A 57,671-nucleotide genomic window follows, 5' to 3' on the forward strand; every position below is an offset into this window, starting at 1 on the left:
TGTGAATGAAAACGATACGGTTGCAACACACGAAATTGAATTTGGAGATAATGACCACTTGTCTGCGTTTGTACTAGCAATGATTGATGCAGAACTTTTAATCATCTTATCTGATATTGATGGTTTTTATACTGATGATCCTAGCAGTAATCCCGATGCTGAATTAATTGAATATGTTGAAGAAATTAATGATGAACATTTCATCATGGGTAAAGATACAAGTTCATCATCTGTGGGAACAGGCGGAATGAATGCGAAAATTGACGCAGGTAGAATCGCTACACAATATGGTGCAGAAATGGTATTGGTGAATGGCCGTGATGTGAATGTTCTCTATGATGTTGTAGATGGAAAGAATGTTGGTACTTACTTTAAAGCCAATAAACGTGAAAATTTTTCATTGGCTGAATATTTATAGGAGGCACTATGTTAGAACAAATTGGTAAGAATGCGAAAAAAGCATCCTTAGACTTACTGGTACTGGAAACAGAACAAAAGAATGCCATTCTTTGTGACTTAGCAAATAATTTAGAGTCATCAATTGAAGAAATAATAACTGAAAATCAAAAAGACCTAGACGCAGTGAAAGTATTAGACTATCCAAAGGCATTTATTGATAGACTTACACTGGATCATAACAGAATTATTGCAATGGCTGCGGGGCTTAAAGAAGTAGCAAACATTGAAGATCCAATTGGGAAAGTCCTAGAAACCATAACACGACCAAATGGACTCGTAATTGATAAAGTGAGTGTTCCTTTAGGCGTGATTGGTATCATATATGAAGCACGTCCTAATGTCACAATTGACGCGTTCTCCCTTTGCTTTAAGAGTGGTAACGCTGTGATTCTTAAAGGTGGTAAAGAAGCCATTAATACAAATATTGTTTTAGAAAAAATTGTTCAAGAAACACTAGAGAGTCATAATCTTAACCCTTACAGTATCCAAGTAATAAAGAGTACTGATCGAGAAACAACACATGAAATGATGAAAATGAATAAGTTTATCGACGTACTTATTCCAAGAGGTAGCGCACAATTGATTCGCGCTATAGTAGAAAATAGTACAATTCCTGTTATTGAAACTGGTTCGGGTAACTGCCATATTTATGTTGATGAAGATGGCGATTTAGATATGAGTATCGCAATAATAGAAAATGCAAAACTTCAAAGATTGGGTGTATGCAATACTATGGAATCATTAGTTGTCCATGAAAAAATAGCAGATCAATTTATTCCAACGCTTGTAGAAAAATTTCCTGATGTAGAGTTTTACGGCGATAAACAAGCACAAGATATATCTCCAATTGTTTTACCCGCAACCGATGAAGATTTCTACACTGAATACCTCGATAAAAAAATGTCTGTGAAGATTGTTGGTTCAGTTGAAGAAGCAGTAGAACATATTAATGAACATAATACGAAGCATTCTGAATCGATTATTACAAACAATGATTCTCATGCTAAATACTTTACGCAACGCATTGATTCTTCAACAGTATATGTTAATGCGTCTACCCGATTCACTGATGGAAGTGTCTTTGGATTTGGTGCTGAAATTGGTATTAGTACACAAAAACTTCATGCTCGTGGACCAATGGGCGTACAGCACTTAACTTCATATAAGTACATTGTCCATGGTAATGGACAGATAAGATAAATTCTATAAAAGTTCCTTTGGAACTTTTTTTCTTTTTATGACGTCAAAAATATTTAATTCTATTCCTAAACAAGCTTACTATAAACAACAATAGGTTGTTATTGACAAGGTTTAGTATGTCAGATATACTAGAATAAGTTAAATTTGTACCATCAAATATTATTGGTGTGAACAGAGGGGAAGCTATGAAGAAAAATAGAAAGATTTTTTTAAGTATGTTTGCGTCGCTGGCTATTTTGCTATCGACAGTTGTAAATTATGAGAATATAAATATTTTTGCTGATTATAATGTGAATAATTATCCAACATGTGAAAGTGCTGGTGATAAGTGTAAACCCTATAAAGATTCTGAAATGTATAGGCTAATTCAAAAAGGTGGAAATGGCGTCGTACCAACAAATAAAGCAGATACGATGACATGGAATGACGGTAAATACATCTATTTTGAAACGACATATGACTATGATGTTAACGTAACGCTATATTTCCCTATTGATATAACGGTATCTAAGAATGATTTTGAAGGTTTAGCAGAAAAAGCACTTGCAAGTAAAATGGAAATCAATGGATTTGTAATCTATAAACACAAAAAAGGTGATGATAGATTCAAGAAACTTGATAATTTCATGGCAATTAAAAATGCTGCAGGAAGTGTTAATAAAGAAGGATACTATCCAATCAAATTAGAAGAAACCTCTAGTCCAGTTGGCTTTAATATTATTTACTATATCTACATTGATAATGGAGAGGGACCATATCCTGAGTTATCAACTTTTGATGAGAATATAGAAGTAGGAACATTAAAAACCTATAATCCTATTGATAAAGATAAAGTTACAGGAAAGGCTTCTTTCGAACCTGGAAAATCAAAGCAAGTTGTTTCTAATGATAAATTGAAATATACAATAAAAGATGAAAATGGTAGAACTGTCGATGCAGTAAATCCAAATAAAGTAGGAAAATATACAATCACCTATGAACTAACGGATTTTTTAGGCCGTACTGTTACTAAAACCAAAAACGTAACTGTGGAAGATAAACGTCCAACACTTACTGAAGTTAATCCGGAAACACCTAAAGAAGTCATAATCGGAGATACAACCAATCCAAAAGATTTCGTTGAAGCTACTGATCACTATGGCAATCCAATTGATAAAGATAAGGTTGAGATTAAAAATCCTGAAGTATTGGATCAACCAGGAGATCAAACAGTCATCTATGTGGTTACTGACAAAGATGGTCGTGAATCTGAACCACTAGAAGTGATCGTAAAAGTTAAGGAACTTGAAGTCACAATTGATGCGACTGATAAAGTTATTGAACTTAACGATAAATTTGACCCATTGAAGGAAGTCTCAGCTAAAGGTACCGATGGCAAAGACTATACAGAGAATTTAGTTCCGACAAGCAGTGTAGACACAACAAAACCTGGAATTTATGATGTCGTTTATGAAGTAATTGTCGATGGTGAGGTTATCGGAACCAAAACAATTACTGTAACTGTGGAAGATAAACGACCAACACTTACTGAAGTAAATCCAGATACACCTAAAGAAGTCATAATCGGAGATACAACCAATCCAAAAGATTTCGTTGAAGCTACTGATCACGATGGCAATCCAATTGATAAAGATAAGATTGAGATTAAGAATCCTGAAGTATTGGATCAACCAGGAGATCAAACAGTTATTTATGTGGTGACTGATAAAGATGGACGTGAATCTGAACCACTAGAAGTGATCGTAAAAGTTAAGGAACTTGAAGTCACAATTGATGCGACTGATAAAGTTATTGAACTTAACGACAAATTCGAACCACTAAAAGATGTGAGTGCCAAAGGTACTGATGGCAAAGACTATACAGCAGATTTAGTTCCGAAAAGCAGTGTAGATACTACAAAACCTGGTATCTATGATGTCGTTTACGAAGTAATCGTTGATGGTAAGGTTATCGGAACCAAAACAATCACTGTCACTGTGGAAGATAAACGACCAACACTTACCGAAGTTAATCCAGATAAACCTAAAGAAGTCATAATCGGAGATACAACCAATCCAAAAGATTTCGTTGAAGCTACTGATCACGATGGCAATCCAATTGATAAAGATAAGGTTGAGATTAAGAATCCCGAAGTATTGGATCAACCAGGAGATCAAACAGTCATCTATGTGGTTACTGACAAAGATGGTCGTGAATCTGAACCACTAGAAGTGATCGTAAAAGTTAAGGAACTTGAAGTCGCAATTGATGCGACTGATAAAGTTATTGAACTCAATGATACTTTCGAACCGCTAAAAGATGTGAGTGCCAAAGGTACTGATGGCAAAGACTATACAGCAGATTTAGTTCCAACAAGCAGTGTAGATACTTCAAAACCTGGTATCTATAATGTCGTTTACGAAGTGGTTGTCGATGGTAAGGTTATCGGAATCAAAACAATCACCGTAACTGTGGAAGATAAACGTCCAACACTTACTGAAGTTAATCCGGAAACACCTAAAGAAGTCATAATCGGAGATACAACCAATCCAAAAGATTTCGTTGAAGCAACTGATCACGATGGCAATCCAATTGATAAAGATAAGATTGAGATTAAAAATCCTGAAGTATTGGATCAACCGGGAGATCAAACAGTCATCTATGTGGTCACTGATAAAGATGGCCGTGAATCCGAACCTTTAGAAGTAATCGTAAAAGTTAAGGAACTTGAAGTCACAATCGATGCGACTGACAAAGTTATTGAACTTAATGATAAATTCGAACCACTAAAAGATGTGAGTGCCAAAGGTACTGATGGCAAAGACTATACAGCAGATTTAGTTCCAACAAGCAGTGTAGACACAACAAAACCTGGAATTTATGATGTCGTTTATGAAGTAATTGTCGATGGTGAGGTTATCGGAACCAAAACAATTACTGTAACTGTGGAAGATAAACGACCAACACTTACTGAAGTAAATCCAGATACACCTAAAGAAGTCATAATCGGAGATACAACCAATCCAAAAGATTTCGTTGAAGCTACTGATCACGATGGCAATCCAATTGATAAAGATAAGATTGAGATTAAGAATCCTGAAGTATTGGATCAACCAGGAGATCAAACAGTTATTTATGTGGTGACTGATAAAGATGGACGTGAATCTGAACCACTAGAAGTGATCGTAAAAGTTAAGGAACTTGAAGTCACAATTGATGCGACTGATAAAGTTATTGAACTTAACGACAAATTCGAACCACTAAAAGATGTGAGTGCCAAAGGTACTGATGGCAAAGACTATACAGCAGATTTAGTTCCGAAAAGCAGTGTAGATACTACAAAACCTGGTATCTATGATGTCGTTTACGAAGTAATCGTTGATGGTAAGGTTATCGGAACCAAAACAATCACTGTCACTGTGGAAGATAAACGACCAACACTTACCGAAGTTAATCCAGATAAACCTAAAGAAGTCATAATCGGAGATACAACCAATCCAAAAGATTTCGTTGAAGCTACTGATCACGATGGCAATCCAATTGATAAAGATAAGGTTGAGATTAAGAATCCCGAAGTATTGGATCAACCAGGAGATCAAACAGTCATCTATGTGGTTACTGACAAAGATGGTCGTGAATCTGAACCACTAGAAGTGATCGTAAAAGTTAAGGAACTTGAAGTCGCAATTGATGCGACTGATAAAGTTATTGAACTCAATGATACTTTCGAACCGCTAAAAGATGTGAGTGCCAAAGGTACTGATGGCAAAGACTATACAGCAGATTTAGTTCCAACAAGCAGTGTAGATACTTCAAAACCTGGTATCTATAATGTCGTTTACGAAGTGGTTGTCGATGGTAAGGTTATCGGAATCAAAACAATCACCGTAACTGTGGAAGATAAACGTCCAACACTTACTGAAGTTAATCCGGAAACACCTAAAGAAGTCATAATCGGAGATACAACCAATCCAAAAGATTTCGTTGAAGCAACTGATCACGATGGCAATCCAATTGATAAAGATAAGATTGAGATTAAAAATCCTGAAGTATTGGATCAACCGGGAGATCAAACAGTCATCTATGTGGTCACTGATAAAGATGGCCGTGAATCCGAACCTTTAGAAGTAATCGTAAAAGTTAAGGAACTTGAAGTCACAATCGATGCGACTGACAAAGTTATTGAACTTAATGATAAATTCGAACCACTAAAAGATGTGAGTGCCAAAGGTACTGATGGCAAAGACTATACAGCAGATTTAGTTCCAACAAGCAGTGTAGATACTTCAAAACCTGGTATCTATAATGTCGTTTACGAAGTGGTTGTCGATGGTAAGGTTATCGGAACCAAAACAATCACCGTAACTGTGGAAGATAAACGTCCAACACTTACTGAAGTAAATCCAGATACACCTAAAGAAGTCATAATCGGAGATACAACCAATCCAAAAGATTTCGTTGAAGCAACTGATCACGATGGCAATCCAATTGATAAAGATAAGATTGAGATTAAAAATCCTGAAGTATTGGATCAACCGGGAGATCAAACAGTCATCTATGTGGTCACTGATAAAGATGGCCGTGAATCCGAACCTTTAGAAGTAATCGTAAAAGTTAAGGAACTTGAAGTCACAATCGATGCGACTGACAAAGTTATTGAACTTAATGATAAATTCGAACCACTAAAAGATGTGAGTGCCAAAGGTACTGATGGCAAAGACTATACAGCAGATTTAGTTCCGAAAAGCAGTGTAGATACTACAAAACCTGGTATCTATGATGTCGTTTACGAAGTAATCGTTGATGGTAAGGTTATCGGAACCAAAACAATCACCGTAACTGTGGAAGATAAACGTCCAACACTTACTGAAGTAAATCCAGATACACCTAAAGAAATCGTAATCGGTGACACAACGAATCCAAAAGATTTCGTTGAAGCAACTGATCACGATGGCAATCCAATTGATAAAGATAAGATTGAGATTAAAAATCCTGAAGTATTGGATCAACCGGGAGATCAAACAGTTATTTATGTGGTCACTGATAAAGATGGCCGTGAATCCGAACCTTTAGAAGTAATCGTAAAAGTTAAGGAACTTGAAGTCACAATCGATGCGACTGACAAAGTTATTGAACTTAATGATAAATTCGAACCACTAAAAGATGTGAGTGCCAAAGGTACTGATGGCAAAGACTATACAGCAGATTTAGTTCCAACAAGCAGTGTAGATACTTCAAAACCTGGTATCTATAATGTCGTTTACGAAGTAATCGTTGATGGTAAGGTTATCGGAACCAAAACAATCACCGTAACTGTGGAAGATAAACGTCCAACACTTACTGAAGTAAATCCAGATACACCTAAAGAAGTCATAATCGGAGATACAACCAATCCAAAAGATTTCGTTGAAGCAACTGATCACGATGGCAATCCAATTGATAAAGATAAGATTGAGATTAAAAATCCTGAAGTATTGGATCAACCGGGAGATCAAACAGTCATCTATGTGGTCACTGATAAAGATGGCCGTGAATCCGAACCTTTAGAAGTAATCGTAAAAGTTAAGGAACTTGAAGTCACAATCGATGCGACTGACAAAGTTATTGAACTTAATGATAAATTCGAACCACTAAAAGATGTGAGTGCCAAAGGTACTGATGGCAAAGACTATACAGCAGATTTAGTTCCAACAAGCAGTGTAGATACTTCAAAACCTGGTATCTATAATGTCGTTTACGAAGTAATCGTTGATGGTAAGGTTATCGGAACCAAAACAATCACCGTAACTGTGGAAGATAAACGTCCAACACTTACTGAAGTAAATCCAGATACACCTAAAGAAGTCATAATCGGAGATACAACCAATCCAAAAGATTTCGTTGAAGCAACTGATCACGATGGCAATCCAATTGATAAAGATAAGATTGAGATTAAAAATCCTGAAGTATTGGATCAACCGGGAGATCAAACAGTCATCTATGTGGTCACTGATAAAGATGGCCGTGAATCCGAACCTTTAGAAGTAATCGTAAAAGTTAAGGAACTTGAAGTCACAATCGATGCGACTGACAAAGTTATTGAACTTAATGATAAATTCGAACCACTAAAAGATGTGAGTGCCAAAGGTACTGATGGCAAAGACTATACAGCAGATTTAGTTCCAACAAGCAGTGTAGATACTTCAAAACCTGGTATCTATAATGTCGTTTACGAAGTAATCGTTGATGGTAAGGTTATCGGAACCAAAACAATCACCGTAACTGTGGAAGATAAACGTCCAACACTTACTGAAGTAAATCCAGATACACCTAAAGAAATCGTAATCGGTGACACAACGAATCCAAAAGATTTCGTCGAAGCAACCGATCATGATGGCAATCCAATTGATAAAGATAAGATTGAGATTAAGAATCCTGAAGTATTGGATCAACCGGGAGATCAAACAGTCATCTATGTGGTTACTGATAAAGATGGCCGTGAATCCGAACCTTTAGAAGTAATCGTAAAAGTTAAGGAACTTGAAGTCACAATCGATGCGACTGACAAAGTTATTGAACTTAATGATAAATTCGAACCACTAAAAGATGTGAGTGCCAAAGGTACTGATGGCAAAGACTATACAGCAGATTTAGTTCCAACAAGCAGTGTAGATACTTCAAAACCTGGTATCTATAATGTCGTTTACGAAGTAATCGTTGATGGTAAGGTTATCGGAACCAAAACAATCACCGTAACTGTGGAAGATAAACGTCCAACACTTACTGAAGTAAATCCAGATACACCTAAAGAAATCGTAATCGGTGACACAACGAATCCAAAAGATTTCGTCGAAGCTACTGATCACGATGGCAATCCAATTGATAAAGATAAGATTGAGATTAAGAATCCTGAAGTATTGGATCAACCGGGTGATCAAACAGTCATCTATGTGGTTACTGATAAAGATGGCCGTGAATCCGAACCATTAGAAGTAATCGTAAAAGTTAAGGAACTTGAAGTCACAATCGATGCGACTGATAAAGTTATTGAGCTTAACGACAAATTCGAACCACTAAAAGATGTGAGTGCCAAAGGTACTGATGGCAAAGACTATACAGCAGATTTAGTTCCGAAAAGCAGTGTAGATACTACAAAACCTGGTATCTATGATGTCGTTTACGAAGTAATCGTTGATGGTAAGGTTATCGGAACCAAAACAATCACTGTCACTGTGGAAGATAAACGACCAACACTTACCGAAGTTAATCCAGATAAACCTAAAGAAGTCATAATCGGAGATACAACCAATCCAAAAGATTTCGTTGAAGCTACTGATCACGATGGCAATCCAATTGATAAAGATAAGATTGAGATTAAGAATCCTGAAGTATTGGATCAACCAGGAGATCAAACAGTTATTTATGTGGTGACTGATAAAGATGGACGTGAATCTGAACCACTAGAAGTGATCGTAAAAGTTAAGGAACTTGAAGTCACAATTGATGCGACTGATAAAGTTATTGAACTTAACGATAAATTTGATCCATTGAAGGAAGCCTCAGCTAAAGGAACTGATGGCAAAGACTATACAGCAGATTTAGTTCCGACAAGCAGTGTAGATACTACAAAACCAGGTGTCTATGATGTCGTTTATGAAGTAATTGTCGATGGTAAAGTTTACGGCACAAAAACAATCACCGTAACTGTGGAAGATAAACGACCAACACTTACTGAGAACAATACGTCGAGAAAGTTAAAAAACAAGGATTCTGAAACTTTTAATCCACTAGATTATGTCGAAGCATACGACTATTTAGGAAATAAAATAGATAAAAAATTTATTGTATTCGAAAATACTCTAGACTTTGAAAATCCTGGATATCAAACAATAACATATTACGTAATTGATGGTTCGGGAAGAGTATCTGACAGGCTAACTTTAGAATTTATTGTAGAGCAAGTTGAAGTACTGGGTGTTAAAAAACCTGAAAAATCTAAAGAGTTGAAGAGTAAAGAAAAGGAAGTAGAGGGAAGTATCCTTCCTACAACTGGAGTGGATAATGATAATATTCCAGTTGGAATTATTCTCTTAGGTGCAGTGCTCGTTATTATTTCAATGAAGAATAAATCTAATAATAAAAATGAAGATTACTAGAAATGATATTATTAAAAGCATAACAAACATTATCTAGAAAAATAAAGCCCAAACTTAACGTTTGGGCTTTTGTTATATATGTACTACATATCAGATTTTGCAAATTCAGCTTCTTTTTCAAGTTGTTGTCTTTCAAATACTTTGAAGAACGGATAGTAAATAATAAGTGAAATAATAAAGTTAATAATAACTAGAACACCGGCCATTATTGTCCAATCTGTACTCATCCAGGCGGCTATTGGGGAGAGAACAGTAAATGGTAGTTTAGCAACCATCATTGGAATTAATCCAAGTTTTAAGAATATATATGCAACAGTAGTCATAACTAGAGGTGCAAGAATAAATGGAATAGCAAGGATTGGGTTCATAACAATAGGAGCCCCAAAGATAACTGGTTCATTAATATTAAAGAGTCCGGGAAGGATGGAGAGTTTACCTAACTTTTTAATGAACTCTGATTTGGAGAAAAGGAATAAACAAACAAGTGCTAATGTTGCTCCTGATCCCCCAATCCAAACATACCATTGTATAAATTGTTCCGTAAAGATATTTGGCATTTGTGAAGCTGGGGTACCTGTTGCGAAAGCTTCCATGTTTTCAGCAATTGACATATCCCAGAATGGTCGGATAATTGGTCCTAAAATAGCAGGCCCATGAATACCCATAACCCAGAATAAACAAATTAAGAATACTGTGAGGAGTCCGCCGAATAAACTATTACCAGCAAGAACACCTTTCAGTGGCATTAAGATAGCTGTAAGGAATCCATTAATATCAAAATGGAATACATAACGAATAATTAAGAATACGAATATAACTGTAGCAGTAGGTAATAAAGCAACGAATGAGTTGGATACCTCAGGTGGAACACCTTCAGGCATTTTAATTGTCCAGTTCTTTTCCTTCATAAATCGGAATATTTCTACAGCGGCAATAGAAGTAACAATTGCTGCGAATAGTGAAGCTGAACCTAAGTTAGCAATATTGATATAACGGCCTGCATTAATAACACCATCTACAGATTCTGTTACTTGAATTGGAACAACTGTAGAAATTAAAAATGCTAGAACAGCAAGTAAACCAGATGATCTTTGATCTAAGTCATAGGTACTTGCAAGATGCTGTCCAATTGTGAAAGCACAATATAAGGACATAATCCCAACAGTAAATCTGAATGGGACATCCAGCATAGCTTTATGTGGTGCAATAAATGCAGCAATCGAGTCAACTGGAATGTTGAGCAAAATTGTAAAGAATGAACCAACGATGGTCAAAGGTAGAATTGCAATTAAACCGTGTCGAATTGATGACATGTGTCGTTGGCCACTAATTTTTGTTGCGACAGGCATTACCTTCGCTTCAAGATAAGTCATAAGTGAATTCATATGTTATCTCCTCCTGCATCTAACATAACATTATAATGTTATAAAATCAAGAAAAAGTTGAAACCGGTTACTAAAATGATAGTATTTTGCCCAAAAACAACCATAGGATGTAACTGAATTCGGAAATGACACGTGATTCTGTATAAAATATACATAATGAAAATATTAATTCTCTGAGAGAGTGCATCAAGTGAAATATAATTTCATAATTTAATATAATAATAGGTGCGTCTAAAATAAAAGGAGATAATAAATGAAGAAGAAATTCTTTTTGTCATGCCTAGTCGTGGTTTCAATTTTTATTGGCCAGATTGGGATATTTGCTGACACTCCAGAATTAATTTCAGGAGAAAAGAGTTCTGAGATTGTTACTTCAGTTAACAATCAAGAACAAGCTAATAGTAAAAAAAATAAAATAACTCAAAATGTCGGAGCTGACAATCTTACAGAACATTTGAAAGTTATTGAATACGGACTTAAGAAAGGTTCTGGCGATGATGCAGTAGTTGTTGATTCGAGTAAGGGACCTATTGAGATTAAAGACGGGGACGTCTTTACCTTAAAAGTACATTGGGAAGCTGCTAAAGAATTAAAAAATAACAGTCTGACAGCAGGACAGTACTTTGAATTCAAACTTCCTGAAGGATTCCCTATGGTTGATAGTTTCCGTATTGAAAATAGTGTTCCATTTGGTCACTATAAATATGACAAACAAACTCAAACTGTAAAATTCATTCTTAACGAAATGGTTCAAAATGATGACTTCAAAGAAGATTACAAGGGTGATCTTGAATTAATTCTTAAAGTTGATCGTAAAGAAACTCTCGTAGATGAAATTGTAACTATCATCAATCCAATTACTAATAAAACAGACTTTGAGTTTATTATGAAACCAAGTTTATTACACCAAGATATTTCTAAGTCGGGAATACTTGATAAGGACAAAAATGAAATTACTTGGAAGATTAATATTAATGAAAATTATAAAAAATTAAATAATGTTGTTATATCTGACGTCCTAGATCCTAATCTAGAACTTGTCTCCGTCACAGTTCAAGACTACCAAATGAATGCTGTGAGTGGAAAAAAATCATATTCAGATGAAGCAACTCAATTAGAAAAAGACAAAAATTATTCAGTAGGTGAAGGAAATAATCTACAAATTGTCCTTGGATCAATCACATCGCCTAAAGAAATCACAATCGTGACTAAAGTTACCAAAGAACATTTTCCTCTAATTGGAAAAGAAGTTCTAATTAACAATAAGGCCCATATTAAAAGTGATGAATTAGATAAAGAATCAAATAATGTTCCTATAGCCTATCCCTTGGAAAAAGTTATTAGTAAAGATAATGGTGTTTATGAAAGTGAAGATAATACTTTCACTTGGAACATTGATATCAATAGTACAAACGTAAACTTCAAAAAAGGAACAATTGTTACTGATAAAATTTATCCCGAAAATGCATTTAAATATTTAGAGGACTCTTTTGTGATTACTCATGAAGGAAAAACATATTCAGTTGCATCATTTAATGACGAATTTAAAGATAAAGTGAAATTAACACTTAATCAAAAAGAAGTTGAAGTTGATGGAAGAAAGGTTCTTAAGGATGATTCATTCACACTTGAATATCTCAGTGATTCAACCGATCATTTCGGAATCAAATATACGACTCAAGCAAATTGGGAAGATATGTCTAAAATTGAAGCAAATGGTACAAGTAATACCTTAGCTATCAAGTATGGCGATGAAGGTGATGAAGTTACAGGTCACGGTAAAGGTTATGGAAAAGGCATCATTGGTAAATATGCTTCAATTGACTATGTAAAACGAGATATCGCATGGCATGTATCGGCTAATGAAGGCGGTAAAAGCGGAACAAGCGGAAAACATAGTCTTGATAAAGTAGTTATTAAAGATAAATTAGAGGATGGCAAGAATTTCTTAACTTACAAAGATAAATCCTTTGTCATCAAGAAAAATGGGATAGTACTCCTTGATTTAGGAAATAAAGAAAATAGCACATTTGAAATCAAAGAAGAAAAAGTTAGCGACACAGTACTAAAGGTAACGGGTACGGGAAATCTGGCGAAACATTTGTACTCACAATTGATCATGGTGAAAAAAACTATGAGTTTAACTATGATGAAGCAGGAAAAATGTTCCGTGCACAATTTGATATTGATTATAAAACAAGCTTTGATGAATTTTACCATAGTGAAATTGACCATGTTGGTCGATTCAAAAATATCGCAGAAGGTGAATTTACATCGAATGGCGTAATCACTCGTGGTAAAGCTACATCAACACAAGAAATTAATCCAGAAGCTAAGAATAACGGATTAAAGACAGGTGTCTATAATTTCGAAACGAAAGAAATAACATGGGATATCTACCTAAACTACAACGGTAGAGAAACAATTGATTATACAATTAATGACCAATTAGACTTGCCACAAAAATTCGTAAATGGAAGTATTGAATTACTTGAATACACGATTGACGAAAATGGTAAAACTTATATTAATGAAAATAAGAAGATGAAACTTGACGGCTCAGTAACAGATAATGATGCTGGTGCTAACTTGCAAATTAATATTGATGGAAAGAAACTAAATCTTGAAAAAGAAGGCTATTCAAACCGTATTGTTGTTCGTTTTAAAACATCTGTGAGAGATAATATCAATCAAAAAGATGTCATTAATAATCATGCATTTGTTAAAAACAATCATAATGGTAAAGAGTATCCCCTTAAAGGATATGTAAATATTCCAAATGGTGGACAATTCATGAGTAAAAGCGTCCGTGAAAATGAAGACAAAAACGGTAAACTTGTCTTAGATTGGACTCTGCAAGTGAATAAAAGTGCTACAATCTTTGATTCAATGGAAATTGTAGATGCTTTAAATAGTACACATACATACAACGAGGATTCATTTAAAGTAATTGCTGCAAAAGCAGATAAAAATGGAAATTTAGAAAGAATACGTGAGCTAGATAAAGATGAGTTTGAACTTAGATTTACTGAATCCAAAGATTCTAATGAGCATACATATCAAATTGCAACGATAACTATTAATCCAAGTTTATTAAAAGAGTTACCTACATATATTATTGAATACTCCACAACGCCACTCTTAGAGGTTGGCCAAGTAACCTATTCAAATAAAGCCGATATGAATGCAACTCATAAAGAAGAAGAATTTAAAACAGTTTCGGTTCCTGTAGACAAATCATACGTATACGGTGTTGGATCTGCTACAGCTACCAGTCAAAAACTGGCAGTTATCAAAAAAGATAGCGAAGGAAATCCAATTCAAGGTGTTAGATTTGGATTATACTATGCTCGTACTGGCAAGCTTGTGAAGGAACAAGTAACCAACGAAAATGGTGAATTGAAATTTGAAAACTTATTTACCACTGAATATATACTTAAGGAATTAGAAACACTGCCAGGATACGGTATTGAAATTCAATATTTGGAAGGTATCAAACTCCAAGTTAATGATCAAACAACACTTGCTGCAAATTCAAATAATGGCTTAGTGATTACAAATCATAAGAATGCCATACGTATAGAAAAGAAATCAGATAGTACCACTACAGATATCAATTTATCAGCAACCTTTGAAGTTCATAAAATGGATGATAATTCATTGTTAGGACTCATGACAACAGATGAAAACGGAATTGGATATTTTGATAATAATGGAAAAGGATTACTTCCAGGAAAATATAAAATTGTGGAAAGTATTCCAAATGTAGGACATATTAAGAATAATCAAACTTTAGAGATTGAAGTTGCCGAACAACTACTCTATGAAGACGTTGTGGAATTTACAAATTATCAAGGATCTGTTGTTCTCACAAAGGTTGATAAAAACAATCAAGTAATTACTGATTCTATTCAATTTAACTTGGTTAAAAATGATGAAGTTATTGGTGAATATCTAACTCAAAATGGAATCATTGAAATTAATAACTTAGAACCAGGAAACTATAAGTTTGTGGAACAAACACCTGAATCAAAGTACTTACGTGGAAACGATTTAGAATTCGTAGTTTCAGAAAATGAAACAGGAAAACCAGAAACAATTGAACTTACTGCGGTTAACTACAGTGTTAATGCTTCATTTAGTAAAGTAGATAATCACGGTTCAGCACTTGAAGGTGCAAAATTCGGACTCTATAAAATAGATGAAGATACTGATGTTACTTATGAAACCTTAGTCAATCCAATTTCTGAAGTGAAATCTGACGAAAACGGAAGTGTAAGATTTGAAAAAGTATCAGTAGGATATTATGCAGTAAAAGAAATCGAAGCATCCAAGGGTTATGTATTAAACCAAGAAGTTATTCGCTTCGAAATCAAAGACGAAATTATCTCAGAAGATAAAGAAATTAATATCTATGAGAGTAACTTCGTGAACTACAAAGGACAAGCAACACTGACTAAAAAAGATGGTGTTACAGATGAAGTTCTTGCTGGAGCAACATTCTCAGTCTATAAGGGAAATGATTACTTAAATATAGAGAATAATGAACTTGTTGAAAGCAATTTAGTAACCAATGAACAAGGTCAAATCGTACTTGAAGATCTTGAAGCAGGAAATTACTTCTTTGTTGAAACGAGAGCTAATGAGGGATACTATTTAAATAGTAAATTTGTAGCATTCACCATCGAAGAAACTTCGATAAATGACGCTCAATCATCCATAGAACTAGAACATAGAAACTATCGTGCAAATGTTTCATTTGTGAAAAACGATGGTGAAAATGGACTGGAAGGCGCAATCTTTGCGTTAGTTAAAGATGGTGTCATTGTTGGTGATAATTATCAATCCAATGAAGAAGGTGTGGTAACATTCGAAAATATTGGACCTGGTAACTATGAATACTATGAAATAAAAGCACCAAAAGGATATATCATTGAAGACAGAATTTATAATTTCACAGTCGAAGATGGTATTGACACACAAGAAACGCTACATTTTGAAGCAACAAATGTAGAAAACCATAAGGGGTCCGTGGTATTTAATAAAGTAGACCAATTTGGAAATGCAATTGAGGGAGCTCAGTTTGAACTGAGAACAGATTTAGGGGATGTAATCGCATTATCAGAATCGGATCAAAATGGAATTGTTCGAATCGACAATCTTGGATCAGGAAACTATACGATTCATGAAATTAAAGCAGCTACAGGATATATCCTGAATACTGCTAGCATCGACGTTGTAATACCAGAAAAAGCAACTGGTGACTTCGTTTTTGCAACAGAACTCGAAAATAATGAGTTCGTAAACTACCAAGGAACACTTGAAATTCATAAAGTAGATAACGAGGGAAATCATCTCGATGGTGCAACCTTTAACTTGATGAATGATAAGTATGAAATTATTGATACACTCACAACAGTTAATGGAATTGCTAAACTTGATGAACTCGCACCAGGAACATACTTTTTAGAAGAAGCGATTGCTCCTAAGGGATACGAGTTATCAAACGAGCGATTTGTAATTGATATACCTGAGAAGTATGAAGGGGAAATAAACAAACTCCAACTTGAAGTTGTAAATATTAAGATAGAGGAAGAAATAGTAGAACCTAAACCAGATCAAGAGGATGAGGTAGAAGTTCTCGGTGTTACTAAAAAACCTAAGCAGGATGCATTAGAAAGCACGACTAAATTACCAAGTACTGGACTTGATAACAATGTTGTAATCTATCAATACTTGATGATTATGGCTGGAATTACATTTGTATTCTTTGGATTTAAGAAGAAAAACAATAATTAAAGTGATATAAAGATACCTCCATGTGGAATGAATCCATAGGAGGTATCTTTTATTATAAAAAACCTCTCGAACTTTACGAGAGGTGAGACTGTATTATCCAAGTTTATCTTTTTTAATTGTCGCAGCGACAGCTTCATTTACAATTTCATTAAAATTATTATTGTCGAGGGATTGTACACCTTCAATGGTTGTTCCTCCAGGAGAGCATACTTTTACAACCAATTCTTGGGCAGTGTTTGAACTTTGTTGAAGAAAATCAGCACTTCCTTTCACTGCAGAAACTGTGATTGCGAGTGCCTCGTTAAAATCCATTCCTTCTTCGACTGCTTGGTTCATGAGAGCATCAATGAATTTAAAGATGAAAGCAGGAGAACTTCCCGCAATTCCAATAAAAGCGCTGAATAGTTTTTCTTCGACTTCAAATACCTCACCGACATTCGAAAAGATACTTTTTACGAGTTCATAGTTTTCCTCAGTAACGCGTTCATTTCTTGTAATTGCAGATGTGCTTTGTTTGATCGTTGCGTTAAGGTTTGGCATAACACGTATAATGGGCACTAAACCGAGATAGTTTTCTAAATCTTTGATTGTCTTTTTTGCGGCAATTGAAACACAAACCTTATTACCTACAAGATCTTTAATTTCACTTGAAACTGATTCAAGCATTTCAGGTTTTACACAAAGAATAATGATATCAACTTGTTCAACAAGATCACGATTACTTTTAGTAGCATTTACCCCTAATGTTTTTGCCTTTTCTAAAGTGCTCTCGGGAGTGCTTGAGCTAATGTATACGGACTTCTTATCACTGATTCCTTCAATTATAGCGGAAGCCATATTTCCAATTCCAATAAATCCAATTTTCATAGTTAACCTCTTTCTTTTAAAGTAAATTTGAACGAGCTGTCGATTTTAAATTTAAAATAAGATCTCGTAGTTCTTCTATTTCAGAAGACAGATTGGGTGATGTCGTTCGTGGTTTTGTGCCGTAGAGTCCTGACTCATAACGGTTTCTGATATTGTGATTGGGTTGAGATGGTGAGAGCGTTTCAATACAATCAACACTATGTTTTAACTTAATGACTTGTGATAAATAGATTGAATGTGGGTCAACCAAATTAAGAATATCGTTAGAATTGCATGATAGAATAACCTGACCATCAATTTTAGAGATAATATGGTCTATCATGAATTGAAGAGGGTACAAATGAAGAACGCCTTCAAAATCATCAATAATTAAAGTTGAACCGGATAATGCATTCGAAAATTCAATAATGTTATCAGTAAGATGTCTCAGTCCGGATGGTAAAGCATGCTCGGGAATAATGTAAACTCCTTCAGGATTTTGCTGCAGATGTTCAACATAAAACGAATACGAATTACCACCGATATACTCAAATTTATAGCGTGATTGGACAATACTAGGGAATATACTGGAAATGATTTCTGTAAGTATCGGTGTTGTTTTTTCAAAGATATGTTTGAAATCCTGGCTTACAGTTCCACGTGTTAAATGCAAATCGGTATCGAGCATAAAGTTGAAGAAATCATTGTAGTTATAGTAGTTCGTAATAGAGATATGCAAATCTTGTATAAAATTTAGTAAAGATGTCAGGCGTGGATGGAACAGATGTCCATTCGAGAAACGATGACTGTATAAGAGTAATGAGAGACAGGTATATTGATTCTTGTACTTGGTCACTAACATTTTTAAGGTATCTAGATTACGCGAAGGTGAGATAGCACTTTTAAGGTAAACTTCGTCATCTGAAACACAAAAAACGAGAACAGAACGACGACTACTCGTTCTCACGAGTGATTCGGAAATAAGGTTATAAGTGTTATCGAAAACAAGTTCATAGATGTAAGTATAACCATCAACGATAATTTCATAAACAAGTACCATCGGTGCTTGTGCATTGATTCTAAAGTTAGCTTTTACCTCGTCTGTTAGATTGAAACGTGGTACTTTGTGTTCATATTTTGATCTTTTACGATTATTGTGGATTTGATTGATGGTATAGCCATCTGAGAGTTTACGAAAAAAAGCAAGAGAAATAAGAAGTGACGTCTTGCCGCTTCCATTGTCCCCAAAAAGATAAATACGATCTTTGACAGAACCTCTGCCATTTTTAAACACGACTCTCTCAGAGTCAAAGCATCGAAAGTTTCTGAGAAAAACTGAACCAAACATAAAATCACTCCTTTAGATCAAGTAAAAAAGAATTACCACTTAATACTATCGACGACAGCTTTTGCTTCGGCGAGACCTAAGTTTGAGTTGTCCATAATGAACTTAATTGCTCTAATTTTCTCATTGTTGTTTAAGTAGTTTTTCACAATGTCTTCTTGGTCACGGTCTAACTTAAAACTTTGAGTTGGTTGATGCGTTACCTTTGTTTGTGTATAGGTATGAGCGTGAGATTGCTCAAATTTATGTTGATAGGCTGTATCTCTTTGTTTTTTCTTCTTTTGTTGCTGTTGATTGTGTTTGATATCAAAATCAATATTTCTTTCCTTAAGACGATTCATTAATAACATTATAAAAACGATTAAAAATAAAATGATACATAAGATTACTAGATTCATAGTAGACATACAATCACCGCTTTCTTAACTATATTATATCAAAACTGTCTAAAAAAAATAGAGTTCAGTTTGAACTCTATTTAAAGTGATTTATTTAAGATGTGAATTCATCCAGTTTGTAATTTCCTCGAGACGTTTTACACGTGATTGAGGTCTTCCTGAACGAGAAAGATCATGATTCTCGCCACGGATCCAAACGAATCGGGTTTCCACACCATTAACTTTAATAGCAGTAAAGAGTTGCATGCCTTGTTCGATGGGGCAACGGTAATCTTCTTCAGAGTGAATGAAAAGAAGTGGCGTCTTGATATTTTGAGCATGTTTTAAAGGTGACTGTTCCCACATTTGTTCAATGTTATCGAAAGGTGATGATGCTGTTTGATCAACACCGAAGTAGACACCAATATCTGAAGTTCCATAGAAAGAAACCCAGTTTGAAATACAACGTTGTGTGGCTGCGGCAGCGAAACGGTCGGTGTGACTTACAATCCAGTTAGTCATAAATCCGCCATAGGATCCGCCAGTAACACCAACTTTTTTAGGGTCAATAGCATACTTATCGAGGACAATATCTGTAAATGTCATAATATCTTCGTAATCAATGGTTCCATATTTCCCGCGAATATCTGAGAAGTCATTACCATAAGCATCCCCACCGTGTGGATTGGTAAAGAATACAACATAACCCATATTTGCCCACGCTTGCATTTCGTGATAGAAAATATCACCGTAAATTGTTTTTGGACCACCATGAATATCTAATATCGCTGGATATTTTTTGGAAGCATCGTAGTCTTTAGGAAGTAATACCCAACCATCCAACATATCGCCGTTACTTTCGTACTCAATATGTTCTGGCTTCGCAATATAGCATTCTTTCCAATATTTACTATTGAAATCTGAAAGTAGTGCAATCGTCTTCTTATCGAAATCAAGTTCGTAAAGTTCTTGAAGTCTGTTTTCATAAAGACCAATTCCATAATGGGTACCATCAAGGTATACCCAACCATCCAAGCTACCACGAACATCAAAGACTGTTTCAATATTTTCACCGTCAAATGAATATAAAACGGAACGATCATGGTACGTACCCGCAAAGTAGAATACATCGTCTATAACACGATCACTGATAGACCCACCAAGACGCGCATCACTACCCACGGAGTTCCAACCGCTTAAACCAAAGTCTTTAACTTTTGTAAGTGATCCGGATTCGAGCAAGTAAATATCACTGTTTTGATTTAAACCTGTTGTCTTACGATCGTTTGCGAATACAAAAGTTTTCCCGTTTAAGACAGCAAGTTTCGAAATTGAAACTTCTTGCTTAGAGTATATTTCATCAAGTTTTTCATTTTTAGTATCATAAGCAATAAGATCAGGTGTGAATTGAGGTTGCCCGATAGGTGTCTCTTTTACGAAATATGCAATTTGCGTTTCGTCATCAAAACGAATCATCGAAATATCTAAATCTTTAGAAACGATTGACTCATAGCTTTCTTTTTTAGGATCGTAAATAAATGCTTGGCCACGTTTTGCTTTGGTGAATCCACCACCATTAAAATAGAAAGGAACTTCTTCGAAAACTTCATAGTTTGCTTGTTTTGTTAGCGAAGCAATATAGTCTCCACGTTTTTCATCATCAAAAAGTTGATGATCATCTTCATTCAATGACCCTGTAAGAAGGATTTTACCATTATCTAATACCTTTAAGGATGAGATAGGAAACTTAAAGGTGTATGCATGTTCAATCTCACCATTTTTAATATTATAGCGATAAATAACAGTATTCTTATTTTTTACGAGATCTTTTTCTTTATCAAGTTTAGCATTGTGAAATAAAATTGATGTATCGGATTCCCAATAATAACGAGAATCTTGTCCGAGGTTTAAAATATTCTTATAGCTATCACCATCAAAAAGATAAAGATTGTGATCGTAGTCATTTTCATCAAGTCTGGCTTTGGAACGAATAAATGCGGCGCATTTTTTACTTGGGTTAGTATTAAGTTGGGCTAAGTAGTTATAGTCCAGAAAATCATTAAGTTGTAATTCTTTCATAAATTATGTATCTCCTTTCAAGAATTATAACATATATTTTCAGTGGTTTTCATTGAAAGTGAGAATTGTACTATTTGTGTTTAACATTAAATGCTTCAAGTAGTGGCACAAGGACTGCCGCAACAATTCCGACAGAGAAACCAGTGTTATACAAGTTGAGTCCAGCATGAAGTTGACCAGAGTTTAAAGCGACAGAAGAATTGATAAAACTAGCGACGATTCCCCAGAAAAATCCATAGTATCCGGAAATCGGGGCAAGAGCTGTACCAAATAATGCTGCGAAGAGAAGTGCTGGTTGATCAATGGTCCAAGATTTAGTCATACCGCCAAGGACAACACCAATATAAATTGGAATGATATTACGGAAATGTTTTCCTTTTCCAGAGAAACCAACAACCGTAAGAATCCCTCCAATTGAAGGTCCGGTTAAGTCTCCACGAGCGACAATAAGAACATAGAATAAAGAAACAAAGCCATTGATGGCCATATTTATCAATACAGTGTAGATTCCATATTTAAGATAGAAGTCATTATCTTCATATCCCGTTTCATGAATGAGTTTTCGATATTTTTTCCAGGCATCCTTATCTCTTGTTGTCGCGACAATTAACATGACGAGAAAGAGTGCTGACAGAAATATCGTGAAGAAAAGATTATTTCCAGAGCTAACAAGAACACGACTTTTTGGGATGTGTCCGTATGATTTCATGATAGATACAAAAAGGGTTCCTAAGATTCCAATTGCAAATCCAACATTGTAGAGGTTAAATCCTTTATGAGTATCGTAAAGATGATTCGCTACGGGGACAATAAAGAAGCCAACTAGTATCCCTGTGAAATTTGCGAGTGGAATTGCGATGATTGGGGGAAGTGTCGTAAAAAAGGAAATCTCAGTTACGATAGGGGCAAATGAGGTGGCGAGAAGAACAATATGGACTACTTTACCAAATGAAATATGTTTGACTCTACTGAATAAGTAGCCTCCAATAAGAATTGAAATGATGTTATAGACATCTTTACCGAAGAGTCCAAAACTAAACATTAGAAAAACAGCACCCAAACCCGTTCCTGACATTTCAGCATCAGATTTTTGAATAAGAATACTTGCTATTAGAGAGAGGATACTGGCATTTAGAATGGCAGCACCAATACCACCTACTTCAATGTAGTCGGTAATCAGAATCGAAGATTCAAAAATAATCGCCTTCATGCCATGGTAGAGGCTTTGTGATGAATCAAGAAGGAAACTGATACCAATCATCGAACAACTAAAGATAATGAGGAGTCGGTTGGTTTTGTTTGTCATAGAAAACACGTCCTTTATACTGTTAATAATAGTATAAAATAAAGCCTAAGTGCAACAAATATATGGATTGTGAACATAGAAAAAACAAGCAGGATTGCTTGTTTGCTTTCAGATTATTATGTAGACTCCATCTTAAAATAGATTTATGATATTTAAAAAGGAGTAACTTTATGACAAATGGTAAAGACCTTGAAAGATTAACTGCATTTTCCGATGCAATCGTGGCTGTCGCAATTACATTACTTGTTCTACCGCTAACAGATCTATTTAAAGGTAATGAGGAATTCGCAATCACTGAAGTCTTGAAATCGTACGAATTTATATCAACGTTTTCCAGTTTAATTATTTCGTTTTTTGTGATTTACGGATTTTGGGCAAAACATCGTCGTATATTCAAGGATGTCTTGGTCATAAAGAAGTCTGTAGAGAAAATCAACAAACTATGGTTATTTAGTATCATTCTTGTTCCAGCTGCAACTAATATAAATTTTAGCACAAACAGCATTGTGGGTATTTGGATCTACGGTGGGGTATTGTTGATGAGCTCGGTAACACTGCAAGCTATGAATTCCATGATTCATCCAGAAGTTAAGTTCTATCAAAGTAGCACCGTCGTAATTCTATCATTATGTTTAATCACTGTAACCATCATACCTTCGTTGGGTCATTCCGTATTCTATCTGTTATTTTTAGGAAGACCCATAAGAAAGTATATTTTACACTGGACGGTTAGTGAGTAAGGCTAACTATTCGTGATGGCTTTGTGATTCATCGATAATCATACGAATATCCAGCATTTTTTGATCTGTCTTCGCGATTGTTTCAGCACAATCGAGTAATGACTCAGAGACATCTTCAATGTTTTTAATATTTTTCTTATAACGAATTTCATGCTCGAGACTTGCCCAAAAATCCATCGCTATTGTACGGATTTGAATTTCTACTTTGGTATAGTGTTTACCATCAGAAAGAAATACTGGGATTTCAATAATCATGTGTAAACTACGATAACCATTTTCTTTAGGATTTTCGATATAATCTTTTACTTCGATCACGATAATATCGTCTTGTTCCGCTATCATACCTGCAATGGTATATATATCATCAATATAGGAGCAGATAACACGAACACCAGCTATATCATGCATATTCTCATTGAGCGAATCAACTGTAATGGGATGATTTTCGCGAACAAGTTTATCAACGATACTTTGTGGTTGTTTAACACGTGATTTAATCATAGCGATGGGATTACGAGGGTTTAAATGTGCGAGTTCACGGTCTAGGATTTCTAGTTTTGTAGTTATTTCTTTGACCGCACACTCATACAAAAGCATGGTAGTTTTAAATTTCTTAGCTTGATTTAAGAAATAGGAGGGAATTTTGTAGACCTGGTCTTTATTAATTGTAATTTCATTTTGTGACATAATAAATCTCCTTTATTCTATTGTAACAAACCACTCAAAAAAAAGAAGAACTATTGTTCTTCTTTCATGATTACTTCATAAGTAGGTTCATTGCGTTCAGTATCGAGTGATACAGTTAAATCCTTGTCGATGAAGAACCAGTCATCTGATTTTTCAATATAGAAGTTAATCCCTTCAACTGTTTCAAGTATAAAGGGTCTAGAAGGATCCATCTTAGAGATTGCGAAAGAGAATCCACCATGGGGACCATATACCTTTCCAAAGAATTTGATACTGTCTCCTGGCTTTAAGTCCATTTCTTTGATATACCATTTTGCGGCATCAGATGTTACGTTTAATTTCATGATTTCACCTCGTTTATACATTAATAGTACCATAATTAGCGACTCTATTGTGACCTAATGCTTTATGCTTTTCGGTAACCATCCATGATTGATTTGAAGAGTTCAGCAGTTGTTGGGGGTGTAAATGTAATAGCATTTGCCCCAGCTTCAATTGTTTCTCTTACGGTTTCGTTTGTAGGGCCACCTGTTGCCATAATAGGGACATCAGGGAACTGCTCACGAATTTGGCGAACAACCTGTGGTGTCTTACTTGCAGCAGAAACGTTAAGAATTGCAGCGCCATTGTCCAATCGTGCTTGAATATCTTCATGTTCATCCACGATTGTGATAATAATAGGTATTTCAAGACACATTTTCATACCTTTTACTACTTTGTTTTTGGTAGGAGCATTCACAACAACGCCCATTGCACCGAGTTGTTCAGCGTCAACCGCAAGTCCAATAACACGAGGACCTCGAGTCGTTCCACCACCAACACCTGAAAATACAGGTTTATCTGTTGCAGTAATGATTGAGTGCGTAATAATCGGTTGTGGTGTGAAAGGATAGACCGCAATCACAGCATCTGCATTGCAATTTCGAATGATCGCAACATCTGTTGTGAAAACAAACGATTTTAATAAGCGACCAAAAACACGAATTCCTGAAGCTTCCTCGATTGCTTCGGGAACCTTAATAATATGTTTACGTAAATTACCATTGTACTCTGGAATCATATTTCCCTCCTATATGAGACGTTTTTCAAAACCACCATCTACTTTTAAATTCTTCGTTACGATAATGAATGCATTGGGATCGTGTTTTCGTATCATACGTTTGATATCGACAAGTTCAGATTGCGCTACAATAGTCACAAAGACATCAAGTGATGTTCCTGTGTAAGCACCAAATCCTTCCCAATGAGTGACACCGCGATTAATTTCGTGGATAACCTTATGCTTAATTTCTTTATTACGTGTAAAGACCATAACACTTGCTTCCAAGTTGTGCTCGTGAAAACGATCCAGACCGTATGAAAATATAAACGAATAGACTAAGGAATATAATGCAGTTTGAACATTATAGACCGCAAGACAAATTAGATAAATAATTGAGTTAATAACTAAGTAGATATTACCAATACTTCCTTTGTTTTGTTGTGAACGATAGAATCCAATGATATCTAAACCACCACTGCTCCCTTTCGCTCTAAAAGATAGGGATGCACCAAATGAACCCAAGACTGCTGCAATAAGTATCGCAACAAAGACATCCTCAACAATAGGTGTTTTTGGAATTGGAATATAAGTAAGACTTATCGTCTGAGACAAGACACTCAGAAGACTCAGTTTCACAAATTTCTTAGAAAGTCGTGACCAAGCGAAAATAAAAATAGGAATATTTAAACCAAGATTAATCAAACCAGCAATATCAAAATTAGGCTCAATTTTAAAGACACTTTGGATCGCGTCCCTAAGTAATTGAGCAATTCCTGTAAAACCTCCGTTATAGATAGAAGCTGGAATGAGAAAAAGATTAACTGATAAAGCAAATAGAAACCCACCTAAAATGATGTAACCGTATCTTTTAATATTATTCATGCCCATATTATAACATTTAATCATCAGATTATTGTGGTTTCTGTCACATATAATATCGATATAGATAACTCTAGAAATATTAAAAATAGTCCTCCAGATTGAGAAAATAAATTATTCAATGTGAAACATAGTGAGATACTAACACAGGGTGTTACAAATGTGATAGAATTGTGTAAAGTAAAGACTTGATAATCCAAGCCTTTATCAAGATTATGCAATATACTTTGGAACATTAGCCCCATGAATTATTTTGTGAAGAAAAATACTGTTTGAGAAAAGAGTGTTTTTCATCGTTGAATTTAGTATAATGAATGCATTATTTTTATAATTATCAAACGTACGCACTCTTATTGAGAAACAATTTGAAGTTATTTCACAACATAAAAAAGGAACTATACACTATGAGTCATTTTAATATCAAAACAGTCAATCAAAAACAAAGGTTTGGAATCGCAACACTATTGGGACTTCTTACAGGAGCACTCTTAGGATTTGCAGTTGGATTTATTCGTTCCATACCAAACTTTAATATTTCAATTTTTATTATCATTATTGGTTATGGTGTCGCAACAGTCGTTCGCTACTTCGGACGAGGCATTCAGCTTAAGTTTTCGTTGGTCGCATGTTTAGCGACAATCTTAGGAATTTTGATTTCAGATGTTATCGCGACATTTGGGGTAGCAGGCTTAATGGTTGCGGAAAACTACCAAATTACATTAAAATTTATGTATCAACAAGATATGTATACCTTAGTTTGGGTAATTTATCGAGCCCTCGCAATATACATTGCATATAACTATTCGCGAATATTATAAGATTAGAGGATTTAACATGAGCATTAGAGAAACCTGGATAGAAATATCCAAAAGCAATTGTATCCATAACTACGAACGCCTTAAAGAAGCAACACAAAAAGAAATCATGCCAGTGGTCAAAGGCAATGCATACGGTCATGGTGATACAATGATTTCACAAATATTAGAAGAACACGGAGCACCGATGCTGTGTGTCTTTTCTTATGATGAAGCAATCAAACTAGAGAAAGATGGAATCAAAACAGATATCCTTATTTTTAGTAATGTTGAGTTGAGTGACATCGAAGCATATCATCAGCCAAATTTTATTTATACTATTTCGTCAGAAGACTGGTATCAAAAAATAAAAGGAACGAATTTAGATGTTCGTTTTCATATTGAAATTAATACCGGAATGAATCGATCTGGATTTAGAAATAGAGATGTCATTGAAGCGGTATTAAGTGATTTAAACGTTGAGGGAATTTACACTCATTTCCAAAGTCCTACGAACATGGAAAAAGGAAAGCTTCAACTGGAAAAGTTTAAAGAAATGATAAAGTCCCTTAATCACGACTTCGCATGGATTCATGTTGGCAATGCACCGTTAGAATTAGTTAAACGCGAAACATGGATTAATAGTTTCAGAGTTGGTCTGGGTGTCTACGGCTATCGTGTGGATGTGGATAATCTTAAGCCAGTTCTAAGTATGTATTCCAATATTGTACATAAAGATACAGCATATGCAGGAGAGACAATTGGTTATGATCATACTTATGATGTGATGGAAACAATGAGTTTCGCGACAATGTCGATTGGTTACGCTGACAACTTTGATGTGAGAAATCATGATGTTCCAGTATGGATCCGCGATACTTTTTATTCAATTGTCGGAAAAGTATGTATGAACCAAACGATGATGGCTGTAGATGAACGCATTCAAGTCGGTGATACAGTCGAACTCATTGGCTCTCATCGAACTTGTGACATGATATCAAAAGGCACAGGTATTTCAACCTATGCTATCTTGTCAACACTCTCAGAACGTATCGAAAGAAAACTAACAAAATAAAAAAAAATCCGTCATTGCGGATTTTTTTGTATATATGCATCTTGTATAAATCTTGAATCGTCATCATAACTATGTTATCTTATTCGAAACGAGGTGAAACTATGTCTACATACCAAATGTACATCGACATGATACCTCCACTACCCGAGTGTTAATCTAGAGATATCACCCGAAGTGGCAGATATCTCATAAAAAACTTGGCTCAACTGAGTCTTTTTGTATTATGAGAAAGTGAAGATTAACATGAAAAAAATAATAAATATCGCTGTCATCGCACACGTCGATGCAGGTAAAAGTACGCTTGTTGAGAACTTAATTCAGAAAACAAGCAATTTTAAGAGTGATGCGGTCCAAGAATTAAACTTTATGGATGCGAATCAGTTGGAGAAAGAACGTGGTATTACAATCTATTCAAAAAATTGTGCCATAAATTATGAAGATTACCGTATCAACATTGTGGATACTCCTGGACATGCTGATTTCTCAAGTGAAGTCGAAAGAATCATTCGAACAGTGGATACCGCTATCCTGTTGGTGGATTGTGTTGAAGGGCCGATGCCACAAACTCGGTTTGTATTGAAAATGGCGTTGAAATATAATCTCAAGCCAATCGTAGTTATCAACAAAATTGATAAACCGGAAGCACGGACAGAAGAAGTTCTTGAAGAAATCTACGAATTATTTATGGAACTTAATTCAACGGATGAACAATTGGAGTTTCCGGTACTTTATGGTGTGACCAAATTAGGAAGCATCAGTAGTGAAATGAAAATCACTGAGAATATGACAGATCTTTTGGACGCCATCACAAAAACCTATGAAGAAAATAATAAGCAGAAAGATCCTTTCTTATTCCAAGTATCAACGCTTGCCTACGATAATTATCGAGGTAAATTGGCGATTGGAAAAATATATCAAGGAAACATCCGAGTGGGGCAGTGGGTTGACATGCATGATACTGAAGGGAATGTGACAAGTAAACAAATCAAATCAATACAACATTATGAATCAACTCAAGCTAGAGACATCGATTATGCAAATACTGGTGACATTGTCATGATTTCTGGGATTTCTGAGATTACAATCGGCGATAGTTTATGTGAGAGTGGATCAAATATATCACTACCAGCGTTGACGATTGAAGAACCAACATTAAGTGTCATCATTGGAGTCAATGGATCAGCGTTAGCAGGGAAAGAAGGAGCGTTTCTTACATCTCGACAAATTTATGAACGCTTGATGCGTGAAATTGAAGTCAACGTAGGTTTAAAAGTTGAACAAACTGAATCGGCTGATCGTTTTAAAGTTTTTGGACGTGGAGAACTTCATCTATCCATACTTTTGGAAACAATGCGTCGAGAGGGTTATGAGTTTGAGGTGGAAAATCCAAAGATTAATTACCATGAAGATGATGGGATTATCTATGAGCCCTATCAAAAAGCATATATTGATATTCCTGAGATGTATCAAGGAACTATTATGCAAGCGATGCATGAAAAACAAGGTGTTCTTGAAAATATTGAACATCAAGGAGAACGTGTGATTCAGGAGTGGTGTGTTCCACTGAAAATGTTATTAGGATTTAGAACAGAATTTATCACACTAACAAAAGGGAGAGGCATCATGGTAAGTCTTTTTGATGGATATAAAAAGAAGACGAGCCGAGAGTCACAACGTGTCAACGGTTCATTAATCTCGATGACTTCTGGAACATCAATGAGTTATCCTATGTTTCATCTACAATCACGAGGGCACTATTTTATTGGTGCTCAAGTTGATGTCTATCCCGGAATGGTTGTAGGGATTGCCTCGAAGAGTAAGGATCTCGAAATTAATATCACCCGTAATAAAAGGTTAAATAGTTTTAGAGGTAATGGAAATGGTGGAAAAGAAGAAGCATTAAAACTAAAGGACCCAATAGATTTAACGCTTGAATACGCACTTGCCTATATTGATAGTACAGAAGTGGTGGAAATTACACCGAAAAATATCCGAATTCGTAAATTATAAAACAAGTCGCCTTGGCGACTTGTTTAGTTTTCTGAATCATCTATGGAGATGGATTGATGAGTATCAAGGTCAACATTTGAAATAGCATCAAATCGCTTGGTAATCTTATCGCTAGTGATGTTGATTTTTTTGAAGTCCTCATGAATACCATCCATACGTCTCTCTAGTGCAGACCAACGTTCTTTGTATCGTGTAAACTCGACACCAAGTTGTTTGAGCTCTTGTTGGATGATGGCAGCATATTTATCACGTTCCATATTAATAAGAATAGTTTGAATGGTAGTGAGGGTACTCATCAGTGTTGTGGGTGAAACAATCCAAACCCGTTTTTGTTGAGAGTAGGTAATAATTTCAGGATGGTAAGCGTGAATTGTAGCGAACACAGCTTCTGCAGGAACAAACATGATAGCTTGATCGGAGGTTACTCCAGGAATAATATACTTTTGGGAGATAGCATCAATATGTTTCTTGCAATCTTGAACAAACATTCTCTTGGCTTGAAGGTTTTCAGCTGAATTGGGTGGCGTATCGACCATTCGTTGATAGTTTTCAAGTGGGAACTTCGAGTCGATTGCAATGGTTCCTAGAGGTTCGGGTGCAAAGAGTACAGCATCACTACGAACACCCGTATCAAATGAGTATTGGAGTTGGTAAACTTTGTCATTTCTATCACCGAAGATAGAAGCAAATATTTGATGAAGTTGAATCTCTCCAAATGCGCCACGTGTTTTTTTATCGGTAAGAATGTCTTGAAGTGAAATAATGTCGGTGGATAATGCATCAATTTTTTTCTGGGCTTCATCAATCTTACTGAGACGTGAGACGATGTTTGTGAATGTTTCGTTAGTTTTCTTAAAACCATCTTCAAGATTTTGATTAACTTTTTGATCCATTAAGAGGAGTCGTCTCTCAACGGTTTCTTGAAGGGATGTGAATTGTTGATTCATTGTTTGGTTGAGCTTATCTTGAAATTGCACCAGATTTGTAGCGGTTGCTTTTTCGAATTGAGAGTTTCTTTGGTCTAAGCCTGTAATTCTTTGATCCATGCGATCTGTAAATTGATTGAATTTTTGGTTCAGGGATTCTTGAGATTGATACTCAAATTCTTGCATAGAATGTAACAGGGATTGCATTTGAAGTTGGAGGTCTTTATCATCACTTTTAGGTTTTTTGAGAAGTACTAGAATGAAGACCAATAAAATGAGTATAAGGCTGCATAAGACAATGAGTATGATATCCATAAATTCTCCTTTTAAAATACGTTGTGAACTAGTGTGATTGTAACATAGAAGCCTAAATTATAGTATACTGAGATTGAGGTGAAGTCATGAAAAAAATAGGATTAGCATTGTCTGGTGGCGGGATTAAATCAATATCACAGGTTCCCGTAATTAAAGCCATTCTTAAAGAAGAAGTAAGTATTGATATGGTCTCTGGAACATCGATGGGATCGGTAATTGCAGCGCTTGTTGCATGTGGATTGGATGCGGACAAACTTGAAGAAGTGGTTCTTGCACTTGAAAGTGAAATTAAAGAGAAACGTTTGTTCTCAAGACCCAGTGCCAAAGTTATTCCATTCATGTCGAAAGAAAAACTAATTGGTGGTTTTGTGGATGGGGAAGAGCTTGAAATAGTAATGGAACGTACCCTTCGTGAACTCGGTATCTATTGGATTAAGGATGTAAAGATTCCGCTTGCAATTCCATCAGTAGATGTTGTGACAGGAAAAATTGTACTCTTTGTTTCACATCCTGAACAATTTAAGAATATTCATCCTGATTGGGAGATTGTGACTGATATATCGCTAGCCAAAGCGGTGCGTGCGTCGTGTTCTTTCCCATTTGTAATCGCAGCATGTGAACATGAGGGATATGTTTTAGTGGATGGTGGTATTCGTATGAATTTACCGCTTGATCCTCTCTATAGCTATGGTGCTGATAAAACAATTGCCGTTACAATGCATACCAACGAAGAATTTAGAAACTTAGAATCTTTAATGGGAATGGCAGTACGCATTATGGACTTAATGCGCATTGAGGAAGATCAACATATCATTGAACGTGCGGATGTACACATTAATATCCCTCTCGATGATGTCTGGGTTTTTGAAGTAGGTAAAGGTATGGAAACAATTGTTCAAGGAGAACAAGCGGTCAGTGATCACTTGGCTGAAATTAAGAATCTAACCAAAGAGGAGTCCTTACTCGAAATCTTGAAAGAGTGGCTCAATGTTAAGTAAACAGCTAAACAATGGTGTCGAAATACCTGTGCTCGGTTTCGGTACTTACCGTCTTTTGGGCCAGGATGCTTATGACATCGTGACTGAAGCAATTAAAGTAGGGTATCGCCATTTCGATACTGCGACAGTTTATAATAATGAAGCAGAAGTGGGTCAAGCAATTTTAGATAGTGGTATTGAAAGAGAGTCCTTCTTTGTTACTACGAAACTCTATAATGATGATCAACTTGGCCACGATCATATCATTCAAACTTTTGAGAAATCTTTAGATTTGCTTCAAATGGATTATGTTGATTTATATTTGATTCACTGGCCACTACCTGTCTCGAAAGAGTCTTGGAAAGCGCTGGAAGAGATTTATAAATCTGGAAAGGCGCGTGCTATTGGTTTGTCTAACTTTGAGATAGAGCACTTGAAATTAATTGAAGAGATTGCGACTGTTAAGCCAATGGTTAACCAATTTGAGAGACATCCTTATTTACAACAAAATGAACTTCATGACTATTGTGTTGAACAAGGAATAGTCTGTGAAGCATGGATGCCGATTGCTCGCGGAGAAGCGAATAATGAACCGCAACTTATAGATATTAGTAATAAGCACAATAAGACAGTGCCGCAGATTCTACTGAGATGGCAAATTCAATCGGGATACGTTGTATTCCCTAAAACAAAAACGTTGACTCGAGTTCAAGAGAATTTTGATATCTTTGATTTTGAATTGAATGCTGCTGAAATGGAAATTATTAATAGTTTGGATTCTCAAACACGTTATGGTACTGATCCACGTAAATATAATTTTGTAGAGTGATTTCTTCGGAAATCATTCTTTTTTGTTCAATTAGATTGAGTTCTAATGCGTTAGTTGGTATACTGTAATAGTGATAATCGTTATCAATATCAACTTAGGAGTGGAAAAATGAAAAAGACATTGTGGAGTTTAAAAGAAACACTGATTTGTGGTGTGTTACTCGTTACTGGATTAGTGATTAATAATCAATGGAGTGATGCAATTTATATCCTTGCAATCATTATTGGCGGATATAATCAAACAAAAGAAGGGATAATGGATACCCTAGAAAATAAACATCTTAATGTTGAACTCTTAATGATCCTGTCAGCAATCGGGGCGTGTTTGATTGGAAATGCATTAGAAGGTGCAATCTTAATTTTTATTTTCTCTTTATCAGGTGCTTTAGAAGAATTAACACTGGATCGAAGTCAACGTGAAATTCAGTCATTAATGGCACTTCAACCAACAGAAGCAACGCGTCTCAAAGAAAATGGGAGCACCGAAGTCGTTGCAGTTGAGGACTTGAAAATTGGTGATAAATTAATTGTTGCTGTGGGAGATACCATTCCTACTGATGCCATAATTTATAAAGGCAAGAGTAGTCTTGAAGAAGCGGCAATTACAGGTGAAGCACTACCTGTTGAGAAAACAGTTGGTGACGCTGTATTTGGGGGAACCATGAACGTAACCCATCCGTTAACATTAGAAGTAAACAGTGAGCCTGGTGATACATTAATTCAAAAAATTGTTCGTATGGTAGAAGAAGCTCAAAATTTCCCTTCAAAAACGGCGCGATTCATTGATACTTTAGAAGATTACTATGCACGAGTTGTGCTTGTGGTCGTATTTTTGGTGATTCTGATTCCTATTTTATTCATGGGTGAATCATTTGATGCTGCCTTTTATCGAGGAATGGTATTATTGGTTGTTGCCTCACCATGTGCGTTGATTGCATCGGTAACACCTGCAACACTATCAGCTATTTCCAATGGTGCGAAACGTGGTATTTTAGTTAAAGGTGGTATTCATTTTGAGAATATGATGGATACTAAAGCTGTAGCTTTTGATAAAACAGGAACACTTACACAAGGTGTTCCAGAGCTAACAGATTTACTCATTTTAAGTGATGAAAAAGAAGTGGCAATGGCAGTTGTTGCGATTGAACAGTATTCTTCACATCCACTTGCAAACGCAATCGTTAGTGGATTGTTTAAAAAGTATGAATTAGAAGAATATCCAGTTGCTGATAATATTGAAGAACAAGCCGGATTTGGTATCTCGGGTATTTACCAAGGATCGCATTATAGAATTGGAAAACTGGAATATATGGAGGATGATGAACAATCAATTGTAGACCAAGCATTGTTGTGGTCACAAAAAGGATCCTCAATTGTATATATCGAAAAGGACCATCAACTCATTGGTGTCCTTGGTTTAATCGATGTTGTTAGACCCGAAGCAAGAGCGTTAGTAAGCTGGTTAAATAATCAAGGAATTGCGACCATTATGATTACTGGTGATGTGGAAGAAACTGCACAATTTATCGCTAAAGATATCGGTCTAACACGCGTTGTTGCGAAAGCTCTTCCTCATGAAAAAGCAAATATTATCAACGATTTGGAAAAAGAGTATGGAACTGTCGTGATGGTTGGTGATGGTATTAATGATGCACCAGCTCTTGCTAATGCATCAATTGGAATTGCTATGGGTGGTGGTACAGATATCGCCATGGAAGCAGCAGATATTATTCTTGTGAAAGATGATATTACCAGCATTCAATATGCAATCCAACTTTCTCAAAGATTAAGAAAGATTGTCATTCAAAATATTGTCTTCTCAATGAGTGTTATTGCCATTCTTGTTGTATCCAACTTTATGAATAAAGTATCCCTTCCATTAGGGGTTGTCGGTCATGAAGGAAGCACAATCTTGGTAATTCTGAATAGTCTTAGACTTTTGAAACCCATTAAAAATAAATAAGAAGAGATGAAAAAAGAGTATTCACAATTGTGAATACTCTTTTTATGTGGAAAACTAAGTGTTTGATTTACGAGTTTCCGTGATGATTTTACGAATCTTTTGAGCGTTGGAAGAAATTTCTTTAGAAGTTCCTGTTGTGAGAAGTCCTCCGAAACCACAGACATCGGTTCCATTGAGGATCCATGTTTCTAGGTTATCAAGTGTGATACCTCCACTTGCAAGAATTGGCATATCTGGGAGTGGTGTTTTAAACACCTTAGTAAGTTTTGGTCCATAAAAGTCTGAAACAGGGAATGCTTTGATAAACGTAGCACCTAATGATAGAGCATCCACAGCTTCTGTTAGGCTTGTACATCCTGGTGCATAGGGTATTTGATATCGATTGCAAATCTTCGCAACTTCTTCACTGTAGGTAGGTGCGATGATGAACTCTGCCCCATGAAGAATTGCGTGGCGCGCTGTTTCTGAATCCAATACTGTTCCGGCACCTACGCAAAGTTGTGAACCGAATTCGTCTTTGAGTCCTTTGATAATATCGCCAGCACTGTTTAGTGTATAACTCATTTCCATAACAGGGACACCACCATCAATACAACCGTTTGCGATTTCGATAGCGCGTGATAGTGACTCGGTTCTTACGATGGCAAGAGCACCAACATCATACATAAATTTAGTTGTGGTTAATTTTTTCATACAGTAGTTCTCCTTTATATTTTCATTATATCGAGACCCAAGCGGAGCGCAACACTTGGAGTCATGAACCCAAAATATCAAAATGTCATTAGAGCCACTAATACAAAGGAATAACAAACATTAATTCAGAGTTTGTTTAATCTTTGTCAAAGTTGTGTACAAAAGTTGGACTCTAATTGTTTTGAACCGCTTTCAGATGTGTCTTACAATGTGGTTGTAATGAAAGAGATAGGAGTGATACAGTTGTTGGAACTAATAACCAAAGATCTAATTCAGCTTAATATTGAAGCGACAGATCGTGAAGATGCGATTCGCAAGGCAGCGCAGCCTTTGGTAGAAGCAAACAAAATTACAGATTCCTACGTTGATGGAATTATCAAATCAATGAAAGAATCAGGACCATATTTTGTCATTATACCTCATGTTGCCATGCCCCATGCTAGACCTGAAGAAGGTGCATTGGAAAATGCAATCGGCATTACAACATTAAAAACTCCTATTGAGTTTATGAATGCAAGTAACGATCCCGTCAAATATGTTCTAACGTTAAGTGCAACAGGTAATGACGAACACTTAGAAACGTTAGCAAGCTTGGCAGAGCTCGTTGAAGAAGAATCATTCTTCGAACTTCTTGATAAAGCGACATCAGCACAAGAAGTTATTGATTATTTAAAAGAAAGATAAGGAGGAAATACTATGTATAAAGCATTAGTAGCTTGTAGAGCAGGAATGGGATCAAGTATCCTATTGAAGATTAAAGTTGATCAAGTCATTAAAGAAAATGACTTTCCAATTGTGACAGAACATGGAAATCTTGATTCACTGATTGGATTTAATGGAGACTTAATCGTTACAATGGAAGACTTAACTGAAGAACTTAAAGATAAAGTTAAGTACGCAGTAGGGATTCGTAACATTGTCGATAAAGATGAAATTAAAGAAAAACTAGAAGCATATTTAGAAACTCAAAAATAATATAAAAGGGAAAGAAGGAGGAGTAAAAAATGATTGATGCATTACTTGGTCAGGTTCGAAATACGGCTTTAATCGTCGGACTTGTGGCTTGTATTGGTTTATTACTACAAAAGAAATCCGCACAAGATGTAATTTCAGGAACAGTAAAAACAATTCTTGGATTTATGATCTTCAATATTGGTTCAGCAGCCTTATCTGGTGTTGTTAATAACTTCTCGGCATTGTTTAATGCTGGGTTTGGAATTGATGGGGTAACAACTCAGGTTGAAATTGCGACGAGTTTGGCACTGAATACCTATGGTACTGAAGTGGCTCTCGTATTCGTATTAGGATTTGTATTTAACTTAATTATTGCGAAATATACTCGATTTAAAGCTATTTTCTTAACAGGACAACATTTCCTATACTTTGCATGTGTTCTTGCACTTGTATTTATCGGAGTTGGCGCACCAACTTGGGTAACAATTATCGCTGGTGGATTTATTCTTGGATTCTGTGGAGCAGCATTACCTACACTCTCACAACCATACATGAACAAAATCACTGGTACAGATACATTGGCAATGGGTCACTTCAATAATATTGGATACGCATTCTCAGGATGGATTGGAAAATTCTTTGCAAAATCAAAAGAAGCTTCTGAAAAGAATCCACCTAAATTACCTAAATTCTTTGAATTATTCCGTGACTTCGTATTCTCAGTTGCACTCTTCATGGTTGTATTATTCTATATTGCTGTGATTGCTTGTGCTGTAAACGGAAAACTTGACATGGTTAAAGAAATGGCTGGAAACGATATCTGGTTTATCTATCCATTCTTACAAGGTCTCCAATTTGCAGCTGGTATGAGCGTACTTATCTACGGTGTTCGTCAATTTATCGCTGAAATTACAGCAGCATTCGTTGCTATCTCTGAAAAATATATTCCTAACTCAAAACCAGCGGTCGATTGCCCTGCAATCTTCCCATTTGCACCTAACGCTGTAATCATTGGTTTCATTGGATCATTACTTGGAGGATTCTTCGGAATGTTCTTAATGGTTATGTTCAAGAGCCCAGTTATTATGATTCCTGCAGCCGGTATTTGTTTCTTCTCTGGTGGTACAGCTGGTGTCTTCGGGGATGCATACGGTGGATGGAAAGGTGCTCTTGTAGGATCATTCATCATCGGTATTGGATTGGTTCTCTTACCACTTATCCTATATCCTGCATTCGCTGACTTAGGTATTATGGGAGCATCATTCCCTAATATTGATTACAACATTATTGGTGGATTACTTTACAAGATTATTTCATTCTTTAAAGGTCTATTCTAAAACAATAAAACCTAAGAACAAGGATCCCTTGTTCTTAAGGTTTATTTGGGGGACATAAAAAAGAGAGTTGAGGATTAAAAATGGATCAAATAGATAGTTATTTAGATATAGTGTTCGATGAATTGAACATTTTAAAAGAATCGATTGATAAAGATGCCCTTAATAATGCGACATCACTTATTTTAGATTCTGAATCAAAAGGTGGTAGAGTTCATGTTACCGGTATTGGGAAACCTAGTTATGTGGCAGGATATGTAGCATCACTACTCTCATCAACGGGAACACGTTCTTATGTTCTTCATGGTACAGAAGCTGTCCATGGAAGTTCGGGACAAGTTGCTCCTGGCGATGTTGTTATTGCAATTTCAAATAGTGGAGAAACAGTAGAATTAAAAGGTACAGTTGAAACTCTATTAAATAATGGTGCAAAAATCATTGCCGTTACAAGATCAGAGTCATCTTGGCTAGCACAACATGCAAATGTAACGTTGAAAGCTGGTGTTAATCAAGAAGGTGATAACTTGAACAAGCCGCCTCGTGCATCAATTTTGGCAGAGATGATTGTATTACAAGTATTATCCGTTCTTTTGCAAAATGAACGTCAACTTAATTCTCAAGAATACTTGAAGTGGCATCCAGGAGGAGCTTTGGGTGCATCAATTAGAAATGAGGAAAAATAATGGAAATTAAAGGAATTATACCAGCAATGGTAACACCCATGGATGAGAATCAAAAAGTAGATGTGGAAGCAACACATAGACATATAGACTTTCTTATTAGCAAAGGTGTCCATGGATTATTTATTTTAGGAACTAACGGTGAGTTCCACGTTCTTAATAAACAAGAAAAAATTGATTTTGCTAAGATTGTGGTAGACTATACTCAAGGACGTGTCCCTGTTTATGCAGGTGCTGGAGCATGTGGAACTCAAGACGCAATTGAACTCGCACAAGGCCTTGAATCAGTAGGTGTTGATGCTTTATCAGTTATTACACCTTACCTTATCAAAGTAAGCCAAAATGAGCTTGTTGACCATTATAAGATGGTTGCGAATGCCGTTAAGATTCCAATTATTTTGTATAATATTCCTGCAAATACAGGTATTAACATTGATCCTGAAACAGTAGCACAACTTATTGATGTTCCAAATATTCTAGGAATTAAAGATAGTAGTGGAAACATGGAAAATACCCAAGGTTATATTGACTTAGGGAAAGATCACGACTTCAGTGTCCTCGTCGGATCTGATTCTAAAATATTAGAAGGCTTAAAACGTGGCGCAGTGGGTTCAGTTGCAAGTACAGCTAATGCGATTCCAGAACATATTGTTGGAATATACGATGCCTTCCATGCAAATGAAATAGAAAAAGCAGAACAAATGCAAAAAGATGTCGACTACATTCGTGCAGTGGGTAAATTAGCAACTGTTCCATCGATGATTAAACGTTGTGTCACTGTTCGTGGCAACAATGTTGGAGAAGCACGCTTCCCAGTAAGTGCTGTGGGATCCAAATTTGATCAAGAAATTAAAGAAATGTTTGCTGAATACGGAATACAATAATTGAAAGGGGTTGTTGGATTTGGATAAAGATATTATTCAACTAATACGAAAGCTCGTTAATCGTTCATTTATGACATTAACAGAGATTCAAAACGAAACAGACGCTACGAAGCGCCAAATTATGTATCGCTTAGAAAAGTTAAATATTTTGATAGAAGACAACAACCTTATTCCAATTACAATTGGAAATCAAAAAGAATTCATCATTACGAATGATACACGTGATTTTCTCGTGGAATTTTTGTATGAAATCAATGACGACATTGATTACTATTTTGACCGCGAAGAACGTAAGATTTACATTTATTTACGTTTGTTTGTAGATCGAGAATATGTATCCTTACAGCATTTCATATCAACACTTCAAATCAGTAAGTCGACAATTATTCAAGATATTAATGAATTGAGTCACGAGTTGAAAGAACAAAATATTGTGTTGAAAAATGATCGTACTGAAGGATACTACCTTGAAGGTTCAGAAATGAACATTCGACGTTTCATGATGAAACTACTTATTTATTCAATTTCTGAACATCAAAATACATTGGTTTTTGATAAGTTTGTTAATGATCTTCATCTATCAACGTTTGATTATTCAAAATTAATTATTCAAGAACTCGCGGAAACTTACGATATATCGTTCGTCGAAGATCGATTAACAGAATTTATTTATATTTATATTTTCTTATCGACACGTATTATTGAGGGAAGGCACGTAAATCCTAATGCTTACAACATGCCTAACCTTGAAATGATTCAAACATTTAAAGAATACAAATTTACAAATGCACTCATTGATTACTTCCCAAATAAAGAATGTATTAGTGATCTTGATCGCAAATACATTAGTTCATGGATTTTAGGAATATCAGTAGGTAATGTTGAGGATATGACCGAGGATTGTTTAATCATTGGTCAACTTGTTGGAAAAATCATGACGCGATTTGAACTGTTAAGTGGGGTTCACTATCGTGATTCTGAGACGATTTTCCGTCATATTTTTTCTCACTTCAGACCAGCCTATTATCGTCTGCTTTTTAAGCTTCCAATTTACAATCCTTTAAAAAATAGAGTTATAGACGAGTATAATGGTCTTTATCTTCTGGTTAAAGAAACCATGAAACCATTCGCAAGTATTTTTGGTGAAGAGATTAATGATGACGAATTAGCATACCTAACGATGCATTTTGCATCGGTATATACTGCGAAACGTGAAGAAGAAGTTATTCGACGTAAAAAAGCGTTGATTGTATGTTTGAATGGTATTGGATCATCAGTTATCCTATATTATGAGCTTAGTAGTCTCTTCCCTGAGCTTGAATTCCAATATCCGATCGAAGTTTCGCAATTTAATATTGATGAGTATCCAGCTGATATTGTGTTTACAACTCAATATTTCAGAGGACTTAGAAATCTACCAATTCCTGTCATTAAGGTAAGTCCCATCATGGATGCTTCTGAACGATATAGTGTATTTAGAGAAGTCAGTACACAGCTCAATTTCGATGGATCCAAACATCCATCATATGATGAGATATCCACAATTTTAAGAAAGCACGTGGGTCATGTAGAGCAAGAACAACAACTCATTCATGAGTTAATGAGTGTCTTCTTACAAATACCGACGTCAATTCAACCTGTTGCTGAAGAAGCAATCACATTGAGAAGTATTATTTCAGAGGATTTGGTGTCACTTAAAGTTGATTCTCAAACTCCGGAAGAAGTATTACAATTATCCGGTGATTGTTTACTCAATGCGGGGATGGTAACTCAACAATATGTGGATTCAGTATTATCAATCCAAAAAATGAATCCAACGTATTATGTAATTGCCCCTCACATTGCACTTCCGCATACAACGCCAACCAAAGGGGCGTTGAAGCTAGCAATGGGAATCACAACGCTTAAAACTCCCATTTACTTTGGGAATAATGAAAAAGATCCAGTTAAATATGTTTTCTATCTCTCCGCAATTGATAATGAAAGTCATATTGGTGCTATGACTGAACTTCTGGAACTTATGAATGATGAAAAATTCCTATCACTCTTAGACGAAACTGAAGATGTTCAAGAAGTTCTTGACTACATTGCTCTTTAAACCAACGTCAATAAGATCAAACTCCCATCAAGAGTGGTGGTATTTATTCCCAGGAAAAAGACAGCTTATGCTGTCTTTTATTCGTTTGGACATAGAAATGAACATAACATATAAAATTTCCTAAGTCATAAACGCTAACCTTGGTGCGTTGATATAAAATTTAATGTTACAATAAATATAAATAGTGAAAGAGAGAGGTAGTATGGAAAATTTAAAAGAAAAATCCCTAGCCTTACATAAAGAGTTAGAAGGAAAAATTAGTGTTGAAAATAAGATGGATGTCACATCTTTAGAACAATTAAGTCTCTTATATTCACCTGGAGTTGCAGAGCCTTGTTTGGAAATTAAAGAAGATGTGGAAAAAGCATATGAATATACTTGGAAAGGCAACACAGTGGCTGTTGTTAGTAACGGGAGTGCCGTTTTAGGACTTGGTAACATCGGACCTGAAGCAGGACTACCAGTTATGGAAGGAAAAGCAATGTTATTCAAAGCTTTCTCAGGTCTCAATGCGATTCCGCTTGTGATTGATGCGAAGAAACCTGAAGAAATTATTTCGTTTTGTAGAATGCTTGCACCAACAGTGGGTGGTATCAATCTTGAAGATATTAAAGCGCCAGAATGTGTTTATATTGAACAAACATTAAAGAAAGAACTAAATATTCCAGTATTTCATGATGATCAACACGGAACTGCAATCGTTGTTGTTGCAGGACTTATCAACGCATATCGACTCATGAACAAAGATTTGAAAGATGCGAAAGTAGTTGTATCTGGAACAGGAGCTGCAGGAAGTTCAATCATTCGTATGCTTCATACATACGGTGTTAAGAAAATTTATGCAACAAACAGTCTTGGAGTCATCAACAAGAAATTCGCAGATGAGTATAACTTTGTAGTTCATGAGCTTTGTGACTATCTTTCAGATTTAGATGGAGAAAAAACACTCGCAGATTGTATGAAGGGTGCTGATATCTTTATTGGAGTTTCACTTGCTAATTTAGTATCAAAAGATGATGTACGTAGTATGAATAAAGATGCTGTCGTCTTCGGACTTGCAAATCCAAATCCAGAAATTCCTTATCCAGATGCAAAAGAAGCAGGTGCACGTATCGTTGGAACGGGTCGTTCAGATTATCCTAACCAAGTTAACAATGTTCTTGCGTTCCCAGGTATTTTCAAAGGAGCATTGTCAGTACGTGCAAGCCAAATCAACGAAGAAATGAAGATCGCTGCAGCCGAAGGAATTGCGTCCTTAATTTCTGATGAAGAATTAAGTGAAGAATTCATTATTCCAAATGCATTTGATCCACGAGTTGCTGATGTTGTAGCAAAAGCAGTTGCTGATAAGGCAATTGAAACAGGAGTCGCTAAGGAGGACTAGATGTCAACAATCAAAGATATTTATGGAAGTATTGAAATACCTGAAGGTGTTTATTGGGGAGCTAACACGCAAAGAAGTCTTCTTAATTTTCCAATCGGTGTGGAGAAAATGCCAGAAGATTTGATTGATGCGCTTGTCATTTTAAAGAAAGCAGCGGCTGAGGCAAACCTCAAACATAACAAATTAGATGAACCACGTGCACATGCAATCATGAATGCATGCGATAGAATCTTGACAGGTGAGTACTACGATCAATTTCCACTTGCCATTTGGCAAACAGGAAGTGGTACCCAAACTAATATGAATGCGAATGAAGTTATTGCTAATATGGCGAATGAAGCATTGGGCGAGAAACTTGTTCATCCTAATGATCACGTTAATTGTGGCCAAAGTTCCAACGACGTCTTTCCAACTGCCATGCATATTTGTACCGTTGAGATATTGAAAAATAGACTTATTCCAAGTATGCATTCAATGGATAGTACATTCTCTATTCTGAGTGAAAAGTACGGTTCAATCCTCAAAACAGGACGAACACACCTTCAAGATGCAACACCGATTTCTTTTGGACAAGAAATCAGCGGATGGCAATATATGTATGTTGAAGGTATTAAGCAAATTGAAGATGCACTCGTTTATTTACGAAATCTTTCAATAGGTTCTACAGCAGTAGGAACGGGATTAAACACTTATGAAGGATTTGACCAAGAGGTATGTAACATTCTTAATAAATATTTAGAAGAAAGTTTTAAACCAACGCCTAATAAATTTCATGCAATGAGTACCAAGGATGCGTTCGTATTCAACCATGGCGCTCTGAATGCTATTGCAAGTAACTCGATGAAAATGGCTAACGATATCCGTTGGTTAGCGAGTGGTCCACGATGTGGATTGGGAGAAATAAATCTGCCTGCAAATGAAGCTGGAAGCTCTATTATGCCAGGGAAAGTAAACCCAACACAGTGTGAGGCACTGACGATGACTTGCGTACAAGTTATGGCGAATAACCAAGCTGTTGTGATTGGATCCTCACAAGGGAACTTTGAACTGAATGTGTATATGCCATTAATTATCTATAATACATGGCAATCGATTGTTCTATTATCAGATGCTCTAAATTCATTTAACGAACGCTGCTTGAGCGGTATCACGGTTAATGAAGATAAAATGGAAACCAACCTTACAACCTCCCTCATGACTGCTACATTTCTAAACCAAAGATTTGGATATGATGAAACAGCTAAAATAGTGAAAGAAGCTCACCAAGAAGGCTTAAGTATAAAAGATGTAGTTGTTGGGCATGACCTTATGACTTCGGAAGAATTTGATGTATTCTTTGATTATCAAAAGATGATTAAGCCCGAATAAAGAGAGGTGATACGATGAATTCGAGACAACGAAAAATATTAGAATATCTCTCGGATCAGAAAACTTGGATTAAAGGAAAAGAGCTTTCACGAATAGTGGGGGTAACGGACCGGACAATCCGTTCCGACATTGATTCATTAAATCAAGAACATCCTGGAATTGTCGAATCGAGCACACGAGAAGGGTATCAGATAGATATTAGTAAGTACCAATCTCTAAGCTATGCAGATGTTGATGTAATTCCGCAAACACCGGATGAACGGAGTATTCATATTATTAAAATTCTTCTGTTTTCTAAGAAACGTCAAAAAATCATGGATTTACAAGAAGAACTATATGTAAGTGAACACACCATCGAAGGTGATATAAAACGGATTCGTGAATTAATCAAACCCTATGTTGGTCTAAAATTGATACGTGAAGATAACAGTATTTATTTCCAAGGAAATGAACACGTTAAACGTAAAATTTATCGTGACTTACTAACAAACGAAATTAAAGATAACTTCTTGAATATCAATCGAACTGCACTATTATACAGTCGTTTCGATTTGGTACAAGTTACGAAAGTATTCGAAGATACCTTAGAAGAATTTAATTATTCTGTAAGAGAAACAGCAATACCAATGATTGTGGTTCATATTGGAATTACCATTGAACGAATGTTGAGTGGCCACTATCTAAGCTTGGAATCGGTAAATAAACAAGCAGGTGATGGCATTGAGTTTGAAATTACGAAGTGTTTCTTTGAAAAAATAACGAAGATGGTACCTGTTGAATACTCTGAAGCGGAAGCGCGGGGACTTGCGAATATTCTTATGGGATATCAAAATGCTTATCATTTAAGTGAAACCATAGAGTATAAAGGTAAGACTGTTGATGTTGCGAAGTTGTTGGATGATGTGACAGATGTTCTACTGGATACATTTGACTTGGATTTCTCTCAAGACAACGATTTCAAGAGCGGACTTCATCTTCACATTCAATCACTCGTTCTAAGAATGAAAAATGAATCGGTGATTCCTAACGCTCACCTTCAAGAAGTGAAGAAATCATATCCCTTAATTTTTGAGATGGGGTTGGTTATTGGACGCTTAATTGGTAATGCCTTTGGATTTGAATTATCAGAATCTGAAGTAGGTTTTATTTCACTACATATTGGTGCAGCTTATGATCGTCTCTCTGTGAAGAAAAAACATCAAGTACTCTTGATTGCACCAAATAATCGGAGTCTTTCGAAACTTACCAAAGGTAAAATTACGAATATGTTCAAAGATCGATTGGAGATTGCGGAAATATCTGAATACTATGTCGAAAAAGAAGTTATCAACATGAATATTGATTTAATTATAACTACTTTACCGATTGATCATAGTCTTGAAATCGAGACGGTACAGATATCGATGTTTGTAAACCATGAAGACGAAAGTAAGATATTTAGAGTGTTAAACGAGTTGGACAAGGAACAGTTTAACCTCGAATTTGGTAACCAATTTGGTACCTTAATTGATGAACGATTCTTCTTCAAAGATCTTGATAAAGAAACACCTGAAGAAGTAATTGATTATATGAGTCAAGAATTATATGAAAATGGTATCGTGTCAAAACACTTTAAAGAGTCTATCTTTGATAGAGAGGCGATGTCATCAACGTCATTTATTTATTCGATTGCAATTCCTCATCCATTGGACCTTGAAAGTCAGCAATCAAAAGTTGCGGTAGCACTTCTCAAAAAACCAATACAATGGGGAAGTTACAATGTGAAACTGGTGATGATGCTTGCAATTACTGAGGAAGACAGTGCAACAATGTGGTTATTCTTTGACTGGTTGTCAGAGACTATTACGAATGCATCGAAGATGTCAAAGTTATTACAATCTAAAAATAGAAATGAATTCGTTCATTGGATGATGAACGACTAGGAGGAAACTATGGAAGAATTAGAATTAGTAAGTTTTAAAATAATTAGTGCCGTAGGCGCTGCGAAGTCACTCTTTATGGAAGCTATGATGTATGCTCAAAAGAACGATTTTGTGAAAGCACATGAATTAATTGAAGAAGGTGAAAGCCATCGTGTTCAAGGACATGAAGCTCACTTTGAATTAATCCAAAAAGAAGCAAGTGGTGAAAAAACTGAAATAAATCTGATCTTGATGCATGCAGAAGATCAATTGATGTCTGCAGAAACAATTAAAATTTTAGCGGAACAACTTATTAAAAGTTACGAAACTATCAACGAACTTGCACAAAAAATTAAATAAACGAAAAAGATATCTTCCTGAAATCAAGAAGGTATCTTTTTTAGTGGTATTTTTCCAGAAAAAGTGTAAAAAGGCATGAAACTATATTTATTAGTCTCGTCTATATCGACTTGGTGATTGAAATCTTCGAAATTCATATCTGTTGAATATCATCTGGATTTTTCATAAAACCGTGTTTTATCTGTCATAAAAAATATAAACTTTTGGCACATTGGGATGGACATTTTTGATATGAGACATTGCAGATGTTTTTTCGTTCTATTATTGTAACGAAATCGCTCTTGAAAAATAGGGTATTTTTTGAATGACATGAATCTTTCATGATTATTTCACGATGGTATTTAATGCTTACGTAAGAACGTTCCGTTGTCTTAGGAAATTAAATTATAAGCAAGCGATTACATAGGAAGTTATACTATAGTTACAATAAGGAGGGAGAATATCCTATGAAACGTGTATATTTATTCTGTAACGCTGGGATGTCAACAAGCTTGTTAGCAAGTAAAATGCAAACAGTTGCGGACGCTCATAAGTTACCGATTGAAGTGAAAGCATTCTCTGATTCAAAGATGGATGCCATTGTTCAGGAATTTCATCCAGATGTTATTTTGCTAGGGCCACAAATTAAATATAAATTTGAAGAAACTAAAGCAAAATATGGAGATACAGGTGTTCCTATCGAAGTAATCGATTTAGAAGATTATGGGAAAGTCGATGGAGAACGTGTATTAAAGAAAGCAATTATGCTTATTAAAGGAAAAGGAGAATAACATATGTTTGATTGGCTAGAAAATACGATGGCGCCAATCGCGGAAAAACTAAGTACAAATAAAGTGCTTGTTGCAATCCGTGATGGTTTCTTAATCAGTACGCCATTAATTATTGTTGCATCAATATTCTTATTGATCGCGAACTTCCCTATTACTGGATATCCAGAATTTATGGAAGGAATCTTTGGGGCAGGGTGGGACAGCCACCTATTAGTAGTATCAAATGCTACAATTAATATGATTGCATTGCTTAACGTATTAGGTATTGCTTACTCATATGCAAAACAATTAAAAGTTGAACCAATTGCTGGTGGTGTGGTTGCTCTTGTATCATATCTTATCATTACACCACAAACACACGAATTATTCTTAAATGCTGATGGTAAACCATTTAGAGGGTTTGCTTTCTCAAACTTAAACTCACAAGGTTTATTCCTTGCTATGATTACTGCTATTATTGCAGTTCAAATCTTCGCGTTTGTAACTAAAAAAGGATGGGTTATTAAACTTCCTGAAGGTGTTCCACCTGCAGTTATGGGATCTTTCGCTGCTTTAGTTCCAAGTATGTTCGTAATGATTACTTTCTTCTTGGTACGTTTAGTATTCGTTAATACTTCATTTGGAAGTGCACAAAACTTTATCTTTACAGTATTACAAACACCATTGATGGGTCTTGGAACCAATAACTTCTTTGAAGTAATTTACCAATTCTTATCAAACCTATTCTGGTTCTTTGGTATTAATGGACCAGCTATTACAAATACTGTATTCTCACCAATTCACAACACAATGACATATGCTAACCAAGCAGCTTATATTGCTGGTGAAACATTACCATACATTTTCACAGGACCATTCTCAGACTTCTTTGGAAACTACGGTGGTGGGGGAAGTACCCTATCATTAGTACTCTTAATGGTTACAATGGGTAAATCCCAACGTATGAAACAACTTGGTCGCTTGTCAATTGTTCCTGGTATCTTCGGAATCAACGAAATGATTATCTTTGGTCTTCCAATCGTGTTGAACCCAATCATTCTTATTCCATTCTTACTCGTACCAGTTATGAATATTGCTTTATCAACAGCAGCAACAATTATGGGAATCATTCCTTATACAACAGGAATTGCATTACCATGGACAACACCAATCTTCTTCTCGGGATGGTTATCAACAGGTAGTCTCTTTGCTGGAGTATTCCAATTAGGTCTTCTAGCACTAGGATGCTTAGTTTACTACCCATTCTTCAGAATCTTGGACAAACAATATCTTGAAGATGAAATGAAACCACAAGATACAGTGGTAGACGAATTAGATGATATCTCACTTGATGATATTTCATTTGATGATCTATAAGAATTAATGTAATTAAACACGAAGCGACTTGTGAAAGACCGATAAGGACTTCATGAGTTTGCTTCGTTTCATTTAGGAGGAACATTATGAGAGTATTACTATTTTTTGATCAAACACAAGCAGGAGCTGGTGGAAAAGAAAGACCTAATGTTGAATTAGCCGTTGAAAAAGGTGGCATTGGTTCTTACCATATGTTTGAAAAGTTTATTAAACAAGAAGGTGGCGTTGTTCTGGCAACAATGTACTGCGGTAATGGCTATTTCTTCGATCACGAGGATGAAGTTAAGCGTAAGGTTGCAGGTCTTGCTACAAAACTAAAAGCAGATATCGTTCTTTGTGGCCCTTGCTTTGATTATCCAGATTATTCAAGAATGTCAGCAATTCTCGCACAATACATTGAAGAAAATACAGAGACAAAAGCAGTAGCGATGTTCTCAAAAGAGAATACTGAAGTGATTGAACAATACAAAGACACCGTGAAAATAATTAAGATGCCACGTAAAGGTGGAACTGGATTGAATGACTCATTGGAAAATATGTCAAAAGTACTGAAAGCAGTTGTTGATAACGAACCGAAATCAACTTATGAATCGTTCTTATATTAAGGAGTAGCTATGAATCGTTTGCAGGAATTATGTGCATTACCAGCAGTTTCTGGTGATGAAAAAGAAATTCGTGATTATCTTTATGATTTTTATAAAAGTAAAGATTTGGGAATTATTGAGGATCGTCTAGGATCTGTTTTTGGCGTTAAGAAGGGAAACTCTAATTACAATGTTATGATTAGTTCAAATATGGATGAAAGTGGCATGATGATTTCTAAAATTAACGATAACGGAAGCTTGGAGTTTATTATTGTTGGGCTCTATAAGAAAGCGTGGTTAAACGATCAATTCGTAACACTACTAGATAGACATCACAATAAAAGATCGGGAATCGTTTTAAGAAAAGGTGATGACTTTGTCATTGATGCTGGATTTAAAACAAAAGGTGAGGCGGAAGAAGCAGGTGTTCTCGTTGGAAACTTTGTGGTAGTTACACCACGATTTGAATCCTTAAATGAGAGTGTTGCGGCTAATAATTTGTCCAATAGAGCGGGTATTGAAGTTGGGTTAAAGTTACTTGAATCTCTAGAAGCTAATGCGCTTGATTTCAACCTGAATGTTGGTGGTATTTCTCACTCAGTAGTTGGACAACGTGGAGCGATTACTGCGACAACAGCTGTAAACCCTGATATCGCAATCGTGATTGATGTTGCATATGTTGAAACTTGGGATGACAAGGATATTTTTATTAGAAGCTTTGATAAATCTCTTTTACCAAGTCAAATTCTCAAGCATGATCTCTACGAGGCTGCAAGAAGCTGTGGCTTCAACCCACAAGCTCATATTACAGATTTTCCTACCGATGGGTCATTTATTCATAAATCTTTATCAGGAACCCCTACAGTGGTTGTGGTGATTCCGGTTAAATATAAAGATACGATTCATAATGTTATCGATACAAAGTATCTCGATAACATCACTAAAGTATTAAATCACTATTTGATATCTCTCAATGCAAACCATATTGTAGAAACTCAAAACTGTAGAGGCACTCGATATGAGTAGCCATGATATCAATTGGGATGATTTATTAGAGCTGTCTGATATTTTTGGTGTTTCGGGAATGGAACATCGCGTTGTGAGATATCTACAAGAAAAAATTAATCTCCCCCTTGAACAAGATGGAATAGGCTCAGCACTATTTACTCAAGAGGGCAATGGATTAAGAATTATGATGGCAACACATATGGATGAAGTTGGATTTTACGTTAAAAAAATAGACTCCAATGGCTATCTTTTCCTACAACCGGTCGGTGGTATTTGGCCACATGTCATTATGAATCAGGATGTGGTTGTTATTAACGATAAAGATGAGGAATTCTACGGCATTATAGGTAGTAAAGCAATGCATGGCATGATGATGGAAGAACGCAGTAAAACGATTCCAATGGATCGTGTTTACGTTGATATGGGAGTAAATACTAAAGAAGCAATTCTCAACATGGGTATTAAAGAAGGTGATATGGTCGCATTCGTATCGAAGAGCCGTATCATGAATGATGAAAATTATATTTGTGGTAAGGCCTTTGATGATCGTGCTAGTGTGGCGGTTGGAATGTGGTTAATGCAATCGCTTCTTGAAAATCCAACGAAGAATGAAGTGACCCTTGCAGCAACTGTCCAAGAAGAAGTTGGACTTCGAGGTGCCCGAACAACGGCAGATTTAATCTATCCAGATCTTGCTATTGCGATTGATACAACGGTAGCCGGTGATACACCCGAAGACCAGAATATTGTTAAATTAGGTGGTGGAGTAACAATCAGCGTAATTGACTCGATGACTATCTTGAACAGGGGACTTCTCAACTATCTCGAAGGAATTTGTAAAGAAAACAAGATTCAATATCAATTGGGTTGCTTTCTAGATGGTGGTACGGATGCCGGAAACATTCATAAATCACGTGAAGGGATTCCATCTATTATCTTATCAATCCCAATGAGATATATGCATACACATCGTGGTGTGGTTCATAAATTTGATATTCAAGAAACACTACGATTGGTTGAATATATTGTCAGAGATTTAACACCTGAAAAATATGAACAAATACTAAGTCAGAATTATAATTATAGAGAGTAGAGGTATTAGTATGTGGGGCATTATTGCAACATGGCGCATGGCTAAAGAAGGAATTGACAGTGCTTCAGAAATCTTAGGTGAAAAAGGATGTGCTGGAGATGCTATCGAAACTGCAATTAAAGCAGTGGAAGATTTTCCGTTCTACAAATCTGTAGGATATGGAGGACTTCCAAATGAGGAAATGGAAGTTGAGTTGGATGCAGCATATATGGACGGAACAACGTTTAATATTGGTGCAGTAGCAGCTATCAAAGATTTTGCGAATCCAATTTCAATTGCTCGTTCCTTAAGTCAATATAAGGTAAATAATTTATTAGTTGGTGCTGGAGCAGAGGCATACGCTCATAAACAAGGATTTGAACGTAAAAATATGCTAACGGACCGTGCTAAAATTCACTATAAAAACCGCGTGAAAGACATGCGTGAAATTGAGATATCACCATATTCTGGACATGATACAGTAGGAATGGTATCCGTGGATAGTGAACAAAATGTTGTGGCAGGTACGTCAACAAGTGGTTTGTTCATGAAGAAAAAGGGACGTGTAGGAGATTCTCCTATCATTGGTTCTGGACTTTATGCAGACAGTCAAGTTGGGGGCGCTTCCGCAACTGGATTAGGAGAAGACCTGATGAAGGGTGTTGTTTCCTATGAAGTCGTTCGTCTTATGAAAGAAGGACTTTCTCCACAAGAAGCAGTAGAAAAAGTAACGTTTGATCTTGATCGTGAATTAATTGCGCGTCGCGGTGAAGCGGGAGACATTTCTATTGTTGCGATGAACAAAGATGGTGAGTGGGGAGTCGCATCAAACATCGAAAACTTCTCATTTGCAGTAGCAACAGAAAAACAAGAAAATACTGTTTATGTTACGAGACGAGAAGGGGATCATATGATTCATGAAGTTGCGTCTCAAGAATGGTTAGAAAAATATTTAAGTGACCGAATGAAACCTTTGGAGGAAAAATAATATGCTCGATCAAATTTATGCAAAAATGGATGAGTTAATGCCAGATCTCCTAAAATCAATACAACGTCTTGTGGCAATTGAATCTGTTGAAGGTGTGCACACAGAGGATGCACCTTATGGTGAAATGCCCAAAAAAGCGCTTCTAGAAGTTCTCGCTATCGCTGAAGAATTAGGGTTTAAAACAAAAAACATAGATAATATTATTGGTTATGCACAATATGGTGAAGGAGATGGTGATTATATCGGTATCTTTGGTCATGTTGACGTCGTTCCTTTGGGTGAAGGGTGGTCTTATCCTCCATTAGGTGGAACGATTGATAAAGGTCGTATTTGGGGTCGTGGCGTCCTTGATAATAAAGGGCCAATTCTTACAAACCTCTATGCACTTTATGCACTTAAGGAGCTCGGTGTAACATTCAATAAACCGGTTCGTATTGTATTTGGTACCAACGAAGAATCTGGGTTTGGTTGTGTTAAACACTACCTTACTAAAGAAAATCCTCCTGTATTTGGATGGACACCCGATTGTAAATGGCCAGCAGTTTATGGTGAAAGAGGGCGTGCGTTAATCCAATTTGTAAATCACGGATCGCAAGAAGTTTTCAATGATTTCGTTAATGAATATATTCTTTCAAGCCCAAATAATGGCGTGAAACTCGGTATTAACGTTAAAGATGAAGACTTTGGTGAGATGATTATGCGTGGATATAAACTGGGTATGTCAGATGACAATTTGTTTTTCCAAATCTCGTTAAGTTATCCAAAAGTGAAAACAGTGGATGAATTGATTGAAATGATTCGTAGAGTAACTCCGGAAAGTATTGAAGTGGTATGTGCTCATAACTGGGATCCTGTATTTTATGATAAGGAATCAGACGAAATTACATTACTAACAGATGCATATGAAGAAGTAATGGGTGAACGCTTGGCTCCGGTAACGACAACAGGAGGGACTTATGCAAAAATTATTCCTAATATTATTGCATTTGGACCAAGTTTTCCAGGTCAAAAGGATATTGCTCACTTACCAGATGAGTGGATGAATCTTGATGATATTTTGAATAATGGTAAAATATATAGTAGTGCACTCTACAAGTTGAGAAATCTATAAGAGGAGATCAAAATGAGAGACAGCGAATACAGAATTGAACATGACTCACTTGGTGAAGTGAAAGTTCCTAGCCATGCATTGTATGGTGCTCAAACCGTACGTGCGATGCAAAACTTTCAAATTACGGGACGTCATGTGAATGATATGATGTATATTTCTTTAGCACAAGTTAAGAAGGCTTGTGCCTTAGCAAACTTTGAAGTGGACGAACTAGATCAAGTTCGTAAGGATGCTATTGTAATTGCTTGTGATGAAATCATTAGTGGTAAATTCAAAGATGAATTTGTTACGGATGCAATTCAAGGTGGTGCCGGAACTTCAATGAATATGAATGTGAACGAAATCATTGCGAATCGTGCTGCGCAAATTGTGGAGAAACCGATTGGTGTTTATGACTTCATTCATCCCAATGATCACGTTAACCGTGCTCAATCAACCAATGATATTATTCCTACTGCGGGGAAATTAACCGTTCTTAATCTTGGAGAACTCTTATTAGAAGAAATGGAATTTCTTGCTGAAACATTCCATGCGAAAGCGTTGGAGTTTGAACCTATTATTAAAGTAGGGAGAACCCATCTTCAAGATGCCGTTTTAATTTCAATGGGCCAAGTCTTCCATAGTTATGAATCTGTTGTGCGCCGTGATATATCACGGGTTCAACATGCTCTAAGTGAAATGCAAATCGTAAACTTAGGCGCGACAGCTGTTGGTACAGGAATTAACTCAGTGCCAGGATATCGTGAACATGCTGTTACAAATCTTTCTCGAATCACTGGGAAGTCATTTGTAAGTGCTGAAGATTTAATTGATGCAACGAAACATATTGATGGATTTGCACATGTTCATGCCTCATTAAAAACGTTTGCAATCGGTCTTTCGAGAATATGTAATGATATTCGAATGATGGCATCCGGTCCAAAAGTTGGGTTTAATGAAATCTTTTTACCTGAAAAACAACCCGGAAGCTCAATTATGCCAGGAAAGGTGAATCCTGTTATTCCTGAGGTTGTAAACCAAGTTTGCTTCCAAGTTATTGGTAACGATGCGACGGTAAGTATGGCAGCAGAGGCAGGCCAAATGGAACTTAATGTATTTGAACCTGTCCTATTCTATAACTTGTTTGAATCGTTAGAAATATTAAGACATGCATGTATGACCTTAAGGGTTCATGCAATCCAAGATATTAAAGTAAATGAACATCGTGTTCATGATTATGTGGAACACTCATTAGCAATGGCTACAGCACTTGTTAAGTACTTGGGTTACTCTAAAGTATCCGAAATTACCAAACAAGCTCTAAAAGAAAACAAATCATTACGAGCAATCGTATTAGAACAAAAACTTATGACGGAAGCAGAAGTTGATGAGGCGTTAAGACCAGAAGCAATGATTCATCCAAGATAAGGAGATTAACATGAAATATTGTATTGAGGTATGTGCGGGATCAGTTCGTGACTGTGAAATAGCACAAGAATGTGGTGCACATCGTATTGAATTAAATAATGGTGTTCATCTTGGTGGATTAACACCAAGTATTGCGACTTTGATTAAAGCAAAAGAAGTGACGACATTACCGATTGTCAGTATGGTTCGCGTTCGTCCGGGAGGTTTTCATTACACACCTCTTGAAATCGAAACCATGTTTGAAGATGCAAAACATTTGATAAAACATGGAACGGATGCGCTCGTGTTTGGCTTTTTAAACGCTGACAGTTCAGTCGATATCGAAACGACAAAGAGATTTGTAGATTTATGTCACGAAAATGATGTCGAAGCAGTATTCCATCGTGCATTTGATCGTGTTGATAACCCTTATAGTGCTATTGAAGCACTCATTGATTGTAAAGTCGACCGAATTCTTACCAGTGGTCTTAAGAGCACTGCTCAAGAGGGTTTAGATTTACTAGGAGAACTTCAAAGCAAATATGGAGATAAAATTGAATTGTGCCTTGGCGCGGGTGTCAATGCTGAGAATGCTAAAGAACTCATTGAACGAAGTGGTGTTACACAACTTCACGGATCGTTCAAAGGTTGGTACCAAGACCCTACTACTAAAGGGAATGATGTATCTTACGGATACAGTGAACTTGGCGATTACGATGGTGTTGATCCTGTAAAACTCAAGAAGATGCTGGATACAGTCAATCAAATCTAAAAGAAACACAGATGTCCTCAGTACATCTGTGTTTTATATTATGAAGAGAGGATATTATGAACAAAGAAATAGAATCAATCATTAATAGAGATTATGAGTTACGAAAGAATCTTTATGAGCACATTGATATAAAAAAATACGATGGTGAAAGAAGTTTATATGCTAAATATGTTCTTGCGTATCTTTCAGAAGCAGATGTTCAAATTACTCAAATAGAACTGGATGATTTTGTAGAGAACACGTATGCAGTTAAAGATGCTTACCATCAAAATATACCGGATCAAATATTTTATGACTATGTATTACAACCCAAAGTTAATAATGAAAGACTTGATGCATGTCGACAATATTTTAGAGGACTCACTGAAGGAATGCTTGGCGATGATTTGAAAGAAACTATTTTTGCGCTTAATTATTGGATGATAGGTATCGTTCAGTACCGAAGTACAGATGCTCGTACACAGTATGCGTCACTGACTTATAAAAATGGTACCGGACGTTGTGGCGAAAAATCCACATTTCTAGTCCAAGTTTTGAGAGCGAACGGAATACCTGCACGTCAAATATATGCACCATGGTGGACACATAGTGATGACCGTCATGCATGGGTGGAGGTTTATATCAATGGTGAGTGGCATTATCTTGGTGCAGGCGATGCAGAAGAAAACTTTGATACTGCGTGGTTTACACTTGCAGCATCAAGAGCACTCGTTGTGCAATCAAACCAATTCTCTAGCTTACCAACCCCTGAACCAGTTTTAGAAGACCATGGAATTTATAAGAAAATCAGCGTGATACAAAGATATAATCGTACTCATGAGGTAGAGGTGGAAATTGATGTAGAACCAATTAAAGCGGTGAGTGTTTGTGTGGTCAATTATGGAAACTTAAAGAAAGTGGTAACTCAACCCGTACTTAATGGAAAAGCTGTATTTACATTGGGTGGTGGTGATGCATTTGTATATGCTCAAGTAGGGGAAAAACACTATTTAGAACCTATTAGTGAGAGCACTCGAAGTGTTGTTTTGAATAACAATTCTTTAATCGAAGATGAAAATGTTGACCTAGTTCAAAAGGCACAGGACCTTCATTTGAAACCTAAGTCGAGCACAGAAGTTGAAGCACAGCGAAAAGTTCAACGTAAAAACGAGGGTTTGAAGCGTTATCGTGAAAGAATTGCGACACTTGATGAACAACGAACTAAAGTGGAGCCACAAAACATTCAAGAACTTAGAGCAAGAATTGGGGATGTTCGAACCGAAGAAGTACTCAGTTTGCTTTCGGAAAAAGATCAGTATGATTTTGATGCAAATATGTTGGCTGAACACTGCGATATCGTAGAAAAATATAGAGGAAAATACCCAATTCAAATTTTTAGAGAGAGCATCCTCAATCCGCGTGTCGCGTATGAAAACATTGTTGCCTACGCCAAAGTATTTGAATCTTATTGCGAAGACAATCCTCTAGAAATATATAAGAGTGTTATGAATGGTGTGAGCGAAAAATCCGAATATTTTGTTGAAGATACGATTATGCCTTTTACAGAAGTGATTCGTAACAATGTTGGTACTTATTTTGATAAACAACTCACCATAGTTGCAATATGTCGTAGCAAAGGGATTCCCGCACGCTTTAATGACGTTAACAATGTTGTGGAAATATATACCGATGGCAACTATCTTAATATTGAAAGAAAACCGGAGTTTAATGTTAAGCTTACGGAAGAAATGGCTAAATACACTGTCAGTTTGACACCAAGCAATCCATTTCAAGATACAGGAGATTTCATTTTACAAAATAATTCTAAAAAAGTTGAAGGACG

At 36.0% G+C, this 57,671-nt stretch carries 44 protein-coding genes (2 of these 44 only partly in view); 32 read left to right on the forward strand and 12 right to left on the reverse strand.

All coding sequences use genetic code 11. The features are described 5' to 3' along the window. From proB to H9L01_RS03155, 3 genes are all read left to right on the forward strand, one after another. Positions 1-418: the 3' portion of a glutamate 5-kinase gene (gene proB, locus H9L01_RS03145; protein ID WP_246449146.1), read on the forward strand. The gene continues 377 nt to the left of window position 1, outside the view; only the last 418 of its 795 coding nucleotides appear in the window; the start codon falls outside the window, past its left edge; the stop codon is at positions 416-418. Between the two features lie 8 nt (positions 419-426). Next, complete coding sequence (locus H9L01_RS03150; RefSeq protein ID WP_187534579.1) at positions 427-1,659, forward strand: glutamate-5-semialdehyde dehydrogenase; 1,233 nt, start codon at positions 427-429, stop codon at positions 1,657-1,659. A gap of 185 nt (positions 1,660-1,844) precedes the next feature. Then, complete coding sequence (locus H9L01_RS03155; protein WP_187534580.1) at positions 1,845-9,773, forward strand: DUF5011/hyalin repeat domain-containing protein; 7,929 nt, start codon at positions 1,845-1,847, stop codon at positions 9,771-9,773. An 83-nt stretch (positions 9,774-9,856) separates the two neighbouring features. Here H9L01_RS03155 and H9L01_RS03160 read toward each other — a convergent pair whose 3' ends face one another. Then, positions 9,857-11,158: a PTS sugar transporter subunit IIC gene (locus H9L01_RS03160; RefSeq protein ID WP_187534581.1), complete on the reverse strand. Its 1,302-nt coding sequence runs from the start codon at positions 11,156-11,158 to the stop codon at positions 9,857-9,859. Positions 11,159-11,411: 253 nt separating this feature from the next. Between H9L01_RS03160 and H9L01_RS10755 the strand changes: the two genes are divergently transcribed. Beyond that, positions 11,412-13,445, forward strand: coding sequence for a collagen binding domain-containing protein (locus H9L01_RS10755; RefSeq protein WP_246449153.1), 2,034 nt, complete (start codon positions 11,412-11,414; stop codon positions 13,443-13,445). Positions 13,446-14,338: 893 nt separating this feature from the next. After that, a complete protein-coding gene (locus H9L01_RS03165) occupies positions 14,339-16,957 on the forward strand; it encodes an MSCRAMM family protein (RefSeq protein ID WP_246449195.1) in 2,619 nt (872 codons plus the stop codon). Positions 16,958-17,050: 93 nt separating this feature from the next. On the opposite strand, the gene proC is transcribed toward H9L01_RS03165, so the two are convergent. The 5 genes from proC to H9L01_RS03190 all read right to left on the reverse strand — a co-directional run bounded on the left by proC (position 17,051) and on the right by H9L01_RS03190 (position 22,910). After that, complete coding sequence (gene proC / locus H9L01_RS03170; protein WP_187534583.1) at positions 17,051-17,824, reverse strand: pyrroline-5-carboxylate reductase; 774 nt, start codon at positions 17,822-17,824, stop codon at positions 17,051-17,053. Between the two features lie 16 nt (positions 17,825-17,840). Further along, positions 17,841-19,151 (reverse strand): ATP-binding protein, encoded by a 1,311-nt coding sequence (locus H9L01_RS03175; protein WP_187534584.1) that lies wholly within the window; start codon positions 19,149-19,151, stop codon positions 17,841-17,843. A 32-nt stretch (positions 19,152-19,183) separates the two neighbouring features. After that, complete coding sequence (locus H9L01_RS03180) at positions 19,184-19,546, reverse strand: hypothetical protein (protein WP_187534585.1); 363 nt, start codon at positions 19,544-19,546, stop codon at positions 19,184-19,186. A gap of 90 nt (positions 19,547-19,636) precedes the next feature. Beyond that, positions 19,637-21,604 (reverse strand): alpha/beta hydrolase family protein, encoded by a 1,968-nt coding sequence (locus H9L01_RS03185; RefSeq protein ID WP_187534586.1) that lies wholly within the window; start codon positions 21,602-21,604, stop codon positions 19,637-19,639. 70 nt (positions 21,605-21,674) lie between these two features. Then, positions 21,675-22,910 (reverse strand): DUF1576 domain-containing protein, encoded by a 1,236-nt coding sequence (locus tag H9L01_RS03190; RefSeq protein WP_187534587.1) that lies wholly within the window; start codon positions 22,908-22,910, stop codon positions 21,675-21,677. A 170-nt stretch (positions 22,911-23,080) separates the two neighbouring features. Here H9L01_RS03190 and H9L01_RS03195 point away from each other — a divergent pair, with 170 nt between their 5' ends. Beyond that, positions 23,081-23,650 carry a TMEM175 family protein gene (locus H9L01_RS03195; RefSeq protein WP_187534588.1) on the forward strand — a complete coding sequence of 190 codons (570 nt, stop codon included), beginning with the start codon at positions 23,081-23,083 and terminating at the stop codon, positions 23,648-23,650. A 6-nt stretch (positions 23,651-23,656) separates the two neighbouring features. On the opposite strand, the gene H9L01_RS03200 is transcribed toward H9L01_RS03195, so the two are convergent. From H9L01_RS03200 to H9L01_RS03215, 4 genes are all read right to left on the reverse strand, one after another. Further along, entirely contained in the window at positions 23,657-24,337 is a 681-nt protein-coding gene (locus tag H9L01_RS03200; RefSeq protein WP_187534589.1) for a GTP pyrophosphokinase, read from the reverse strand. A 50-nt stretch (positions 24,338-24,387) separates the two neighbouring features. Beyond that, a complete protein-coding gene (locus H9L01_RS03205; RefSeq protein WP_187534590.1) occupies positions 24,388-24,681 on the reverse strand; it encodes a HesB/YadR/YfhF family protein in 294 nt (97 codons plus the stop codon). A 62-nt stretch (positions 24,682-24,743) separates the two neighbouring features. Continuing rightward, a complete protein-coding gene (locus tag H9L01_RS03210; protein ID WP_187534591.1) occupies positions 24,744-25,397 on the reverse strand; it encodes a beta/alpha barrel domain-containing protein in 654 nt (217 codons plus the stop codon). A gap of 9 nt (positions 25,398-25,406) precedes the next feature. Then, positions 25,407-26,261: a YitT family protein gene (locus tag H9L01_RS03215; RefSeq protein ID WP_187534592.1), complete on the reverse strand. Its 855-nt coding sequence runs from the start codon at positions 26,259-26,261 to the stop codon at positions 25,407-25,409. A gap of 401 nt (positions 26,262-26,662) precedes the next feature. On the opposite strand from H9L01_RS03215, the gene H9L01_RS03220 reads away from it, so the two are divergent. The 3 genes from H9L01_RS03220 to H9L01_RS03230 all read left to right on the forward strand — a co-directional run bounded on the left by H9L01_RS03220 (position 26,663) and on the right by H9L01_RS03230 (position 30,137). Continuing rightward, entirely contained in the window at positions 26,663-27,076 is a 414-nt protein-coding gene (locus H9L01_RS03220) for a hypothetical protein (RefSeq protein WP_187534593.1), read from the forward strand. Positions 27,077-27,092: 16 nt separating this feature from the next. After that, positions 27,093-28,127 carry an alanine racemase gene (alr, locus tag H9L01_RS03225; protein ID WP_187534594.1) on the forward strand — a complete coding sequence of 345 codons (1,035 nt, stop codon included), beginning with the start codon at positions 27,093-27,095 and terminating at the stop codon, positions 28,125-28,127. A 243-nt stretch (positions 28,128-28,370) separates the two neighbouring features. Further along, positions 28,371-30,137 carry a GTP-binding protein gene (locus H9L01_RS03230; protein WP_187534595.1) on the forward strand — a complete coding sequence of 589 codons (1,767 nt, stop codon included), beginning with the start codon at positions 28,371-28,373 and terminating at the stop codon, positions 30,135-30,137. Between the two features lie 23 nt (positions 30,138-30,160). Here H9L01_RS03230 and H9L01_RS03235 read toward each other — a convergent pair whose 3' ends face one another. After that, positions 30,161-31,378 (reverse strand): DNA recombination protein RmuC, encoded by a 1,218-nt coding sequence (locus H9L01_RS03235; RefSeq protein ID WP_187534596.1) that lies wholly within the window; start codon positions 31,376-31,378, stop codon positions 30,161-30,163. Between the two features lie 86 nt (positions 31,379-31,464). Between H9L01_RS03235 and H9L01_RS03240 the strand changes: the two genes are divergently transcribed. From H9L01_RS03240 to H9L01_RS03250, 3 genes are all read left to right on the forward strand, one after another. Continuing rightward, positions 31,465-32,376 carry a patatin-like phospholipase family protein gene (locus H9L01_RS03240; protein WP_187534597.1) on the forward strand — a complete coding sequence of 304 codons (912 nt, stop codon included), beginning with the start codon at positions 31,465-31,467 and terminating at the stop codon, positions 32,374-32,376. After that, positions 32,366-33,184 (forward strand): aldo/keto reductase, encoded by an 819-nt coding sequence (locus H9L01_RS03245; RefSeq protein WP_187534598.1) that lies wholly within the window; start codon positions 32,366-32,368, stop codon positions 33,182-33,184. Before H9L01_RS03240 ends, H9L01_RS03245 begins: the two co-directional genes overlap by 11 nt. A 108-nt stretch (positions 33,185-33,292) precedes the next feature. After that, positions 33,293-35,146: a heavy metal translocating P-type ATPase gene (locus tag H9L01_RS03250; RefSeq protein WP_187534599.1), complete on the forward strand. Its 1,854-nt coding sequence runs from the start codon at positions 33,293-33,295 to the stop codon at positions 35,144-35,146. Positions 35,147-35,200: 54 nt separating this feature from the next. Here the strand turns inward: H9L01_RS03250 and H9L01_RS03255 are convergent, their stop codons facing one another. Then, positions 35,201-35,839: a beta/alpha barrel domain-containing protein gene (locus H9L01_RS03255; RefSeq protein WP_187534600.1), complete on the reverse strand. Its 639-nt coding sequence runs from the start codon at positions 35,837-35,839 to the stop codon at positions 35,201-35,203. Between the two features lie 219 nt (positions 35,840-36,058). Between H9L01_RS03255 and H9L01_RS03260 the strand changes: the two genes are divergently transcribed. From H9L01_RS03260 to H9L01_RS03355, 20 genes are all read left to right on the forward strand, one after another. Beyond that, the gene (locus H9L01_RS03260) at positions 36,059-36,523 is read left to right on the forward strand and encodes a PTS sugar transporter subunit IIA (RefSeq protein WP_187534601.1); all 465 of its coding nucleotides are present in this window, start codon (positions 36,059-36,061) and stop codon (positions 36,521-36,523) included. A gap of 12 nt (positions 36,524-36,535) precedes the next feature. Further along, the gene (locus tag H9L01_RS03265) at positions 36,536-36,814 is read left to right on the forward strand and encodes a PTS sugar transporter subunit IIB (protein WP_187534602.1); all 279 of its coding nucleotides are present in this window, start codon (positions 36,536-36,538) and stop codon (positions 36,812-36,814) included. Positions 36,815-36,843: 29 nt separating this feature from the next. Continuing rightward, a complete protein-coding gene (gene ulaA / locus H9L01_RS03270) occupies positions 36,844-38,130 on the forward strand; it encodes a PTS ascorbate transporter subunit IIC (RefSeq protein WP_187534603.1) in 1,287 nt (428 codons plus the stop codon). Positions 38,131-38,210: 80 nt separating this feature from the next. After that, entirely contained in the window at positions 38,211-38,810 is a 600-nt protein-coding gene (locus H9L01_RS03275) for an SIS domain-containing protein (protein WP_187534604.1), read from the forward strand. Then, complete coding sequence (gene dapA / locus H9L01_RS03280) at positions 38,810-39,691, forward strand: 4-hydroxy-tetrahydrodipicolinate synthase (RefSeq protein WP_187534605.1); 882 nt, start codon at positions 38,810-38,812, stop codon at positions 39,689-39,691. Before H9L01_RS03275 ends, dapA begins: the two co-directional genes overlap by 1 nt. Positions 39,692-39,710: 19 nt before the next feature. Further along, positions 39,711-41,789: a BglG family transcription antiterminator gene (locus tag H9L01_RS03285; protein ID WP_187534606.1), complete on the forward strand. Its 2,079-nt coding sequence runs from the start codon at positions 39,711-39,713 to the stop codon at positions 41,787-41,789. A 202-nt stretch (positions 41,790-41,991) separates the two neighbouring features. Then, positions 41,992-43,173 carry an NAD(P)-dependent malic enzyme gene (locus H9L01_RS03290; protein ID WP_187534607.1) on the forward strand — a complete coding sequence of 394 codons (1,182 nt, stop codon included), beginning with the start codon at positions 41,992-41,994 and terminating at the stop codon, positions 43,171-43,173. Next, positions 43,174-44,541 (forward strand): class II fumarate hydratase, encoded by a 1,368-nt coding sequence (locus tag H9L01_RS03295; RefSeq protein ID WP_187534608.1) that lies wholly within the window; start codon positions 43,174-43,176, stop codon positions 44,539-44,541. 14 nt (positions 44,542-44,555) lie between these two features. Next, complete coding sequence (locus H9L01_RS03300) at positions 44,556-46,463, forward strand: BglG family transcription antiterminator (protein ID WP_187534609.1); 1,908 nt, start codon at positions 44,556-44,558, stop codon at positions 46,461-46,463. 9 nt (positions 46,464-46,472) lie between these two features. Continuing rightward, entirely contained in the window at positions 46,473-46,802 is a 330-nt protein-coding gene (locus H9L01_RS03305; protein WP_187534610.1) for a PTS sugar transporter subunit IIA, read from the forward strand. A gap of 446 nt (positions 46,803-47,248) precedes the next feature. Continuing rightward, a complete protein-coding gene (locus tag H9L01_RS03310; RefSeq protein ID WP_187534611.1) occupies positions 47,249-47,572 on the forward strand; it encodes a PTS sugar transporter subunit IIB in 324 nt (107 codons plus the stop codon). Positions 47,573-47,575: 3 nt separating this feature from the next. Continuing rightward, entirely contained in the window at positions 47,576-48,928 is a 1,353-nt protein-coding gene (locus H9L01_RS03315; protein WP_187534612.1) for a PTS sugar transporter subunit IIC, read from the forward strand. Positions 48,929-49,014: 86 nt separating this feature from the next. Further along, a complete protein-coding gene (locus H9L01_RS03320; RefSeq protein ID WP_187534613.1) occupies positions 49,015-49,533 on the forward strand; it encodes a GrdB-related putative oxidoreductase in 519 nt (172 codons plus the stop codon). A 9-nt stretch (positions 49,534-49,542) separates the two neighbouring features. After that, positions 49,543-50,538: a hypothetical protein gene (locus H9L01_RS03325; RefSeq protein ID WP_187534614.1), complete on the forward strand. Its 996-nt coding sequence runs from the start codon at positions 49,543-49,545 to the stop codon at positions 50,536-50,538. Next, the gene (locus tag H9L01_RS03330) at positions 50,531-51,613 is read left to right on the forward strand and encodes a M42 family metallopeptidase (RefSeq protein WP_187534615.1); all 1,083 of its coding nucleotides are present in this window, start codon (positions 50,531-50,533) and stop codon (positions 51,611-51,613) included. Before H9L01_RS03325 ends, H9L01_RS03330 begins: the two co-directional genes overlap by 8 nt. Positions 51,614-51,623: 10 nt before the next feature. After that, positions 51,624-52,580 (forward strand): glycosylasparaginase, encoded by a 957-nt coding sequence (locus tag H9L01_RS03335; RefSeq protein ID WP_187534616.1) that lies wholly within the window; start codon positions 51,624-51,626, stop codon positions 52,578-52,580. 1 nt (position 52,581) lies between these two features. After that, complete coding sequence (locus tag H9L01_RS03340; protein WP_187534617.1) at positions 52,582-53,691, forward strand: Sapep family Mn(2+)-dependent dipeptidase; 1,110 nt, start codon at positions 52,582-52,584, stop codon at positions 53,689-53,691. A 12-nt stretch (positions 53,692-53,703) separates the two neighbouring features. After that, the gene (locus tag H9L01_RS03345; RefSeq protein WP_187534618.1) at positions 53,704-55,098 is read left to right on the forward strand and encodes an aspartate ammonia-lyase; all 1,395 of its coding nucleotides are present in this window, start codon (positions 53,704-53,706) and stop codon (positions 55,096-55,098) included. 10 nt (positions 55,099-55,108) lie between these two features. Next, entirely contained in the window at positions 55,109-55,849 is a 741-nt protein-coding gene (locus H9L01_RS03350; protein ID WP_187534619.1) for a copper homeostasis protein CutC, read from the forward strand. Between the two features lie 56 nt (positions 55,850-55,905). Then, positions 55,906-57,671: the 5' portion of a transglutaminase-like domain-containing protein gene (locus H9L01_RS03355; RefSeq protein WP_187534620.1), read on the forward strand. Its footprint extends 529 nt past the window's final position; 1,766 of the gene's 2,295 nt are visible here — the first part of the coding sequence; the start codon lies at positions 55,906-55,908; its stop codon lies off the right edge, out of view.

This window comes from Erysipelothrix inopinata, assembly GCF_014396165.1.
Lineage (GTDB): Bacteria > Bacillota_I > Bacilli_A > Erysipelotrichales > Erysipelotrichaceae > Erysipelothrix > Erysipelothrix inopinata.

Excerpts from the sequence above, each read along its gene's own strand:
- H9L01_RS03305 (WP_187534610.1), top strand. The coding sequence starts at position 46,473 with ATGGAAGAATTAGAATTAGTAAGTTTTAAAATAATTAGTGCCGTAGGC.
- H9L01_RS03210 (WP_187534591.1), bottom strand. The coding sequence starts at position 25,397 with ATGATTCCAGAGTACAATGGTAATTTACGTAAACATATTATTAAGGTT.
- H9L01_RS03255 (WP_187534600.1), bottom strand. The coding sequence starts at position 35,839 with ATGAAAAAATTAACCACAACTAAATTTATGTATGATGTTGGTGCTCTT.
- H9L01_RS03295 (WP_187534608.1), top strand. The coding sequence starts at position 43,174 with ATGTCAACAATCAAAGATATTTATGGAAGTATTGAAATACCTGAAGGT.
- H9L01_RS03325 (WP_187534614.1), top strand. The coding sequence starts at position 49,543 with ATGAATCGTTTGCAGGAATTATGTGCATTACCAGCAGTTTCTGGTGAT.
- H9L01_RS03290 (WP_187534607.1), top strand. The coding sequence starts at position 41,992 with ATGGAAAATTTAAAAGAAAAATCCCTAGCCTTACATAAAGAGTTAGAA.
- H9L01_RS03185 (WP_187534586.1), bottom strand. The coding sequence starts at position 21,604 with ATGAAAGAATTACAACTTAATGATTTTCTGGACTATAACTACTTAGCC.
- H9L01_RS03190 (WP_187534587.1), bottom strand. The coding sequence starts at position 22,910 with ATGACAAACAAAACCAACCGACTCCTCATTATCTTTAGTTGTTCGATG.
- H9L01_RS03200 (WP_187534589.1), bottom strand. The coding sequence starts at position 24,337 with ATGTCACAAAATGAAATTACAATTAATAAAGACCAGGTCTACAAAATT.
- H9L01_RS03165 (WP_246449195.1), top strand. The coding sequence starts at position 14,339 with ATGAATGCAACTCATAAAGAAGAAGAATTTAAAACAGTTTCGGTTCCT.
- alr (WP_187534594.1), top strand. The coding sequence starts at position 27,093 with ATGAGCATTAGAGAAACCTGGATAGAAATATCCAAAAGCAATTGTATC.
- H9L01_RS03315 (WP_187534612.1), top strand. The coding sequence starts at position 47,576 with ATGTTTGATTGGCTAGAAAATACGATGGCGCCAATCGCGGAAAAACTA.
- H9L01_RS03260 (WP_187534601.1), top strand. The coding sequence starts at position 36,059 with ATGAAAGAGATAGGAGTGATACAGTTGTTGGAACTAATAACCAAAGAT.
- H9L01_RS03220 (WP_187534593.1), top strand. The coding sequence starts at position 26,663 with ATGAGTCATTTTAATATCAAAACAGTCAATCAAAAACAAAGGTTTGGA.
- H9L01_RS03335 (WP_187534616.1), top strand. The coding sequence starts at position 51,624 with ATGTGGGGCATTATTGCAACATGGCGCATGGCTAAAGAAGGAATTGAC.
- H9L01_RS03340 (WP_187534617.1), top strand. The coding sequence starts at position 52,582 with ATGCTCGATCAAATTTATGCAAAAATGGATGAGTTAATGCCAGATCTC.
- H9L01_RS03320 (WP_187534613.1), top strand. The coding sequence starts at position 49,015 with ATGAGAGTATTACTATTTTTTGATCAAACACAAGCAGGAGCTGGTGGA.
- H9L01_RS03300 (WP_187534609.1), top strand. The coding sequence starts at position 44,556 with ATGAATTCGAGACAACGAAAAATATTAGAATATCTCTCGGATCAGAAA.
- proC (WP_187534583.1), bottom strand. The coding sequence starts at position 17,824 with ATGAAAATTGGATTTATTGGAATTGGAAATATGGCTTCCGCTATAATT.
- H9L01_RS03350 (WP_187534619.1), top strand. The coding sequence starts at position 55,109 with ATGAAATATTGTATTGAGGTATGTGCGGGATCAGTTCGTGACTGTGAA.
- H9L01_RS03230 (WP_187534595.1), top strand. The coding sequence starts at position 28,371 with ATGAAAAAAATAATAAATATCGCTGTCATCGCACACGTCGATGCAGGT.
- H9L01_RS03245 (WP_187534598.1), top strand. The coding sequence starts at position 32,366 with ATGTTAAGTAAACAGCTAAACAATGGTGTCGAAATACCTGTGCTCGGT.
- H9L01_RS03240 (WP_187534597.1), top strand. The coding sequence starts at position 31,465 with ATGAAAAAAATAGGATTAGCATTGTCTGGTGGCGGGATTAAATCAATA.
- H9L01_RS03195 (WP_187534588.1), top strand. The coding sequence starts at position 23,081 with ATGACAAATGGTAAAGACCTTGAAAGATTAACTGCATTTTCCGATGCA.
- H9L01_RS03265 (WP_187534602.1), top strand. The coding sequence starts at position 36,536 with ATGTATAAAGCATTAGTAGCTTGTAGAGCAGGAATGGGATCAAGTATC.
- H9L01_RS03180 (WP_187534585.1), bottom strand. The coding sequence starts at position 19,546 with ATGAATCTAGTAATCTTATGTATCATTTTATTTTTAATCGTTTTTATA.
- H9L01_RS03345 (WP_187534618.1), top strand. The coding sequence starts at position 53,704 with ATGAGAGACAGCGAATACAGAATTGAACATGACTCACTTGGTGAAGTG.
- H9L01_RS03215 (WP_187534592.1), bottom strand. The coding sequence starts at position 26,261 with ATGAATAATATTAAAAGATACGGTTACATCATTTTAGGTGGGTTTCTA.
- H9L01_RS03155 (WP_187534580.1), top strand. The coding sequence starts at position 1,845 with ATGAAGAAAAATAGAAAGATTTTTTTAAGTATGTTTGCGTCGCTGGCT.
- H9L01_RS03175 (WP_187534584.1), bottom strand. The coding sequence starts at position 19,151 with ATGTTTGGTTCAGTTTTTCTCAGAAACTTTCGATGCTTTGACTCTGAG.
- ulaA (WP_187534603.1), top strand. The coding sequence starts at position 36,844 with ATGATTGATGCATTACTTGGTCAGGTTCGAAATACGGCTTTAATCGTC.
- H9L01_RS10755 (WP_246449153.1), top strand. The coding sequence starts at position 11,412 with ATGAAGAAGAAATTCTTTTTGTCATGCCTAGTCGTGGTTTCAATTTTT.
- H9L01_RS03235 (WP_187534596.1), bottom strand. The coding sequence starts at position 31,378 with ATGGATATCATACTCATTGTCTTATGCAGCCTTATACTCATTTTATTG.
- H9L01_RS03160 (WP_187534581.1), bottom strand. The coding sequence starts at position 11,158 with ATGAATTCACTTATGACTTATCTTGAAGCGAAGGTAATGCCTGTCGCA.
- H9L01_RS03205 (WP_187534590.1), bottom strand. The coding sequence starts at position 24,681 with ATGAAATTAAACGTAACATCTGATGCCGCAAAATGGTATATCAAAGAA.
- H9L01_RS03275 (WP_187534604.1), top strand. The coding sequence starts at position 38,211 with ATGGATCAAATAGATAGTTATTTAGATATAGTGTTCGATGAATTGAAC.
- H9L01_RS03250 (WP_187534599.1), top strand. The coding sequence starts at position 33,293 with ATGAAAAAGACATTGTGGAGTTTAAAAGAAACACTGATTTGTGGTGTG.
- H9L01_RS03150 (WP_187534579.1), top strand. The coding sequence starts at position 427 with ATGTTAGAACAAATTGGTAAGAATGCGAAAAAAGCATCCTTAGACTTA.
- dapA (WP_187534605.1), top strand. The coding sequence starts at position 38,810 with ATGGAAATTAAAGGAATTATACCAGCAATGGTAACACCCATGGATGAG.
- H9L01_RS03330 (WP_187534615.1), top strand. The coding sequence starts at position 50,531 with ATGAGTAGCCATGATATCAATTGGGATGATTTATTAGAGCTGTCTGAT.
- H9L01_RS03310 (WP_187534611.1), top strand. The coding sequence starts at position 47,249 with ATGAAACGTGTATATTTATTCTGTAACGCTGGGATGTCAACAAGCTTG.